The organism is Lactococcus cremoris subsp. cremoris NBRC 100676 (assembly GCF_001591705.1).
Classification (GTDB): domain Bacteria; phylum Bacillota; class Bacilli; order Lactobacillales; family Streptococcaceae; genus Lactococcus; species Lactococcus cremoris.
Map to the genome: position 1 here is coordinate 1 of NZ_BCVK01000012.1, position 43,531 is coordinate 43,531.

Genomic DNA, 43,531 nt, shown 5'->3' on the forward strand with positions numbered 1-43,531 from the left:
AATTCGGGTTATAATAAATCTTATTATGAGAATGATTTATATTATCGAGTGCTCATTTATCGCTTCCTCTATAAAGTAATCCTTAACTGTATTGATTCTGGAAGGAAAGAAAAAGCTCAGGAAGTGCTCGATATTTCCAAACAGTTCTTTATGCCCGGTGATGTGATGAGTCGTGTCATTATTAATTATGCCGAATCTTTTTTTGTTTATTATTATGTTGATAAACAAAAAGGTAAGAGGCAACTTCAAGACACATTAAAATTTTTAAAAAAAATAGGAGCCGAAGATTTTCGCAAAACACTAAAAATGCAATATGATAAAAGAATAATTAGAGAAAAGCCCAATGAAAGATGAAGGTCGTCACGTCAAAATTTTGGGCTGCAGAATAAAAACTAAACTTGGACTAAAAACTTCATATTTTTAGATTAAGGTCCAAAATTCCATGTGTGATTATTACATGATGTTACAATTGAAAAAGACATATAAAAACCGTTCTTTAAAATGAACGGTTTTTATTTTTTGTTTAAGGTCTATGTAATACAGCTATACAAAGCTCTTTTGTTTTCAAAGCATTAAATAATAAATCAATTTTTTAGTCAAAAAAATAATATTACAAAGCTAGAAAGATTTTTGTTTTGTTAAAATGCTTGCTTCTGTTTTACTTGACGAAACATTATTGCAATGATAAAATAACCTTAAGACAGGAAGGGATTTTCAGGATTTCATCATTAAACAACTTGAGACGACTAAGGAATAAAGATTTAAGAAAGTGAGGTATCGGACATGTACTATTCTAAGCACCAAAAAGGTTATAAAACCAGTCATAAAGTACAAGTGACTCACTTCCGTACTTGGAAATCGGGGAAAAAATGGGTTTATGCTTTTATGGCCTTTAGTCTTCTTGCAGGAGATATTGGTTCAATTCCCCTACTTCAGCATGGACAAGAACAAATAGTACATGCGGCGACTTCCAGCTCAGGAACTTTAGTTCCCAATAGTCCGGCTAGTACGAACAATAATAATGTACTCGCAGGAGACGTATCTACTGCAACAAACTGGACGACCTCAAAGCTAACAGGAGCGGGCTATGGTTCGGGGACATCCACCGCAGGTGGCGGATGGTCAGGTGGGACTTGGACTGCGATTGCAGGCACAACACAAACCAATGCGGTCAGTCTTTTTAATCAACCGCTTGATATGACTCAAAGCCTAACACTGTCAGGCAAGATAACGACAAGTACTAATAGTTCTGTTGCCTCAGCACTTGGGGTAATGCTCTTACCAACAGGGACCTCCCTTAGTCTCAATGTAGGGGGAACGGGAACAGGTATCCTTCCGACAGAAGGAACGCCTAATGCTATCTTTGCTGGGCGAGATATTTTTCCTCTAAACTCTGGTTCGACGTCAATTAATGGACAAAGTGTCGCCAATAATGACTGGACAGGAGGTTCTTACTATCAGATTCGTATTTCTCAGACAGGGGCGAATGGTCTTAAACAAGCGTCTGCTTCTACAAATAACACAGCCAATCCAGTTGTTGGGACAGGCACCTATAACGGTACATCTGGTGAAAGCTATGTCTTGACATGGACGCCAACTACTGGGACTACTACAGGTTCGCTAAGTTATGCACTGACAACAGGCGGTAGCACCTATATTGTCACTTGGCCAAATCTTACCTTGCCCGCTTCAATGCAGGTAGGACTTGCCGCTTCGGCAGGTGGTTGGACATCTACGATGACCTTATACGAACACCACGCTCACTGCAAGCCGAGTCACAGCTCCGGTTCCTGTCAATTATTTGAACAAAGTGACAGGTCAAGCGATTCCTAGTATGGGTCCGAGCACAATCACGGCGAATGTCGGGGATACCGTTGGACTATCGCTTGTTGCTCCGACGACAAGTAGTCCCGATAGCAATAGTTATACTTTTCTAGCACCAGCAGCGCCGGCAGGCTATAATGCCAATTCTTCTACGAATACGGTAATTTCTGCAACGAATCCTGCAAGTTCAACCAATACCGCTGCAACAAAGGTTCAAGCTGTCGCTCAAGGTGCAACAAATCCTAATGTAGTGAACGTGACTTATACGCCGAGCCAACAGACCGTTGCTTTCAATTGGGCACTGGCCTCTGGCAGCACTCTTGCAACACTTCCTGCATCTAAAAGCTACGGCGCAGCAGGAACTGGAGTTACGACCGATAGCTCGGTCGTAACTGACAATCCTTTCGCCTCTACGACCCTCCTTAAAAACTATGCCAGTGACTTGACCTCAGCTGTCCCTGCAGGCTACAACATTACGGATATCACGAATGGCACGACGAGCTATACAGGTGCGACAACTGCAGCAACACTGGCAGCTTTCGCAAGCAGCCAACAACCCGACAGTCAGTGCGACTCAAGCAAGCAATAACTATACGGTCACGCTCACAGCTGCAGCACAAACGGCAACCTTCAACTATGGCTATATCAACACGGCACAGCACACGCCGGCTGTACCCAGCAGTATGACAACGACAGGAGGGACGACAGGAGCGAATGTCGCACAATCACTACCAACTGGCTGGAACACGCCTTCCAATACAGCGATAGCGGCGAATAAAATCCCTTATGGATATTATATCTCTGCCATCTATGCAGGAAACTCTGCAACAGGAACACCGATAGCCACAGGGACGGGAATGGGACCACAAACAACGTCTGGTGCATGGGCTAATTTTCCTGCAACAGGTCAGACCTACGGGGCAACGGGCAATCAATACTATGTTCAACTCTCGCCATATTCAGTCAGAACTTCTTGGAAAGTTTCTGTATTAGGGACGGACCCTGATTACCTTGATGGGCTTGGAAATCAGCCTAATGGTGTTGTGGTAGGTCAAGCAACTCCCAATAATCAAGACAATCTGTTTAGTTATATTGCTACTAATAGCGGTATATCTATGACGACGACAGATAATATCGTCTATACTGATCCTGCAGGAATTCGCTATATCATCACAAGTTATACCTATGCGACGACTGCTGGTGGGACTGGAACGACTTATTCGACATTTGAGGCTCTTCTTGCCGCAAACCCATACATTCCTGCTGGGCTTTATAATCAACCCCTACAATTTGTCACTGTCAACATGATTTCTGACCAGACGAGCATCACATCTAATTCGACAAGTAGCACAACACCGTTAACCCCAGCAACGAACTATATGCCTATCAACGATATCACGGCAAGTACAGATATTGATGGTGTAGATGATGACGGTCTACCTTATGCCATCAATGGCTATAATGCCGTGACCAATATCGTAGGCGGCACGACTAACTACTGGGGAGATGCGACAAACTCTCTGAAACTTCCGATTGGCTCATACACAGAAACTTACTATGCGCTTAATTACTTGAGACTTCAGGCTTACCAAGCACAGTCAACATATACGACAGTCGCTAGTTTTCTTCAAAGTTTGTCTAGTGCCAATCTGGCAAAATATACGGTAAGTTCAACAACCACACTAACCGTCGCTGACGCAACGACTATCTCGGCAAATAATCAGCATATCATTCCTAAAGCCGGCTCTTACAACCCAAGCTCGGATATTCTTAGCGCGACAAATGCTGATGGCACTAATGCTTTTGCATCTGTCAATAATGTTCCGGTCGGGGTGATTATCACAGACAGAGCAGGTAATAATGTTTGGGTCAACAACATGACCGTTAACTTACCCAAAAACAAATTGGTCGTGGGGACTTATAGTGAAAAGTATTATGCTTTAACTGCTAAAGGAGCTGCGGACTATACGACTTGGAAAGCAACAGCAAGTCCAAGTGCTAACACAGTGGGCGACTTTATCAACTCTGGTCAAACAACAAGTGGTGATTATGTGACAGCCACGACGCAACTCACGGTTACAAACTTTATCTTACCCTTTGCAGGTGGGAGTGGAAATCAATTTCTCTATCTAATGATAAGTCTAGCTGCAATCGGAGCGCTCGGACTCTACTTTAGTAAGCGACGTAAAGAAGAAGAATTAGAGTTCGTCCCTGAGCAAGCGGGTTATGGAGCTTCAACAAATACTAAGGGCAACAAGGCAAGGTTTTTCCAAACACTAAGAAAAACCAGACCCTATCGTAAGGTCTTCCATAGCAAAAACCGTATCCATCTGGCGCAAACGCAGCGAAAGGAGGGGAAAAATGATTAAGAAAATAAGAGGAAACTCTACTTAACCTTAGAACTTCATTTAGCTACAAAAGTGCGATAAGCAGAGATGAGCGCACAGCCTCAGACTCAATCAAACAAAAATAGGAGAAAAAACATGAAACTCAATTCACTTAACAAAAAATTTGCCCTTGCTAGCGTTAGTCTTCTGACAATTAGCACATTAGCAGGATTTGGTGGGCTAGTAAATGTTAATGCTAAAACTACGGTTGTAACTGACCAAGTCTCAAATGGTGAAGTTGCTATCTATGCCCAATCAGCAGCAGGTAATGCAGTCGCAACGACCAACAACGATGGTACAAACCCTGATACAGGTGTTGCCAACAACCAAACAGGTGGACAAGCAGGAAATACTGGTACAACTAAAAATGACGGGAGCCAACAATCAAGCCTTGAAGGTTCAACTCCGAGTGTAATGGCTAATGTGACATTCTCAGCTACCAAATACACAGGAACAGGCGTTCCTACGGGTGTTGCCGATTCGGCATTCAATGGTGCAAAAGTCACAGCGACTTCAGCTCCTTCAGGACTTGCTGATTTTACTGGCTTGGCAGATGGTTATTACCTTTTCCATCAAGTAACAACAGTCAACGGGATTACAACAGTTGGCGACTTTATCGTCCAAGTCAATCATAATGATAGTCAAGCCGGCATCGTCAACGTCTATCCAAAATTAGATATGTCAAGTTCGGCAGGTTTAGGGACAAGTGCCACAACAAACGCCGATGATAACTTTAATGGTTCAACACCAAACCAAATTGCTAATCCAAATGCAACAGGCGATTCTGACCAAACACTTACAAACTCAGATAATAATGCTGGTAATGAAAATCTTGCTAATGGAACATGGGTAAACAATGGTGATAACCAAAATACAACGACTGCAGCAGCCGGAAATACAGTGAGCTGGAATGTGAACACAGTCTTTGACTCTTCACAAACAAATAATGGAAATGGTACAACTGGTGTAACAGGAACTTATGTTGTGACCGACCAATTACCAAATAACCTTGTGGATAGCTCAACAGCTGCAGATGGTACTGTTATCGTGAATGTCACAGACGGTAGCGGAGCGAAAGTCGGGACATTGACAGCTACAACAGACTATACAGTCACAAATGACGGTAACGGTAAAATCATTGTAACTTTGACTCCTGTAGGTCAACAACATGCGGCGAGCTTGCTTGGAAATGCCGATGGTGCATTGAATATCATCATTCCTTCTACGGTTAAGACGGCTGTTGTTGACTCAGCAAAAGACTCGGCAACAACAGCCATCACGAATGCTTATGGGGCTGACCTTTCAATGACTGCCGCTGTTCAGTCTACATTGAATGTTGGTGGAGTTGACATGACGAAGACAGACGCCTCAACGAGCGATGCCTTGAAAGGTGCAACATTTACGGTAGTCCGTGCGGACAATAAAGCTGATGCCCAAGCTTTTGTCATTGCCAATGCAGCCTACTTTAATAACTCGGCAGCTGGCGGTTCAGTGGCAAATCCAACTTTGGCTAAGGCAGCCTTTGTCACAGGGGATTCCAATGGTAACGCAAGTACGACAGCAACCACACCAGTGACGTTCACGACTGGAGAAGATGGTATTGCAACATTTAGCGGTTTGAACTTGGTAGATGACAATACAGATACTACTAATACAAGCAACTACTACCTTGTCGAAGTTGCCGCACCAAAAGGTTATCAACTTCCAGCACCAAATACAGCAGCAAACTTGACAGGCGCTGTGACAGCTAGTACCGCACCTACTGCGACTGACACAACCATTACTAATATCAAACCATTTGCTTTGCCATTTACTGGTGGACAAGGATTGGCAGGGATTATCGCTATTGCCACAGTCTCAGGAGTTGTAGCCTTTGCCATCAAACGTCGTAAAGATAATGAAGAAGAAGTCGTAAAATAAGCTAGATTACCTTTGATAAAATGAAAATCTAATTAGTAAGGAGGGGAATAATGGCAAGAAAAAAACCAAAAACCTCCCGTAAAAAGGGCTTTAGTTTACGAAATATACTAAGTGTGATTTTGGCAATTATCGCAATCGGATTACTTTTTTATCCGATTGTGGTTAATTACCTAGCAGGACAACAAAACGTCAAATCAGTCCAAAAATATGATAATCAACTGTCCACAATTGGAAACTCGAAAGTTAAGTAACTACTTGCTCAGTCTCAATTATACAATGCACAGCTTTACAACGAATACATCTATGATGCAAGTCAGCATATTGCATGGAATAAACCTATTCCCAACTATAACAATGTTTTAAAAGTTGATTCTACAGGAATGATGGGCTTTATCACGATTCCACAGATTAAGGTCAATGATATTCCAATCTATCATGGAGATTCTGAAACGATTTTAGGGCTTGGTGTTGGTCATGTGCCCCAATCTTCTTTACCAATCGGAGGAAACAATACTCACACCGTTTTGCCTGCACATTCTGGTCGAGTGAATGATACTTTATTTACTAATCTGGACAAACTTAAGAATGGGTACGTCTTTTATTTACACGTCTTAGATTTAACTCTAAAATATAAGATTGATGATATTCGGATTGTTGCCCCAAATCAAGTTTCGTCATTGAGCATCGAAAAAGGTCGAGATTTAGTAACTTTAGTTACTTGTTATCCGACAGGGATTAATAATAAAAGGTTATTGGTCACTGGCGAGCGTGTTCCTATATCTAAGGTATTACCCCAAGAAAAAGTCCAACGAAATCAGTTTGGTTATAATTTTTGGGTGATGCTTGGTTCGGGTCTGTTACTGCTTTTGGGGCTTCTCTATCTTTTATGGTTACTCTTAGGCTCGAGACATAAGCTGTATCATGTTGCTGACAGAAAAATAGAAGAACCAAAGCTTTCAGATGGACAGTTAAGGGGAGAGTTTGGAGAAGGGTTTTATTTGACTGACTCCAAGAAACTAGCTAATCAATGGTTAGATGAACAAGCTCATAAAAAAAATCAAAATCCTGATGAACTCCTTATAAATGTTTATCGCCTGAAAAAAATAAAAAATTTATCTCGTTGGATATTTAAAGATAAGACAGAAAACTGGCAACATTATATCCTTTAAAAACAAGGATATGGGGATGAGAAACATGCGCTTGTTGTGGGTCCTGTATTTACCAGTGATAAGAAAGTCATGAAATATGCTTTGAAAACAGAAGAAGCATTTGAGCATCTAAAGTATATTAAATGCTTGAATAAAAATAAATCAAAGAAAGGGGGAGGAAGAATTGACTAAAAGGATCAAATTAATGAGCATTTTAGCGTTTGCTTTGGTTTTGATTTTTGGATTTGTCAGTCAAAACGCTTTTGCTGATAGCCGTTTAACAATTGTAAAATATGGATTAATCCCAGGGGCATCTGGTTTTAGCGAGAATCAGACGACAAATGATGGACTAAAAATTAACAACCTCCCCTTGGATAATTTGGGCAATGAGCTTTCGGTAGTGTCTGGAATTCATTATTTAGTCTATGAAATCTCACCTATTGGGGATGGTTCAGAGCTTACGGCAACAAATCCTCCACAATCAAGTTATAGAATTTCGAAAGAAATTGCTGACTTAGTGACTGATTCAAATGGTGTGACCAGTCTTTCTGTGAGCGATGGTTATTATCTGATTGAAGAGTAAAGTAACCCACAAAAGGGTCTGCTAAAGCCTGCTCTACCTTTAGTTGTAAAGCTGCCAGTGACTGGATTGAATAATGTTTATATTTATCCTAAGTCTAGTGTAGATAAAGAAGAAACAATTAGTCCTCCACAAGCAAAGCCTCAACCTAAGCCTAAGCCGATTGAAGTTCCTAATGCACCTAAAAAGGTTGATGATTCTTCTAAGAAAGTATTTGGATTATTACCAAAAACGGGCGTAGTGAGCTCCTTACTATTGACTTCTTATGGCTTTGCTTTATTCTTGATTATCATTCTTTTAAAAAAGCACATCAAAAACGAAGAAGAAGTTAAGTGAAATAATAACTCCTAGGCAGATAAAAAAACGCTGGACAAGTAAAGTTCAACGTTTTTTTTTTTAAAATAGATAGTTAATAACCGAGAATAATTTTAGCGATGATTGGTGCGAAGATAACATACATGATACCAGTGACACCAATACTGAGTGCTGCCATTGCTCCTTGCGTTTTACCAAGTTCGATCGCTGTTCCAGTTCCGACAGCATGTCCAGTTCCTCCAAGGGCAATTCCTTGAGCAACAGGGTCTGTAATTCTAAAGAGTTTTAATAATGGACCGCCAAGCACACTGGTGAGAATTCCTGTAGCAACCACGACAACAACGGTAATTTGTTCCACGCCATGCATTTTATCAGAAATTCCCATAGCCATTGCAGTAGTTACTGATTTTGGGAAGATTGAAAGAGAGGCGAGTTTACTGAGGCTGAAAAATTTAGCACAGAGAGCAGTAAAGACACAATTGACTAATGCCGCAATAGCAATTGAGCTAACGATTGAACGCGCGTGGTGTTTCATTAAATGGAAAGTTTTATAAAGAGGAATTCCAAGAGCAACGGTACTAGGACCGATGAGGTCATTGATGATTGAACCCCCAATATAATAATTTTTATAAGGAATATGAGCTAGTGAGAGAATGAGAATAATGACGACAGTAGCAAAGAGGAGAGGATTTGTCCAAGGCTTACGAAAGTTTTCATTAATTCGTACACCAATCATAAAGACAAGAACGGTAAGGACAAAGCCAAAGAGTGGGTCAGTAGTGATAATGTTCATGATTTTAAATACTCCAAATTATTGGTCTTCAGTAGACGATGTGACGTTAGTATCTGGTTTTAAAGCGACATAGTCGCCTTCAAATTTCACTTTAATCCACTCGACTAATTTTCCTAAGATAAGCATATTGATAACAAGTGCTCCAACAACAATCAAGAGAATTTGTGCCCAAAAATGACTGATTAAATTCCACTTGGCCATGATTCCGACACCAGCGGGTAAAAATAAAATGGTCATATTATTAATAAGAAAACTTCCTGCTTCATCAACATGACGAAATTCTAAAAGTTTAAATTGCAGGGCGAGAAAAAGTAGTATCATTCCTAAAATAGAGCCAGGAACCGGTAAACGAAAAATGTTTGAGATGACATTTCCAATAAAAGAAAAGCCAAAAATGATTAATAATTGCAGGTAAATTTTCATATTTGTTAACTCCCTAAGTTAATTACGGATAATTTTTACAACAATTTTTATTGTACTCTTTGAAATAGGGTTTTTCAAGGATAAGCTGGTATTGCTTTTATGAAAATAATCTTGAAAAATTTTTTTATAAAGTCCACTTGACATTTGCTTAAAACATGTTATAATTAAAATAAATAAACTATTAGAAAGGAGCGTTCGCAAGGGCGCTCCTTCTCTTGTGTTTTAAAATTGAAGTTGATTTCAACTTTGGATTTTATGAAAGGAGAATTGCCTATGAATGATGTTGTAAAAATTGTAGAAGATTTCATTAAACCTCATATTCCAAAACCCTTTGAACTCTTTGCTGTTGAATGGGAAAAATTTGGCGGAGATATGATGCTTTCAATTCTGGTGGATAAAGAAGGCGGAATCGAAATTGATGAAACAGCAGAACTAAGTGAACTTATTTCACCTTTGCTTGATACCATCAGCCCAGATCCATTTCCAACAGAAGGTTATCTATTAGAAGTTGCAAGTCCGGGAGCTGAACGTCCGTTGCGTAAGGCTGAACATTTTGCTGGTGCAGTTGGTGAGTATATCTTTGTTAAACTTTATCAAAAAATCAATAATGAAAAAGAATTTACTGGTGATTTGGTTAGTTTTGACGGGGAAAATTTAGTAGTAGATGTTTTAGATAAGACGCGTCATAAAAATATTGAAATTCCTTTATCTGCTGTTGCAAAAGCACAAACGATGGTGAAATTTTAAAGAATTCTGAATGGATTTAATTAATTTTCTACTGGGAAATTAATTTTCCTTAGCTGAGTTCGATTTCCTTGAGTTAGGTGAAATCGGAAAAATTTCCTTGATTCAAGGTAGTCGAACTTAGCAGATATTAAAAATGAAATTTTCTTATAAAAGAAAGAGAGAAAAAAATGAGCAAAGAAATGCTGAACGCCTTTGCAATGTTAGAAGAGCAAAAAGGAATTAAATCTGAGATTGCTATTGAAGCGATTGAGCAAGCTATCACAGCAGCTTACAAGCGTCAATATGGTCAAGCACAAAATGTTAAAGTTATCTTTGATGAAAAGAAAGGAAACTTTAATGTTTATTCTACTCGTGAAGTAGTAGATGAAGTTTTTGATAGTCGTCTCGAAATTTCTCTTGAAGATGCTCATGAATTAAATCCTCATTATGAAATTGGGGACAAAATCATGTTTGAAGAAAAACCAAAAGATTTTGCTCGTACTGCTGCAGGGGCTGCTAAACAAGTCATCATGCAAAAAATGCGTGAAGAAGAACGCACAATCATTTACAACGAATATAGCCGTTACAAGGACGAAATTATCCAAGGGACTGTTGAAAAAGTTGATGCACGTGCCGTTTATGTAAATCTTGGACGTGTTGATGCACTTTTGACTAAGAAAGACCAAATTCCACAAGAAAACTTCCATGTGGGTGACCGTGTGAAGGTTTATGTGACTGATGTTGTCTTGACTCCAAAAGGAACTCGTGTCTTTATTTCTCGTACTGCGCCTGATATGCTCAAACGCATGTTTGAAAAAGAAATTCCTGAAGTTTTTGATGGAACTGTTGAAATCAAATCTATTGCTCGTGATGCTGGTGACCGTGCGAAGGTCATCGTTCAAAGTCATGATGAAAATGTTGATGCGATTGGTACAATGGTTGGGGCTAAAGGTTCACGTATTCAAGGAATTATTCGCGAACTTGCTGGCGAAAAAATGGATATCATTGAATGGTCAGAAGACAAAGCAACTCTTGTAGCTAATGCTTTGAAACCTGCTCGTATTGAACAAGTTTTGATTACTGCTGATGGTTCAAGTCTGGCTGTTGTTGCTCGTGACCAATTGTCACTTGCCATTGGTAAACGCGGACAAAATGTTCGTCTTGCTGCTCACGTCACAAATAGCAAGATTGATATTAAAGCTGCTGACGAGTTTAACATGGACGATTATGAATTTGTTGGTGAAGCTGACGAAGAAACTCCAACTCTTGAAGTTGAGGAAACAATCTCAGTTGATGAAGTTGTTGAAGAACCAGTAGTTAGCGAAAGTGAAGAATAAATTTTAAAAGTTGAAAAATTTACTGACAGAACGTAAAAGATTAGTAGAAGCATAAAGGTTCTAGGAATTTCTTTTTAATAAGTCTGTCAGTAAAATGACTGAGAGTTTAGGAATCAAAAAATGGCTGTCAGTCACTTTTTCAACAGAAATTTTGAGGATTTTCGATGAAGCAGAAAAAAATTCCAATGAGAAAATCTTTAGTTTCAAATGAGCAATTTCCCAAACGGGATTTATTGCGCATTGCCTACAACAAAGAGGGAGAAATTTTAATTGACCCTTCTGGCAAGGCACATGGGCGCGGAGCTTATATTGCAATTCTTAATAAAGAAGCAAAAGAAGCTAAGAAAAAACGCGTATTTGACCGAGCTTTTCAAACTAAAATCGCTGATGAGTTTTATGATGAATTAATCACTTATGTTGAACACCTTGTTGCTCGACGTGAACTTGAATCGACAACTTATTCTGCTGATTTAGCGCCGGATTATGACTAAAGATGGATAAAAAACAACAGATTTCAAATTTGCTAGGTATTGCAAAACGTGCGGGTAAAATTATTAGTGGAGAAGAATTGGTGATTAAGTCAATTCAATCGAATAAGGCAAGACTTATTCTTCTTGCTAATGATGCCGCAGCAAATTTGAGTAAAAGAATTACTGATAAATCAAATTATTATGAGATTCCTGTCTCAACACTCTTTACAGAAATAGAATTATCGCACGCTATAGGCCAAAATCGTAAGGTTATTGCGCTTGTGGACGATGGATTTGCAAAGAAAATGGAGAGCCTCATGAACAATTGATCATATAAGGAGGACAAAGATTGTCTGATAAAAAACGTATTAACCAAATTGCTAAAGAAACTGGATTATCAAATACTGAGCTTGTCGCAACTGCACAATCACTCGGTTTTGAAGTGAAATCACATTCAAGCTCTGTAACAGCAGAACAAGCGGAAAAAATCATTCAAGGTGTAAAAACAGGCACTGATACTATTGTTAAACCTGCTGAAAAAACTGTTAAAGCTAAAACTAAGACTGTTCCAGAAACAGCAAAAAGTAAACAAGAGGACCACCCACGTACTTTTGCTGGGAAAGCAGTCGTTGAAGATCCAGCTATTTTAGCAAGAATCAAAGAAAAAGAAGAAGCTAAAAAGGCTGCTAAAACAGAAGCCGAACCGATTGAAGAGGTTATTACTACGGAAAAACCAAAAGTGGCTGAGCCAGTTAAAAAATCTGAACCTAAAGCCGCAGCAAAAGCTGAAGAAACAAAGGTTGAAAAAGTAGAAGCCAAAGCCAAAACAGTAACTCCAAAAGCTGAAGTAAAAACAGAAAATGTTGCTGACAAAAAAGAACCAGTTGTTACTGAAGAGAAGAAAAAATCATTGACTCAAAAACCAAGAATTCAAATTAAAGTTATCAAACGTGCCGAAGATATCAAAAAAGAACAAGCTGCTGCTCGTCCTGAAAAGAAAAAATTCGACAAAAATCGCAACGATAGAAACAACCGTAATGATAACCGCCGTCCAAACCAAAATGGAAATGGTCAAGGCCATTCACAAGGTGGAAATCATTATGATAAAAACCGTCCAGCTGGTCAAGGACAAAATCAAGGGCAAAAACGTGATAAATTTGCTTCATCAGGTAGCAGCTCTACAAGTGATACCTTTACTCCAGCTGCTTCAGGGAAAAATAATCGTCGTGATCGTGACCGCAAAAAAACGGATAGCAACCGCGATAATACAAAAGATGGTAACCGCAAAGGTGGACCACTTCGCGTAAACGATAATCGTAATCAAGTCCGTAATGCTCGTAACTCAAATTGGAATCAAAAAGGTGGTCGTGGTCGTTACCAAAATAACCAATCTTCAAATGTTCCAGCAACTCAACGTAAATTCCATGAATTGCCAGAAAGTCTTGAATATGAAGTAGGAATGAACGTTCAAGATATTGCTAAATCAATCAAACGTGAACCGGCTGAAATTATCAAAAAACTCTTCATGATGGGAACAATGGTCAATCAAAACCAATCGCTTGATGAAGATACAATCGAATTAATCCTTATGGATTATGGTGTGACACCACTTAAAAAGGTTGAAGAAGATAAATCAGATATTGAACGTTTGTTTGTTGAAGATGGTTATCTTAATGAAGATAAAATGGTTGAACGTCCAGCAGTTGTAACAATTATGGGACACGTTGACCATGGTAAAACGACTTTGCTTGACCGTTTCCGTGAATCTCGCGTAACTGAAGGCGAAGCTGGTGGTATCACTCAACATATTGGGGCTTACCAAATTAAAACCAATGGCAAGAAAATTACTTTCCTTGACACACCAGGTCACGAAGCCTTCACTTCTATGCGTGCTCGTGGTGCTTCAGTCACTGATATTACAATCCTCGTTGTTGCTGCTGATGACGGTGTAATGCCTCAAACAATTGAAGCAATTAATCACTCTAAAGCTGCTGGCGTGCCAATTATTGTAGCCATTAACAAGATTGATAAACCAGGGGCTAATCCACAACGTGTGACACAAGAATTGACTGAACATGGTGTTTTCCCAGTTGCTTGGGATCCAGAAAATGGTTCAGAATTTGTTGAAATTTCAGCTAAATTCAACCAGAATCTTGAGGAATTGTTAGATACAGTTCTTCTTGTGGCAGAAGTGCAAGAGCTCAAAGCTGACCCATCTGTTCGAGCAATTGGTACTGTTGTTGAAGCACGTCTTGACCAAGGTAAAGGGGCGATTGCAACTCTCTTGGTTCAACAAGGGACACTTCATATCCAAGACCCAATCGTTGTCGGAAATACTTACGGTCGTGTACGTACAATGACAAACGACCTTGGACGCCGAATTAAAGAAGCTGGTCCATCAACACCAATTGAGTTAACAGGTCTTTCAGATGTTCCTCAAGCGGGTGACCACTTTGCGGTATTTGAAGATGAAAAAGCAGCCCGCGCTGCTGGTGAAGAACGTGCTAAACGCGCTCAATTAATTAAACGTCAAAATACACGTCGTGTTAACTTGGATAATCTCTTTGACACACTTAAAGAAGGTCAAACTAAATCTGTTAACATTATCATCAAAGCGGATGTACAAGGTTCAGCAGAAGCACTTGCCGCTTCACTTCAAAAAATTGAAGTTGAAGGTGTAAAAGTTGATATCGTCCATTCAGCTGTTGGAGCAATTTCAGAATCTGATATTTCTCTTGCTGCAGCATCAAATGCGATTATCATTGGTTTCAATGTTCGTCCAACTGGTCTTGCTCGTGAACAAGCAGCGCAAGAAGAAGTTGACATCCGCTTGCACAGTATCATTTATAAAGTAATTGAAGAAGTTGAAACTGCGATGCGTGGAATGCTTGACCCAGAATTCAAAGAAGAAATCATCGGTGAAGCAATTGTTCGCGAAACATTCAACGTTTCTAAAGTGGGTACAATTGCCGGATTCATGGTTATTCGTGGTAAAGTGACTCGTGATGCTTCAGTTCGTGTTATCCGTGAAGGTGTCGTGATTCATGATGGTGCCATTGCCAGCCTTAAACATTTTAAAGATGATGTTAAAGAAGTCGGAAATGCTCAAGAAGGTGGTTTGATGGTTGAAGACTTCAATGATGTTGAAATTGATGATACATTTGAAGTTTACAAAATGGTTGAAATCGAACGTAAAAAATAAGATGTGAGGAAGATTCGCTTAGAAGTTAAGAGAAATGCCATTCGACTTGCGACTATAGTCGTATAGCGAGAATGGACAACGCAGTAGCAAAAGTGCGGAGATAGGAAAATTTAGGATTCACACAAGTTGTGGTTCTGTATTTCACCTATTTTCAATGATTTCTAGGACTATTGACTCACTTAAAAAAATGTAAAAATAGTTTCATACTTATTTCTTACATTTTGAAATAAATTAGGAGGAAAAAAATGGGAAATTCTTTTCGTAGCGACCGTGTCGCAGTAGAGATTCAACGCGAAATCAATGATATTTTGCGCAATAAAGTTCGCGATCCACGTGTACAAGATGTTAATATTACTGATGTTCAATTGACAGGCGATTTGAGTCAAGCGACTGTTTATTATAGTCTCTTGTCAAACTTAGCTTCTGACAATGAAAAAGCTGCCACTGCTTTGAAAAAAGCAACTGGACTTTTCAAAAGTGAATTGGCAAAACGAATGACTATTTTTAAAATTCCAGATTTAACTTTTTCAAAAGATGAATCTGTTGAATATGGTTCAAAAATTGACGAGCTCTTACGTGGGCTTAACGATAAATCAGAATATTAATTAAAAAGTTACTGACAGAAAAAGTTGAATCTATTCTCTATAGAGATAGATTCTGCACCTTTTGTCAGTAATTTTTTGTCTTAAAATTACTGACAAATTGTTCTAGATAAATTTTGTGATATAATAGACATTGTGAAATGAAAGCGAATAAAATCTGCTCATTTGGAGGAAAATATGAAAGAACCATTGTTTTTGAACTCAGTTTTGCAAGAAAAAATCTGGGGCGGCGACCATTTGAAAGAATTTGGCTATGATTTGCCATCCGATAAAGTTGGCGAATATTGGGCCATTTCTGCTCATCCACATGGCCTGTCAACAATTGCTAATGGCGAATTTAAAGGTCAAAAGCTTGACCAATTATACGCAAGTCACCGCGAATTGTTTGGTGACAGTAAAAAGGAAATCTTTCCTTTATTAACTAAAATTTTAGATGCCAATGATTGGCTTTCTGTACAAGTTCATCCAGATGATGAATATGGACAAAAACATGAGGGTGAACTGGGAAAAACTGAATGTTGGTACATAATTTCAGCTGAACCAGGAGCTGAAATTATCTATGGTCATAATGCCAAATCACGTGAAGAGCTCGCTGAAATGATTAAATCTGGTGATTGGGATCATTTGTTGCGTAAAGTGAAAGTGAAAACGGGTGATTTCTTCCATGTTCCATCAGGAACAATGCACGCAATTGGTGCTGGAATTGTCATTCTTGAAACACAACAATCTTCTGATACGACTTACCGTGTTTATGATTTCGACCGTAAAGATGACCAAGGAAATCTTCGTGAATTACATATTCAACAATCGATTGATGTCTTGAATATTCCGGGCGACAAAGTTCCTGAAAATCAAGTTAAAACTGAAAAATTTGCTGATGCAGAAATTAAAACTCTTGTGAAATCAGACTTCTTTGATGTTTATAAATGGCAAATTCATGGTGACCATGAATTTGCCAAAGTTGCTGATTACACTTTGGTTTCTGTCCTTGATGGCGAAGGGAAACTGACTGTTGATGGAAATGAATATCCCTTGAAAAAAGGTGCTCATTTTATCTTACCAAGCAATGTTGAAAACTGGACTTTATCTGGTCAATTAGAAATTATTGCCAGCAATCCAGCCTAATCAAATGAAAAATTACTGACGAAAGTTCAAAAAAATTCTGTCAGTAATTTTTTTTTGACAAAATTTCTGTCAGTAAAAATAGCATTTTTACAGATAAAAACTGTGGATTTTTAAAAAAATTTAAAAATGTTGACGTTTTCTAAAAATTATTACTTGCAAATCATTCTAAAAAATAATATAATTTGATACAGAAAATCATTTGCAATATAAAAACAAATTGAGTTCATCTTGCGCGAAAGATAAAATAGATTATTAATCAGGGGATAAATTGATGATATTTTGCTATCAGTTTATCCCCTGTCTAAATGTAATAATAAAAGCCCATAGGGACTTTTATTTATTTCGGTTTCCTATTTTTACTAATGTCTAAAGTCGGACTCACATCTAAAAAATGAAGAGGATGACAGATGAAAACAGATTTTGATAAGGTAAATGAATGGCTGATTCAACTCTTTCATGATTTTATGATATTAGAGGAGCAATTCTTAAAAGATTCAGCTTATTCAGATGTAACAGTAAAAGAATTACAAATTTTGACACTCGTCCATACGTTGGGGACTTGTTGAGCAACAGATATTGCCAAAAATCAAAAATTGGCCTTATCAACTATCACAATTACCCTCAATCGTTTAGAAGATAAAGGTTACATTGAACGTAAACGTTCAACAGCGGACCGACGAGTGACTCATATTATACTGACATCAAAAGGTGACGAGCTTTGCGCCACTCATCGTGAGTTTTTCCATATGATTACTGACAATCTATTTGATAGTGTTTATGGAACAACTGAAAACAAGCTAGCTGGTGAACTTGCAGCTCTGCATAATTCTTTGGAGAATATGAAATAATGAATTTTGCGAAAATCACGCAAGCGGCACATTATGTGCCAGAAAACGTAGTATCTAATGATGACTTATCAAAAATTATGGATACTAATAATGAATGGATTTACAGTCGAACAGGAATTAAAAATCGTCATATTTCAACTGGGGAAAATACTTCAGATTTAGCAACAAAAGTTGTTAAACAGTTGATTGAAAATTCTGGGGTAGACCCAGAATTGATAGATTTTATTATTGTTGCTACTGTGACCCCTGATTCAATGATGCCCTCAACAGCCGCACGCGTTCAAGCGCAAGTAGGTGCAACTAATGCATTTGCTTACGACTTGACCGCGGCATGCTCAGGATTTGTTTTTGCACTATCAACCGCAGAAAAATTAATTTCCTCAGGTGCTTATCAACGTGGGATTGTCATTGGGGCAGAAGTATTCTCAAAAGTAATTGACTGGTCAGACCGGTCAACAGCCGTTCTTTTTGGAGATGGTGCTGCTGGTGTACTCTTGGACAATAGTGGAAGTCAACCTCTTATTATTGCTGAAAAAATGCAGACAGATGGCAAGCGAGGTGGAAGTTTACTTTCTAGCTACGCTGATATTCAAACGCCTTTTGCCTCTGTTTCATACGAGGGTTCAAACTTGAGTATGGAAGGGCGAGCAATTTTTGATTTTGCTGTACGCGATGTTCCAAAGAACATTCAAGCAACATTAGAAAAATCTGACCTTGCTGCTGAAGAAATAGATTATTATCTCCTTCATCAAGCAAATTCAAGAATTCTTGATAAAATGGCTAAAAAGTTAGGCGTGACAAGGAATAAGTTCCTCCAAAATATGCAAGAATATGGCAATACATCGGCAGCAAGTATCCCTATATTGTTGTCAGAATCCGTAAAAAATGGTATATTTAGTTTGGACGGTCAAACAAAAGTCGTCTTGACAGGATTTGGTGGTGGCCTCACTTGGGGCACAGCAATTATTAATTTATAAGAGTCAAAAAGTTTAGCCTGCTTTTGGTAAGTTGTCTACTTTAAATTTTAAAGAAGTGACGAAAAAGTTGAAGCTGACTTAACTCTTAAGTAGATTTTAAAAATCTACATTTAACTAATGGTTATAAACCGCTTTGCGGATATAATATAAATATTTTCACTCAATTAAAGGAGAAAAAATTATGGCAGTATTTGAAAAAGTACAAGATATTATCGTTGACGAACTCGGTAAAGAAAAAGAAGAAGTAACACTCGAAACTTCATTTGAAGAGCTCGACGCTGATTCACTTGACCTTTTCCAAATCATCAATGACATCGAAGACGAATTCGACGTTGAAGTTGATACAGAAGCAGATATGAAAACAGTTGCTGACCTCGTTAAATACGTAGAAAACAACAAATAATTCGGGATGGGGGTGAAGCGAGCAAGGGAGTTGATTCTTTTGCGACTTTCGCCCCTTCTTTTCGTTGGACTAGCTCTATTTTTAAAAATAGAATTCTAGTATAGGGAGCTCAGTAGTGTTATACTGGGCTTATCCTATAATTTTCATATTGAGGAATGTCATTTTTTTAAGATAAAAACATTTTACAATACTAATAATTAACTTTATAAAAGAAAATACGAGGAATTCTAATCTTCTAGTTTGAATAGCTTATTTGAATTTGAAATAGTTGATTACTATATATTATGACTAAAACAGCATTTTTATTCTCGGGTCAGGGCGCACAACAGCTAGGAATGGCTCGTGATTTATATGACCAACACGAATCGGTAAAAACGACTTTTGATGAAGCAAGCAAAGCTTTAGGATATGACTTACGTGCTTTGATTGATCATGATGAAGAAAAATTAAATGAAACAAAATATACACAACCTGCTATTTTGACAACTTCTGTTGCCATTATGCGATTGTTGAATGAAAATGGAATAAAACCCGACGTAGTTGCTGGGCTTAGTCTTGGTGAGTATTCAGCATTAGTTGCTTCAGGAATTATTGATTTTCAAGAAGCAGTTAAGCTTGTAGCTAAACGTGGTCAATACATGACAGAAGCTGCTCCGACTGGTTCAGGTAAAATGGTTGCAGTAATGAATACAGAGCCTGCTTTGATTGAAGAGATTTGTCAAAAAGCATCTGAGCGTGGCATTGTGAGTCCGGCAAATTATAACACGCCCGCACAAATTGTTATTGGTGGTGAAGTTTTAGCCGTTGATTATGCCGTTGAATTATTAAAAGAGGCAGGGGTTCGTAAACTGATTGAATTAAAAGTATCAGGACCTTTCCATACAGCTATTCTTAAGCCAGCTTCTGAAAAATTAGCTTTGGAACTTGATAAAATTAATTTTAAATCTTTTGAATTACCTTTAATTTCAAATACTAGCGCTAAAGTAATGCAAGAGGATGAGGTAAAAGCCTTGTTAACTCACCAAGTAATGGAACCTGTCCGTTTCTATGAATCTGTTGAAACAATGCAAAAACTAGGAGTGACTCGCTTTATTGAAGTTGGTCCTGGAAAAGTACTTTCTGGTTTCATAAAGAAAATTGATAAAAATGCAGAATTTACAAATGTTTGTGATATTGCTACATTTGAAGCCTTGATTAATCAGTAAAATTGGAGAAAGGAATTGAGTTCGTCCTTCTAAACAGTCAGCAATAATCTGACATCAGAGATATCAGATTATTGCTGTCCTTGAAGTCTAAGCACTAAAGTGCTAAGACCCTAAGGCGGGCTCACATCTTATAAATAATGGAAATTAAAAATAAAAACGTCTTTGTAACTGGTTCAACTCGTGGAATTGGTAAAGCAATTGCTCTTCAATTTGCTAAAGCGGGTTCTAATGTGATCATTAATGGACGTTCAGCTGTTTCAGAAGAACTTTTAGCTGAATTTAAAGCTTTTGGTGTTCAAGCGGTTGGGATATCAGGTGATATTTCAAAATCAGAAGATGCTAAACGAATGGTTAAAGAAGCAATTGAAGCTCTTGGTTCAGTGGATATTTTGGTAAACAATGCAGGAATCACGCGTGATGGCTTATCATTAAAAATGTCAGAAGAAGATTTTGAGACTGTTCTTAAAATCAACTTGACAGGTGCCTTTAATATGACACAAGCAGTTTTAAAACCAATGACTAGAGCGCGTTCTGGAGCAATCATTAATATCTCATCAGTTGTTGGTTTGATGGGAAATGCTGGACAAGCAAATTATGCGGCTTCAAAAGCTGGACTCATTGGTTTAACAAAATCAATTGCCAGAGAGGTAGCAGGACGTAACGTTCGTGTAAATGCTGTGGCTCCAGGATTTATTGAATCAGATATGACAGAAGTTCTTTCTGATAAGGTTAAAGATGCAATGAAAGGGCAAATTCCAATGAAACGTTTTGGTATGCCAGAAGAAATTGCGACCGCGGTTCAATTCTTGGCCGAACAAGAATATATGACTGGACAAGTACTCACCATTGATGGTGGGGTTGCGATGTAAATTGCTCATTTATAAATTTTGAAATTAAGAAGGATAATAATATGACAAATAGAGTTGTAATCACTGGTTATGGCGTAGTTAGTGCAATTGGGAATAGCCCAGAAGAATTTTGGAACAATCTTAAAGCTGGTAAAACTGGAATTGGTCCAATCACTCATTTTGATGCCGAAGCAACAGGAATTTCTATTGCAGCAGAAGTAAAAGAATTTCCATTTGACAAATATTTCCAGAAAAAAGATGCACGACGCATGGATACTTTCTCACTTTATGCGGTTTATGCAGCGCTTGATGCGATGGAAATGTCTGGAATTACAGAAGAAAATACTAATTTTGACCGTTTGGGTTGTATCATGGCTTCTGGGATTGGTGGACTTGAACAATCACAAAAAAATTCACAAGCGATTGTTGCTAAAGGACCTCGTAAAGGCGTAGCACCACTCTATGTTCCACTTGCTATTGCTAATATGGCAACTGGTAATGTTGCTTTACGTACAGGTGCTCGTGGTGTTTCACGTGCCGAAGTTACTGCTTGTGCGGCTGGTGCCAATGCAATTGGTTCAGCTTTCCGTGAAATCAAACATGGTTACGCTGATGCAATGATTGCTGGTGGTGCTGAAGCGGCAATTTGTGAACTTGGAATTGCTGGATTTGCTAATTTGACAGCTTTGACTAAAGAAACTGACCCTGAAAAAGCATGTATTCCATTTGATAAAAACCGTTCTGGTTTCGTAATGGGTGAAGGCTCTGGTGTTTTGATTTTGGAAAGTCTTGAACATGCACAAGCTCGCGGTGCTAATATCTTGGCTGAGATTGTTGGTTACGGAAATACAAATGATGCTTTCCATATGACAACTCCTTCAGGAGTTGGTGCTGAAAATGCCATTAAATTGGCATTGGAAGAAGCTGGGGCAAGTCCTGCTGATGTAGATTATGTCAATGCTCACGGAACTTCAACACATGCTAATGAAGAAACTGAAAGCAAAGCGATTCACAATGTTATCGGCGATAAAGCTTACGTTTCATCTACAAAAGCTTTGCATGGACATGCACTTGGTGCAACGAGTGCAATTGAAGCAGTAGCAACTGTTCAAGCCCTTTTGAATCAATATGCACCAGTAAACGCTGGAACAACTGAACTTGATGAAGGAATGACAATTAATGTTGTTCTTGGTGAAGGGAAACCTGCTGAAATTAACCTTGCCTTGTCACAAGACTTTGGTTTTGGTGGACACAATGCTGTATTGGCATTCAAGAAATGGGAAAATGCGGCCGAATAAGGCGTATTTTGACGATAGAATAAAACTTTGCCTAGCAAAGTGTCAAAAAGGATAAACAAAAATGAACATTTCAGAAATAAAAGATTTGATGAACCAATTCAATGGTTCTACTTTACGTGAATTTTCTTGGAAAAATGCTGACGGCGAATTATCGTTTTCAAAAAATGAAGGGCAAGCCCTTGTTGGTCCTCAAAGTTCCGCTCCTATTGCAGCTGCTTTTACAGCTCAACAAGCTGCGCCAGTTGCAGAAAGCACAGAAGTTCCCGTGGCAAATGAAATAGCCGTAGAAGCTGAAGGTGAAGCAGTTACTTCTCCATTGGTAGGTGTGGCTTATCTTAAACCTTCTCCAGATAAAGCTGAATTTGCTAAAGTTGGAGATACGGTTAAAAAAGGTCAAACCTTGCTTATTATTGAAGCAATGAAGGTGATGAACGAAATTCCAGCACCAAAAGATGGAATTATCACTGAGGTGATGGTTTCAGGAGAAGATGTTGTTGAATTTGGTCAAGATTTGATGAGAATCAAATAAAAATTACTGATAAGGCTCTGTCAGCTTATCTTTAATGTAAAAATTTCTGACAGTTCTAGAGGCTAGATGATTTACAGGCAAGTTCTGTCAGTAAATCATCTAAAAGAAAAGTGAGAATAAATGACTGAAGTAAATATTAATGTAACAGAAATTATGGAGGCTTTGCCTCATCGTTATCCATTTTTATTAGTGGACCGTGTGATTGATATTGCTGATGATGAGATTACAGCAATTAAAAATGTGACGATTAATGAAGAATTTTTCCAAGGACATTTTCCACAATATCCAGTAATGCCAGGTGTTTTGATCATGGAAGCTCTCGCCCAAGCGGCTGGTGTCTTGGAATTATCTAAACCTGAAAATAAAGGGAAACTTGTCTTTTATGCGGGAATGGATAACGTTAAATATAAAAAACAAGTCACTCCTGGAGACCAGTTGGTCTTACATGCTAAATTTATCAAACGTCGTGGACCAATTGCGGTTGTTGAAGCAGAGGCAACTGTTGATGGAAAATTGGCAGCGAAAGGAACTTTAACCTTTGCCTTAGGTAAATAGGTTATTCCCATTTAAAAATAATCATATTTATTATGATTAAGAAGCAAAAAATTTATTTTAACCATAAGATTTTTTACTTATGGTAAATTTCGGACTTATTTTTATTTATCAAAAAATTGTTTTGTTGGCTATGACTTTCTTTTTATCATTCCTTTCAAAACTCCCATTGAGCAAAAGCTCGGGGTATTTTCCCATATGGAGAACATCTATGTTTAATAAAATTTTGATTGCCAATCGTGGCGAAATTGCTGTAAGAATTATTCGTGCAGCTCGTGAATTAGGAGTGGGTACAGTTGCCATTTATTCAACTGCAGACCGTGACGCTTTACATGTTCATTTAGCTGATGAAGCCATTTGTGTTGGTCCAGCTAGAAGTACAGAATCATATCTTAATATGAATAATATTCTGTCAGCTGCTGTAGCAACTGGCGCACAAGCGATTCACCCAGGTTTTGGATTTCTTTCGGAAAATTCAAAGTTTGCTCGTCTTTGTGAAGAAATGAATATTAAATTTATCGGCCCCTCAGCAAAAGTCATGGATATGATGGGTGATAAAATCAATGCTCGTGCAGAAATGATTAAAGCTGGTGTTCCAGTAACACCGGGTTCTGAAGGCGAAGTTCATACCACTGATGAGGCCGTGAAAATTGCTGAAGAAATTGGCTATCCAATCATTCTTAAAGCGTCAGCTGGTGGTGGTGGTAAAGGAATTCGTAAAGTTAATACTGTCGAAGAACTTGTCCCAGCCTTTGAGGCAGCCCAAGCTGAAGCCCAAGCAGCTTTTGGAAATGGTGCCATGTTCATCGAACGTATGATTTTCCCAGCTCGTCATATTGAAGTTCAAATCTTAGGTGACAGCCATGGCAATGTGATTCATCTTGGCGAACGTGATTGTTCTCTTCAACGTAATAATCAGAAAGTTCTCGAAGAATCTCCGTCAGTAGCAATTGGACATACTTTACGTAATGAAATCACGTCGGCTGCTGTAAAAGCGGCTCAACATGTTTCGTATGAAAATGCAGGAACCATTGAATTTTTACTTGATGAATCTTCTGGTAAGTTTTATTTCATGGAAATGAATACTCGTGTTCAAGTTGAACATCCAGTAACTGAATTTGTCTCTGGTGTAGATATTGTCAAAGAGCAAATTCGTGTAGCTAATGGCAATGAGTTATCTGTTAAGCAAGAAGACGTGACTTTTAGCGGACATGCGATTGAATGTCGAATTAATGCTGAAAATCCTAAGTTTAATTTTGCACCATCGCCAGGAAAGATTACTAATCTATTCTTACCAGGTGGTGGGGTTGGCTTACGGGTTGATAGTGCCATGTACAGTGGCTACACTATTCCCCCTTACTATGACAGTATGATTGCTAAAGTCATTGTTCATGGCGAAAATCGTTTTGAAGCTTTGATGAAAATGCAACGTGCCCTCCTTGAATTCGATGTTGAAGGTGTGACAACGAATGTTGATTTCCAATTGGAGCTTATTTCTGATCCACATGTTGTTGCGGGAGATTACGATACAAGTTTCTTAGGAAATGTTTTCTTACCAGAATATCAAAAAGAAGACTGACAAGAAAATTCTGCAAAAGCAGAAAGCGAATGTCTGTCACTAAATTTAATAAAAAATGAGAAAAGGATGCAAAGATGGCTCTTTTCCAAAAGAAAAAATACATTAAAATTAATCCAAATCGTTCAATTATTGAGAAACAAGCAGAGCATCCGGAAGTTCCTGACGAACTTTTTGCTAAATGTCCTGCTTGTAAACATACGATTTATCAAAAAGACTTAGGAAAGAATAAAGTCTGTCCTAATTGTGACTATAATTTCCGAATTACGGCAAAGGAACGTCTAGCCATTGTTGCTGACAAAGATTCTTTTGTTGAAATGTTTACTGGAATTGATAGTAAAAATCCCTTAGATTTTCTAGGATATCCTGAGAAATTGGCGGCCACAAAAGCAAGAACAGGTCTTGACGAAGCAATTATGACCGGAGTGGCTACGATTAAAGGTCAAAAAACGGCTTTGGCAATCATGGACTCGACTTTTATTATGGCTTCTATGGGGACGGTTGTTGGTGAAAAACTGACACGTCTCTTTGAACATGCGACGACTGAAAAATTACCAATTATTGTTTTTACAGCATCAGGTGGGGCACGTATGCAAGAGGGAATCATGTCCTTGATGCAAATGGCTAAAACCTCAGCTGCTGTCAAACGTCATTCAAATGCTGGTCTTTTTTATATTACTGTTTTGACTGACCCAACCACGGGTGGAGTGACGGCATCTTTTGCTAGCTTAGGCGATATTATTCTTGCCGAACCACAATCTTTGATTGGTTTTGCTGGCCGTCGAGTTATTGAGCAAACGGTGCGTCAAACCTTACCTGATGATTTTCAAAAGGCTGAATTTCTTTTGAATCACGGTTTTGTCGATACAATTGTTAAGCGCAATGAATTACGTCAAAAATTGGCCCTTCTTTTAGAACTTCATACGGAGGTGGAAAATGTCTGAAACTATTGATTCAATGACAGGTGAAGTTTCGCAAAAAAATATTGCTGATATTATTAATGAAGCAAGAGCTGCTGATAGAATTTCGGCAAGAGATATTATTGCTCAGGTTTTCACTGATTTCCTTGAATTACACGGAGATCGTCAATTAACGGATGATGAAGCAATCGTCGGTGGAATTGCACGATTTAATGACCAAGCTGTGACCGTTATCGGAATTCAAAAAGGGCGCAATCTTGAGGAAAATTTGGCGACTAATTTTGGACAACCCAGTCCGAATGGTTATCGGAAAGCTTTGAGATTGATGAAACAGGCCGAAAAATTTGGCCGACCAGTCATTACTTTTGTTAATACTGCAGGTGCTTATCCGGGGATTGAAGCAGAAGAACGTGGTCAAGGTGAGGCGATTGCTAGAAATCTTTTAGAGATGTCTGACCTTAAAGTCCCACTGATTGCCTTTATAACAGGTGAAGGAGGCTCTGGTGGAGCACTTGCTCTTGCGCTTGCTAATAAGGTTTATATTTTAGAAAATGCTGTTTATTCTGTTCTTTCGCCAGAAGGTTTTGCCACTATTCTGTGGAAAGATGGTTCGCGTCGTGATGAAGCGGCTGAGCTGATGAAAATTACTGCGCCACATCTTTTAGAAATGGGAATTGTTGATGGGATTATTTCTGAAGAAAATCTGATTGATAATCTCAAAAGACAGCTGACAGAAACGCTCAGCGAGTTAACTTTACTGACAGAAACTGAATTAGCAGAACAACGCTATAATCGATTTAGAAAATATTAAGAACGAAGCCCTTTGCCTCGTTTTTTTATTTTTCAATCAGTAAAGGAGTGAACAATTTGTATGCGAATTAAGCTTGCCATAAAAAATATTAAGTCTGCCATAGCATTTTCTTATGGCGACTTTTTAACTTTCATGATATTTTTATATTATAGAAAAAATTAGAAAGTAAAGGACTAATGACAAGTTTAAAAACAAAAGTAATTCACGGTGGAATTTCAACAGATAGAACAACAGGAGCTGTTTCTGTTCCAATTTATCAAACATCAACTTATAAACAAAATGGACTTGGACAACCTAAAGAATATGAATATTCACGTTCAGGTAATCCGACACGACATGCTTTGGAAGAATTAATTGCAGATTTAGAGGGTGGGGTTCAAGGTTTTGCTTTTAGTTCAGGCTTGGCTGGAATTCACGCGGTACTATCTTTATTTTCTACGGGCGATCATATCATCTTAGCTGATGATGTTTATGGCGGAACTTTTCGATTGATGGACAAGGTGCTGACAAAGACAGGAATAATCTATGATTTAGTAGATTTGAGCAATCTTGAAGATTTAAAGGCAGCTTTTAAAGCAGAAACCAAAGCAGTCTACTTTGAAACTCCCTCAAATCCCCTGCTAAAAGTCTTGGATATCAAAGAAATTTCAAGCATTGCTAAAGCTCATAATGCTCTAACATTAGTTGATAATACCTTTGCGACGCCTTATTTACAACAACCAATCGCTCTAGGAGCGGATATTGTCTTGCATTCTGCAACGAAATATTTAGGAGGACACTCAGATGTAGTGGCTGGTTTGGTAACGACAAATTCAAATGAACTCGCTAGTGAAATTGGATTTTTACAAAATTCTATTGGAGCGGTTCTTGGTCCACAAGATAGCTGGTTAGTCCAAAGAGGAATCAAAACACTTGCACTCCGGATGGAGGCCCATTCAGCAAATGCTCAAAAAATTGCTGAGTTTTTAGAAGCATCACAAGCTGTTTCAAAAGTCTATTATCCAGGTCTCGTCAATCATGAAGGACATGAGATTGCTAAAAAACAAATGACTGCTTTTGGTGGAATGATTTCATTTGAATTGACTGACGAAAATGCGGTTAAAAATTTTGTTGAAAACTTGCGCTATTTTACACTAGCCGAATCACTCGGCGGAGTCGAATCTTTGATTGAAGTGCCAGCAGTAATGACTCATGCCTCAATTCCTAAAGAACTTCGGGAAGAAATTGGGATAAAAGATGGATTGATTCGCTTATCAGTCGGTGTTGAAGCTCTTGAAGATTTACTGACGGACCTTAAAGAAGCACTCGAAAAAGAATAATATATTGACAGAGTTGTAAGCAAAGCTTACAACTCATTTCTCCCCCGCTTCAACAGCTCCCGTTGGTCCTGTTGAGCTGTCAGAAAAATTAGATAGTAAAAATTGAGAATGATTTACTGACAGAATGGTAAACTTCAAAGTCTGTCATTCTTAAGCAGAACTGACAAGACTGTCAGTAATTTAGGAATTAATATGACAAAAATTGTTGAAAATATCACTGAATTAGTTGGCAATAGTCCAATAATAAAATTAAAAAATAGCCCAGAAAACAGTGCTGAAATTTATCTCAAACTGGAATATTTCAATCCTGGAGGCTCAGTTAAAGACCGGATTGCCCTACAAATGATTCGACAAGCAGAACAAGAGGGACTCTTGAAAAAAGGGGGAACGATTGTAGAGCCTACTTCTGGAAATACAGGGATTGGACTTGCCATGGTTGGAGCAGCCTTGGGTTATAATGTCGTAATTATCATGCCTGATAGTTACTCAAAAGAACGTCGTCAGCTCATTCAAGCTTATGGGGCAAAATTAATATTAACTCCAGCAGCTGACGGAATTAAGGCTGCTATTGATTTAGGTGAACAGCTGGTCAAAGAAAATGGCTGGTACATGCCAATGCAATTTGAAAATCCAGCCAATTTGAAAGCCCATGAATTGAGCACAGGCCCTGAAATTATTGAAGCCTTTGGTAAAGAAGGACTGGATGCTTTTGTGGCTTGCGCAGGAACTGGTGGGACAATTTCTGGAGTTTCTCATTATCTAAAAAGCCAAAATTCCAAGATAAAAACTTTTGTCGTTGAACCAGCGGAATCTCCGATTTTAACAGGAGGAGAGAGTGGGCCTCATCGAATTCAAGGAATCGGCATTCCTTTTATGTCGCCCAATTTGGATACAAAGTCTTATGACGGCGTGGTGGATGTGACAAGTGATGATGCTTTAGATACCGCACGAAAGATCGGTAAAACAGAAGGCTTTCTAGTCGGAATTTCTTCAGGGGCGGCCATTTGGGCAGCTTATGATTTGGCTAAAAAACTCGGAAAAGGGAAAAAAATACTAGCACTTTGTGCTGATAATGGGGAGCGATATCTTTCAACAGAACTTTATGATTATTAAAACTTGGCATGTTCCAAGTTTTTTTTATCGTTATGAGCAGTTTTCTGTACTTTTTTTGCTACGGATGTTAGAATGAGAATAGATTAAGAAGAGAATAAAGGAGGGAAATCGTACATTCTATTTTATCAATCAATGATTGATAAATTTAACTGATTTAGTTTTTCTAAAAATTATTATGAAACTTTCATGATAATTTGAGATGAAATCGCAAATTACGAGGAGGATTTAAAATGGCTTTAAATGACAAACTTGATGCAACAAAAGATAAAGTAAGTGGAAAAGTTAAAGAAACCACAGGTAAAGTAACTGGTGATGAAAAACTAGAAGCTAAAGGTAAAACAGAAGGACTTATGGGAAAAGCTAAAGAAGGCTTGGAAAATATCAAAGATAAGGCTTCTGACCTTGCTGAAGATGTTGCAGAAAAATTTAATGATACGGTTGACTCTGTCAAACATAAAAAAGATAACTAATTAATTTCCTATTTTTTATCAACAAAAACCTAAGTGATTAAAAACTTAGGTTTTTTTATTTTATAAATTAGGAAGTGATAAAACTTGACTTATATACCCATGGGGGTATATAATGGTTTTAAATTAACTAAAGAAGAGGCAATGAAGTGCAAACAATTGATGCTGGTCAGTTAAAATTACTGATAGAAAATAAAAAAGCAATAATCATTGATGCTCGAGAAGATTTTGAATATCGAAATGGGCATGTTCCAGGTGCTAAAAATCTTCCATTAAGTCAGCTAGAAGAAAAATATCAAGAAATTACTGACGGAAACTATATTATCTGTCAGTCAGGCGCTCGTTCTGCTAGGGCTTGTCAATATCTTTTGGCAAAAGGAATTGAAACAATCAATATTTCTGGAGGAACTTCAGCTTGGGATGGACAGCTAGATTTTGATTAAAAGCAAGAAGTGACAAAGTTGAGGAGAAAATGTGTTCAAGTTATTTAATAAAATAAAAACAATAAGTATCTCTGATTAACAGAGGAAATAAAAAAAGGAAAACAATTAATTGATGTTCGGGAAGTAGAGGAATTTAAAAGAGGACATATTAGTGGCGCCAGAAATCTTCCGTTGAGTCAACTGACCGCTCAATCATTAAATAAGAACAAAAAATACTTACTCATTTGTCAGTCAGGAATGAGGTCAAAAAAAGCTTACAAAATATTGAGCAAAGCTGATTATGATGTGACCAATGTATCTGGTGGAATGTTAGCTTGGAGAGGAAAAATCAAAAAATGACAGAGAAAATATTAATTGTTGGTGGTGTTGCTGGAGGAATGTCTGCGGCCACCCGCTTGCGTCGTCTTCAGGAAAAGGCAGAAATTATTGTTTTTGAAAAAGGACCTTATGTTTCATTTGCAAATTGTGGTTTGCCTTATTATGTGGGCGGAGAAATTGAAGAACGAGAAAATTTAATTGTCCAATCGTCTAAAGCATTGCAAAAACGTTTTAACTTAGATGTGCGTGAAAATTCTGAGGTCACTGCAATTGACAGTAAAGAAAAGAAAATTACAGTCCTTTCAAATGGGAAAAGTTATTTTGAAAGCTATGATAAACTCATTCTTTCACCAGGTGCCAAACCATTTGTTCCACAAATTAAAGGATTAGATCTGGCAAACAATGTCTTTACTTTACGAAATATTCCTGATGTGGATAAAATAATGGCTCAGCTGAAAGAGAAAGCGCCTAAAAAGGCGACGATCATTGGTGCTGGTTTCATTGGAATAGAAATGGCCGAAAATCTTGCAAAACGTGGAATAGCGGTCACAATCGTTGAAAAAGCGCCACATGTTTTGCCAACGATTGATCGTGAAATGGCTGCTTATGTCAATGAAGAATTAATCAAAAATAATGTCTCAGTAATGACAAATACAGGAGCTGTGGAATTTAAGGACAAGCAAATTTTACTTGATAATGGTGAAAGTCTTTTATCAGATCTAACAATTCTCTCAGTCGGTGTTCAACCCGAAACGAGTTTAGCTAAAATGGCTGATATTAAATTAGGACTTAGGAATGCTATTCTAGTTGATGAACATTACGAAACATCGGTTAAAGACATTTATGCGGTAGGTGATGCTATTGTTGTCAAAGATCAATTAGGACATGATGCTTTAATTTCACTGGCCTCTCCAGCCAATCGTCAAGGACGTCAGGTCGCTGATATCATTAGTGGCTTGCCAGTTGAAAATCGTGGTTCGCTCGGGACGGCGATTGTTCGTGTATTTGATTTACAAGTGGCAAGTACAGGGCTTTCAGAGTCGCAACTTCAGTCCTTAAATCTGAAGCATAAAATTGTTCATGTGACGGCAAACAATCATGCTGGATATTATCCAGGAGCGACATCTATTGTTCTGAAACTAATTTTTGAGCCAGAGAGTGGGGAAATTTTTGGAGCACAGGCGCTTGGTAAAGAAGGAGTTGATAAAAGAATTGATATTTTATCGACAGCAATTAAAGCTAAACTCACTGTGTTTGACTTACCAGAATTAGAATTTACTTATGCTCCACCTTTTGGATCGGCTAAAGACCCTGTGAATATGGCTGGTTATGCTGCAATGAATATTATATTGGGACAGTCAGAAAATATTCAGTGGCATGAACTTGCAGATGAATTGGCAAAAGGAAAAGTTTTGCTTGATGTAAGAAATCCTGCTGAACTAATTAAAGGTAAATTTAAAAATTCTCAAAATATTCCACTTGATGAGCTCCGTGAACGTCTTAATGAACTGGATAAGAAGATTCAATATATCGTCAGTTGTCAGTCAGGACTTCGTTCTTACAATGCTGAACGGATCTTAAAACAAGAAGGTTATCAAGTTAAAAATTTAGATGGAGCCTTTGGTTTATATAGTAAAGTCACGAATGATTTAATTGAATAAACAAAGGGAAGATGCTGATGAAAAAATATGATAAAAAAATGGAAAATCGATTGAAAAGGGCTAATGGTCAGCTGTCAGGTGTTTTAAACATGATGGATTCAGGTGAGGAGTGTATTGATGTCGTCAGGCAACTGACTGCAGTTCGTTCTAGTTTAGATAGTCTGATTGGTCTAATCGTGGCAGAAAATCTTAAAGAGCTTTTACTGGATAATGAAGTGACTGACAAGGAAGAAAAACTTGAACAAGCCATCAAATTGATTGTGAAAAAATAACGATGGCTGAAACTTAGTCAGCAATAAAAAACCATATTATTTTAATAATACGGTTTTTTTATCAAGAAATTTTTATAAAAATTGACTTTTTATTATGCTATAATAAGACTGGATTTAAGGAGGGGAAAATGTACGATTTTTATTGGTATCCAAAATGTTCTACTTGTAGAAAAGCAAAAGCAAAATTAGATGAACTTGGTATAGACTATCAAGCGATTGATTTGAAGGAAACACCACCTAGTCAGCAAAAATTTGAAAAGTGGTTTAAAGAAGCTGACTTTCCCATTAAAAAATTTTTCAATACAAGTGGCTTAGTTTATCGTGACTTGAATCTTAAAGATAAGCTAGCAACATTATCGGAAAAAGAAATGGCAGAACTTCTTTCATCAAATGGAATGCTTATCAAACGCCCATTACTCGTAAAAAATGATCAAGTTCAGCAGATTGGATTTAAAGAATCATCTTATAAAAAAATATAAAAAAATGAGTTGGTTAGACTCATTTTTTCATGTAATAATATTTAAATCTTAGGAGATTCTAAAAAAGCTAAACTTTCAAACGAAAGCGAAAATCTTTCTTATGAAGAAAATATATCATATTTTAGAAAATCTGTCAATAAAAAAACGGACATTGTCCATTTTTTATTGAATAGTTGTGACTTTGATATTTTGATTTTCAAGAATTGCTTCGGTTTCTTTACTGATCGCTTTATCAGTAAAGACTTGCGAAATTTCAGGGAATGAAAAACAAGTGACGGTGCCGTTTTGCTTAAATTTAGAAGCATCAGTTAAAATAATGACTTCCTTAGCGGCAGCTGCCATGACATGAATGGCTTCACTACGGGCAAGGTCATTACTTCTAAAACCACGTATGGGGTCAAAACCATCAATGCCGATAAATAATTTGTCAACATAAAATTCATCAACTACCTTTTTTATCAGTGGGCCTACATTGACTTGGGAGTTGTTTTGATATTCTCCACCAAGTAAGATGACTTTAACGGAATCGGATTTCCGGATATAATTGGCAATAAAAACAGAGTTAGTAATGATGGTAACATTTTTCCGATTAAAGGCTAACTCTTCAGCGAGTAGAGCACAAGTAGAGCCAGATTCAATCATCACTGTATCCCCATCAAGAATATTTTCAGCAGCTTTAATGGCAATTTTACGCTTTAAGTTATAGTTTTTTGCTAAACGGAAGTTGATATCATCTGTATTATTAATCAAAGCAAAACCGTGTTGGCGATTAATAATTCCTTTTTCTTCAAGTTTATCAAGATCTTTTCGGATTGTTACGTTTGAAACTTCGAGTAATTGTGAAAGTTGAGTGACTTCGATTTTTTTATAATCACTCACAATCCGGATAATTTCATCAGAACGGGACATTTAGTAGCCTTTCGTCGTCTTTTTTATATTTTAAGACTACCACAAAAATTTAAAAAAATAAATTTTTTATTAGTATTTCTTTCATTCGTAAGTTAATGAAGTAAAATATATTCGTTTTTGGTAATTGCCCAATAGTCTGTAAGAATAGGCTGCTTAAACTTAGGAAAATAGGAATAAACTTTTCCTAAATGCTTCATTCCTAATTTTTCCATGACACGGCCAGATTTTGAATTTTCTGTTAGGTGTTCGGCCTGAATGACCTCAATCCCCAACTCATTGAAACAGAGCTCGAAAGGACATCTGGCTGCTTCTGGCATATATCCCTTGCCCCAGCTATTTTGATTTAAAATCCAACCAAATTCAACAATTTTTTCTTTGATAATATTAAGAAAAATTTCCCCAATGAGTTGTCCTGAAGTTTTTCAACAATTCCCCAATGATTGAGACCATCAGGCAGAAAAAAATTGGCAATTGTGGATTTGGTTGTCTCTACCGAGTCATGCGGTTCAAAGCTAGTATAACGAACAACTTCTGGATTAGAAGCATAGTTAAACATTTCTGTGGCATCCTCAAGTTGTAATTTTCTAAGAATCAAGCGCTCAGTTTCTAAGGTCTGATGCTCTGCTAATATTAAATTTATATCAACCATAATAATTTTTCTCCTTGACTATTTTCACTCAATTATAGCCTCTATTTGTTTTATTGACAATAAAAAAGAACCTTTAAGGTTCTTTTATTTTAGAGTTCAAATTCTAAGAGAATTGGGACGTGATCTAGACGTTCGCCAGAATCAAGGGGTTCAGAAACTTTAATTGCATCTGCAAGACGATTGGAAACTAACCAGTAATCAATTCTCCAACCTGAATTATTTAGTTTTGAGGTTTTTGCACGTTGGGCAAACCAAGTATAAATACTGCGTCCTTCTTCATAAAACTTCTCAACAGGACCATGAAGTTTACGGAATGTATCAGTAAATCCAGCCTCTAAAAGTTGACCAAATTTTTCACGTTCTTGGTCGGTAAATCCAGCTGAGTTGTGATTGCCACGGGGATTGGCTAAGTCGATTTCTGTATAGGCTGCATTGAAATCTCCACAAACAAAGACAGGTTTTTGAGCATCAAGGCTTGTGAGATAGTTACGGTAGTTATCATCCCAAATTCCACGTAAATCAAGTCGCGTCAGACCTTCTTGAGCATTTGGTGTATAAACCGTAGTGACAAAGAAGTCAGGAAATTCAAGGGTGATGATTCGACCTTCGGCATCCATAGGTTCAGGAGCATCAATTTCAGGAAAAGTGATGACTGGTTCTGGTAGAGTTTCTTTATAAAGAATCATTGTTCCAGAATATCCTTTACGAGCAGGTTCTACTGATGAACGCCAGACGATTTTATAACCTTTAAACAGATCTTCCAAAACTTCTAGATGAGCTTTTTTAGGTCCAGTAGAAGGAAGTTTGGTTTCTTGAATTGCTAAAACGTCTGGTTGTGCTTGGGCAAGATTTTTAACAACAGCAAGAGAAAGTGCAGCACGTTCTGAGGTTCCAGTCAATGCAGCATTGAGTGAGTCAATATTCCATGAGATAAATTTATAGTTCATAATCGTTCCTTTATTTTTTAAAAGAATTTCCAAAGAGCTGTGACTTAAAGGAATTCTTAACTTTTCTATGATAATTATAACATAGCCGGTAACATGAAACACGTTTTATGTTACCGGCTTTTCGTCTAATTACGACCTGATAAAAATACAAGCCTATCTGTAAGCGCTGAAGCGCCAACAGCTACGCTTTGGCGAAGTGAATCTTCGCAACTACATTGCTACGCTGTCGATGCTCGCTAAACCAGCAAGCTGGTAAGTCGCAATCGCAACCGATACTTTTTCACTTAGGATAGTCGTTATCAGCTTGCCTTTTTGTCATTCGCTTGCGATTCGCGTTGGTGCTTTGGCACCTTACAGCGAATGGACATTCGAGCGTAGCGAAGATTAGCGAATAGACAAAACGGACAGCGTAGCGCCTAAGCGCGTAGATGCTGACTTACGAATATGCTAGTAGTTTCATCAGAGAAAGTAGTAAGACTCTAGTCAATCCCCATAGGGATTGACGTCCGCCCATTCCCGCTTGCGACTCGACTTGTCGCTTTGCCTTTTCATCACCTGCTTTAGCAGGTAGAGAAAACGGACAGTGTAGATAGCGACTTAGCGAGAACCACTGCGACTTGTGACTTTAGTTACTTAGTGAGCACGGATACCTGTGGTGTGGACAGCGTAGCTAGCGGGTTATGGGCTGTGAGTATTATAACAAACTTAATCAGACAATGCGATTTTAGAGGTTTTTTGGTATAATATTTAGATGAGAATGTTCTCAAATATCGAGCCTCATTTGCTCGGAAAGAGGAAAATATGACAGAAAACAAAACTTTTTACATTACAACCCCAATTTATTATCCATCAGGTAAGTTGCACCTTGGTAGTTCTTACACAACTATTGCTTGTGACGTGCTTGCCCGTTACAAACGTTTGATGGGCTTTGATACTTTTTATTTAACAGGGCTTGATGAACACGGAATGAAAATTCAACGTAAAGCCGAAGAATTGGGAATGACTCCTAAAGAATACTTGGACCCAATGGCGGCTGATGTTCAAGAATTATGGAAAAAATTGGATATTTCTTATGATAAATTTATCCGTACAACAGACACTTATCATGAGGAAGCCGTTCAAAAAATCTTTGAAAAATTACTTGAACAAGATGATATTTACTTGGGCAAATATGCGGGTTGGTATTCTGTTTCTGATGAAGAATTTTTCACTGAAACACAATTGGAAGAAGTTTTTAAAGATGAAGCGGGCAATGTGACTGGTGGGATTGCACCGTCTGGTCATGAAGTGGAATGGGTTGAAGAAGAATCTTATTTCTTCCGTATGGGCAAATATGCAGATTGGCTTCTTGATTTTTATGAAGCTAACCCAACATTTATTGAGCCGGCAATTCGTAAAAATGAAATGATTAATAATTTCATCAAACCAGGATTGGAAGATTTGGCAGTTTCTCGGACAACTTTCACTTGGGGAATTCCGGTAAAATCAAATCCAAAACATGTGGTTTATGTTTGGTTGGATGCGCTCTTTAACTATGTAACAGCACTAGGATTTTATGGTGATGACGACTCACTTTATAAAAAATTCTGGCCTGGGGTAAATATGGTCGGAAAAGAAATTGTTCGTTTCCACACGATTTATTGGCCAATTTTCTGTAAAGCATTAGGAATTGAACCACCAAAACAAGTTTTCGCTCATGGATGGCTCTTGATGAAAGACGGAAAAATGTCTAAATCAAAAGGAAATGTTGTTTATCCTGAAATGTTGATTGAACGTTATGGCCTTGATGCGGTTCGTTATTATTTGATGCGTGCGATTTCTTTTGGACAAGATGGAATTTTCACTCCAGAAGATTTTGTTGGACGTATTAATTTTGATTTGGCTAATGATTTGGGGAATTTGTTGAATCGTACTGTTTCAATGATTAACAAATATAATGACGGAAAAATCGAAGCAACTGGAGTTTCGACTGAATTTGATGCAAGTTTGGAAGAAGTGGTTGAAGAAACAATCAGTCATTTCCATAAAGTAATGGATAAATTTGAATTCAACGTGGCTTTGGCTGATGTTTGGACATTGATTTCAAGAACAAATAAATATATTGATGAAACAGCGCCTTGGGTCCTTGCGAAATCAGAAGACGACAAAGCAAAATTGAATAATGTTTTGTATCATTTGGCAGAAAATTTACGGATTGCAGGTAGCCTTTTACAACCATTTATGCGTGCAACTTCAGGTAAAATCTTCGAGCAATTGGGAATGGATGAAGAATCATTTTCACTTGAAAATCTAGCTTTTGGTTATTCATTTACTCATCCTGTAGTGGCAAAAGGTCAACCTATTTTCCCACGTCTTGATGTGGAAGAAGAGGTTGCTTATATTAAATTACAAATGTCTGGTGGCTCAGCGGACTCCGCTGAGGTGGCAGATGAATGGGTGCCTGAAGAAGTTGAATTGAATTTAACTTTACCACAAATTAAATTTGATGATTTTGAAAAAATTGAACTAAAAGTTGCCGAAGTGCTTGAAGTGGAACGTGTTGAAGGTTCTGATAAATTATTGAAATTTAAGCTTGATGCCGGTGATTCTGAACCACGTCAAATCTTGTCAGGAATTGCACAATTCTATCCAAATGAACAAGAATTAGTAGGTAAAAAATTACAAATTGTAGCCAACTTGAAACCACGTAAAATGATGAAAAAATACGTTTCACAAGGAATGATTTTATCGGCTGAATTTGGGGATCAATTGCGTGTCTTGACCGTTGACGCTGATGTTCCTGCTGGTTCATTGATTGGATAATAAATATAATTGCTGACAGTTCTGTCAGTATTATATAATCTTTGCTACAAGAAATTGTTGGAGTGAAGCCTACAGAAAAAAGTCGTGAAAATTTGTTATTTTTCACGGCTTTTTATGTATAGTAGATTAGGAGGGAAATCTCTTAGTGTTCACTTGGTTTCATGTATCCTGACAAATTCTAGATGCAGGAGGTGCCTATGAAGTCAAGGTGTTTCTTGGTTATGGAGAGGATTTTATGCTGATGGTACTTGGGATGATTGTCGAAGTTTTGAACTTCGCAATTAACCTAGTCAGACTTTGGCTTGAAATAAAAAAACTAATCGCAATTAGCGATTAGTCCCACCATAACCAAGTTTTAACACGAGGTCTGTTAGCGCAGACCTTTTTTTTGCGTGTCCCACTTTGTTGAAATTACTATAACAAAAAATTTTAAGGGAGACAAATAGACTATAATTTTTGTGGGCTCTTTATTAGTTCTATCTATCGGATAATTAAAACTGGTTTTCATTTATTTAAAATCTCTCGAACTTTGCTATAATGAATTTAGTTTATTTTTAAACAATATGGAGGAAAAAAATGACTTTTGAAGAAGCATTAGCTTTACTTAAAGCTGGAAAAAAAGTAGTTAGAACTAAAGGCTGGTCTGGTGCCGAAAATTATGTCAAACTTTATGATTCGATTGTTTTAGAATCTGGTGAAAAGTTAGAAGTGACCCCTTATTTCTTGATTAATGTCTCAGGAGAGGGTGAAGGTTTTTCAATGTGGGCACCAACGCCTTGCGACGTTTTGGCTGATGATTGGGCCTTGGTTGAATAGATAGAATAGATAGGCTACAAAATGAAATTTTCTGGGAAAAAAGTGCTAATTACAGGTGCTGCCAGTGGTATTGGCTTGGCTCAAACAAAAGCATTTTTGGCCGAAGGCGCACAAGTTGTTGCTGTTGACTTACAAGAATTTACTGACGAATCTGTCAGTAAATCAAATAATCTGTCAGTAAAAATGGTTGATGTTTCCAATGCTCAAGCAGTTGAAAAATTGTCTAACGAAGTGGGAACGATTGATATTTTACTCAATACAGCGGGCATTTTGGATGCTTATAAAACCTTGGAAGAAACCGATTTTGCAGAATGGCAACGTATTTTGTCAACGAATCTCAATTCGATGTATTTGATGATTTCGGCTTTCTTACTTAAAATGAAAAGGCAAAAATCAGGAGTCATTATCAATATGGCTTCGGTTGCCGGATTAGTGGCAGGTGGAGGCGGTGTCGCTTATACGGCCAGTAAGCATGCTATTGTTGGACTGACAAAACAATTGGCTTTAGATGAGGCGCAACATGGGATTCAAATAGCAGCCATCGCTCCGGGGGCAATCAATACTCCGATGAATGCGGCTGATTTTACTGAAAATAACGGTCAGATGGCTCAGTGGGTAGCAGATGAGACACCAGCTAAAAGATGGGCCAGCCCTGATGAAGTGGCTAATCTGACTCTCTTTTTAGCCAGTCCACAGGCTTCTTATATGTCGGGAGCAATTGTTCCAATTGATGGAGGTTGGACAATTAAATAAAAGATATTGAAAGACTTATCAGCATGTTGGTAAGTCTTTTATTTATTGTAGGAAAGTCTGTATTAATTACAAAAGTACTGACAGACTCATTGATTTTACTGACGAGTTGCTCAATTGGTTGTTTTCTGTGAAAAAAAATCTGTCAGTAATTTTTGAGCTTCTTTTTGGCACATCTACTTGATGGTCTGTCTTGAGAGAGTTTTTATTGATTACAAAAAATTAGCAGCTGTCAGCGAAACTAACCTCTCTCTATTTATTGATGAAAGAAAATCTTTGTCACTCCTTTTCATTTGTTCAAAAATCTGTTAAAATAAAAACGTTGCTCAATTGCGAGTCAACCCTTGAGCCTTCTTCCCTTTGCTCAAGCATATTAAACGCGACATTTTGTCGCCAAAGGAGAGTATTTTGAAAAAGTCTAGAACTTATGATATTGTTACGATTGCGATTGTTGCCGCTCTTTATGTTATTCTAACGATGACGCCGGGTCTGAGCGCGATTTCTTATGGGCCAGTCCAATTTCGGGTGTCGGAAATGTTAAATTTCACAGCATTCTTCAATAAAAAATATATTATTGCAGTTACGATTGGCTGTATGATTTCAAACTTTTTGTCTTTCACTTGGGTCGATGTGATTGTTGGTGGTTTATCAACTTTAATTTTCTTAAGTCTTGGTCTTTTCTTATTTGAACGCTTTAAAGGACAGTATTTTTGGAATGGTCAGTTAAATAAAGCCTTTCTGTTTTTTGCAATTTTCTTTTCAATTAGTATGTTTACCATTGCTCTGGAGCTAAAATTTGTCGCTGGAGCCCCATTTTTTGTGACATGGTTGACACTTGGTCTGGGTGAATTTGCCAGTCTATTGGTTGGGGCGTTTGTGATGGATAAACTTGGGAAAAGAGTGGATTTAAGCCGATAAATATAGTAAAGCAGCACTTGCTGCTTTTTTTGAACCATTTTTAGAAGCCAAAATTACTTAATTTGTTATAATAAAAATAAATAAAGGATTGGAGAGTTTGTAATGAAAAAAATAGCTGTGATTGCTGCTACTGGTAAAGCTGGAAGTTTAATTGCCCAAAAAGCTCTTAGTCATGGTCATGAAGTGACTGCCATTGTCAGAAATAAAGAGCGATTAAAAAATCAAGTGACTGCTGTTCTTGAAAAAGATATCTTTGCATTGACTGCAGAAGATTTATCTGGATTTGATGCCATCGTTTTGGCTCATCGTGCACCAGCAGGTCAAGAAGAAGATTACTCAAAAGTAGCAGAGAAAATGATAAAAATTCTTGACGGTTCAGAAAGTCGTTTAATCATCGTGGGAGGAGCAAGTTCACTTTATCTTGATGAGAACCGCTATCAACGCCTACTAGATGTGACACAAACGGATTTGCCTTATTATCCAACACTTTTGGAGATGGCTAAAGCAAGCTTGATTTATGAAAGTTCAAAACTCAATTTCACATTCTTTTCCCCAGCAGAATTTTTTGACCCAGAAGGTTTAGAAACAAATGATTATACAATCACCGGAGATGTTTTGGGATACAATAAAGCCGGAAAAAGCCGAATTTCATATGCTGACTATGCCGAAGCGGTCGTAAAAATGATTGAAGACGGAAAATATCAACATGAACATATTGGAATTTACGAAAATTAAAATGTATTAAAATACATAAATAATGATGGATTTAATCTAAAAAAGTAGAATAGCAATGATGTGAACCCCAAAAGCTAGACTTTTTAGACAAGAATAATTTCTTGTCTTTTTTTTGTTATTTTGAATAAGTTAAACGATATTGGATTGGACTCATCCAGTTCAATTTTTTCTTAATTCGTTTCGTGTTGTAATAGTGAATCCATTTAGTAATCGCTTGTTCAAGTTCTTCAAATGAATTGAAAACATGACCAAACTGTCGTCATCAAATACGGCGGCAATGCCATGATTGATGAAAAAGTGAAAGAAAGTATTCTAAAAGATATTTTATTACTTAAAACAGTTGGAATTAAAGTTGTTTTGGTTCATGGCGGAGGACCTGCGATTGGAGAATTACTTGAAAAATATGAACAAAAAAGTCAATTTGTTCAAGGCTTGCGCGTGACCAATAAAAAAACAGCTCAATTAGCACTAACAGCTTTAGCTGGGAAAGTAAATACAAGTTTGGTTCAAGATATCATTCGCTTGGGAGGTAATGCGATTGGTGTTTCAGGAATTGATGGTAAATTAATAGAAGCCAAACCTATTTCTGAAGATTTAGGCTATGTTGGAGAAATTACGGCGATTCATCCGGAAATCATTGAGCGCATCAATCAAACAGATGCTGTTCCAGTCATTGCGTCAGCCGCTATTGGTCTTGATGGCGAAATTTATAATGTCAACGCTGATACCGCCGCCAGTCGAATTGCTGGATCGCTTTGTGCCGAGCAATTTATTTTATTAAGTGATGTACGCGGTTTATATGGTAATTTTCCTGACGAGGGTTCATTTATTGATGAAATTAATCTGACCAATCTGGAAAAGTTAGTTAAAGAGAAAAAAATTACTGACGGCATGATTCCAAAGATAGAAGCCATTAAATACGCCATGCAAGAAGGTTTGGGACAGGCCGTATTACTCGACGGACGAGTGCCACATGCTTTATTGCTAGAATTATTTACTGACAGAGGTCAAGGGACTTTGATTAATCACTGACAGATTTACTGACGATGTAAGCAAACAAAGGAGAGAGAATGTTTCAAGGAAGAAGTTTTTTAAAAGAAATAGATTTTAGTAAAGATGAGTTGTTATATCTGATTGACTTTGCCATTCATCTAAAAAAATTAAAAAAAGAACATATTCAACATAAATATTTATTGGATAAAAATATTGCTCTTATTTTTGAGAAAACCTCAACAAGAACAAGAGCCGCATTCACGACAGCCGCCATTGATTTAGGGGCGCACCCTGAATTTTTAGGACCAAATGATATTCAGCTTGGGAAAAAAGAATCCATTTCGGATACGGCAAAGGTTTTGGGAACCATGTTTGACGGCATTGAATTTCGCGGCTTTAAACAAAGTGATGTAGAAATCTTGGCGAAAGACTCGCAAGTGCCAGTCTGGAATGGTCTGACTGATGATTGGCACCCCACGCAAATGTTAGCTGATTTTATGACAATTAAAGAGCATTTTGGTTATTTAAAAGGTTTGACTCTTGCTTATGTTGGCGATGGTCGCAAAAATGTGGCCCATTCGTTGCTGGTGACAGGGGCAATTTTTGGGGTCAATGTAACAATTATCTCGCCGGAAAGTTTGCAACCAGCTCATGAAATTCAAAAACTTGCTCGTAATTATGCGCTAAGAACACACAGCAAAATCAGCATTCGTTCGGATTTAAATGGTCTTGAAAATGCCGATATCGTTTATACAGATGTCTGGGTCAGCATGGGCGAAGAAAGCCAAACAGCCGAGCGAATCAAGTTACTAAAATCCTACCAAATCAATCAAAAAGTGGTGGATAAAATTATAAATAAAAACTTTATTTTCATGCATTGTTTGCCAAGTTTTCATGATTTGAATACGGAAGTCATGAAAGAAATCAAAGAAAATTATAATCTTAATGAATTAGAAGTCACCGATGAAGTTTTTAATTCCAAAAATTCAGTCGTTTTTGAGCAAGCCGAAAATCGGATGCACACGATAAAATCAGTGATGGCAGCTACTTTAGGGGATTTATTTATTCCTAAAGTGTAAATTTTGTCAATAAGGATAAAATGATGGAAAATACTTTGATTG

45 protein-coding genes, 4 pseudogenes and 1 riboswitch are annotated in these 43,531 nt (G+C 37.6%); of the genes and pseudogenes, 43 read left to right on the forward strand and 6 right to left on the reverse strand.

The window, feature by feature from the left end; translation table 11 throughout:
- From LLA01S_RS03165 to LLA01S_RS12115, 10 genes and pseudogenes are all read left to right on the forward strand, one after another.
- Positions 1 to 354: Rgg family transcriptional regulator (locus LLA01S_RS03165; RefSeq protein WP_501037290.1), on the forward strand; the 354-nt coding region annotated here is incomplete at its 5' end.
- Between the two features lie 429 nt (positions 355 to 783).
- Complete coding sequence (locus LLA01S_RS12885; RefSeq protein WP_232035051.1) at positions 784 to 1,833, forward strand: KxYKxGKxW signal peptide domain-containing protein; 1,050 nt, start codon at positions 784 to 786, stop codon at positions 1,831 to 1,833.
- A 1-nt stretch (position 1,834) separates the two neighbouring features.
- Positions 1,835 to 2,413: a hypothetical protein gene (locus LLA01S_RS12890; protein ID WP_251909633.1), complete on the forward strand. Its 579-nt coding sequence runs from the start codon at positions 1,835 to 1,837 to the stop codon at positions 2,411 to 2,413.
- Complete coding sequence (locus tag LLA01S_RS12895; RefSeq protein WP_232035049.1) at positions 2,313 to 4,193, forward strand: LPXTG cell wall anchor domain-containing protein; 1,881 nt, start codon at positions 2,313 to 2,315, stop codon at positions 4,191 to 4,193. The genes LLA01S_RS12890 and LLA01S_RS12895 overlap by 101 nt, the downstream gene beginning before the upstream one ends.
- Before the next feature lie 114 nt (positions 4,194 to 4,307).
- Complete coding sequence (locus LLA01S_RS03180; protein WP_061777831.1) at positions 4,308 to 6,131, forward strand: SpaH/EbpB family LPXTG-anchored major pilin; 1,824 nt, start codon at positions 4,308 to 4,310, stop codon at positions 6,129 to 6,131.
- Positions 6,132 to 6,181: 50 nt separating this feature from the next.
- The gene (locus tag LLA01S_RS12900) at positions 6,182 to 6,382 is read left to right on the forward strand and encodes a sortase A (protein ID WP_014572923.1); all 201 of its coding nucleotides are present in this window, start codon (positions 6,182 to 6,184) and stop codon (positions 6,380 to 6,382) included.
- A 21-nt stretch (positions 6,383 to 6,403) separates the two neighbouring features.
- Positions 6,404 to 6,898: pseudogene (locus LLA01S_RS12905) on the forward strand (class C sortase); the annotation flags it as partial.
- A gap of 72 nt (positions 6,899 to 6,970) precedes the next feature.
- Positions 6,971 to 7,300: a DUF3990 domain-containing protein gene (locus LLA01S_RS12910; protein WP_228764388.1), complete on the forward strand. Its 330-nt coding sequence runs from the start codon at positions 6,971 to 6,973 to the stop codon at positions 7,298 to 7,300.
- A 163-nt stretch (positions 7,301 to 7,463) separates the two neighbouring features.
- Complete coding sequence (locus tag LLA01S_RS12110; protein WP_021213471.1) at positions 7,464 to 7,862, forward strand: hypothetical protein; 399 nt, start codon at positions 7,464 to 7,466, stop codon at positions 7,860 to 7,862.
- Positions 7,863 to 7,919: 57 nt separating this feature from the next.
- Positions 7,920 to 8,195 (forward strand): hypothetical protein, encoded by a 276-nt coding sequence (locus LLA01S_RS12115; RefSeq protein ID WP_021166121.1) that lies wholly within the window; start codon positions 7,920 to 7,922, stop codon positions 8,193 to 8,195.
- A gap of 73 nt (positions 8,196 to 8,268) precedes the next feature.
- On the opposite strand, the gene LLA01S_RS03195 is transcribed toward LLA01S_RS12115, so the two are convergent.
- Both LLA01S_RS03195 and LLA01S_RS03200 read right to left on the reverse strand, forming a co-directional pair.
- Positions 8,269 to 8,967 (reverse strand): LrgB family protein, encoded by a 699-nt coding sequence (locus LLA01S_RS03195; RefSeq protein WP_011675731.1) that lies wholly within the window; start codon positions 8,965 to 8,967, stop codon positions 8,269 to 8,271.
- Between the two features lie 18 nt (positions 8,968 to 8,985).
- On the reverse strand, positions 8,986 to 9,390 hold the full coding sequence (locus LLA01S_RS03200) for a CidA/LrgA family protein (RefSeq protein ID WP_061777832.1): 405 nt from the start codon (positions 9,388 to 9,390) through the stop codon (positions 8,986 to 8,988).
- Positions 9,391 to 9,663: 273 nt separating this feature from the next.
- Between LLA01S_RS03200 and rimP the strand changes: the two genes are divergently transcribed.
- The 26 genes and pseudogenes from rimP to LLA01S_RS03330 all read left to right on the forward strand — a co-directional run bounded on the left by rimP (position 9,664) and on the right by LLA01S_RS03330 (position 32,891).
- Complete coding sequence (rimP, locus tag LLA01S_RS03205; protein ID WP_011675733.1) at positions 9,664 to 10,137, forward strand: ribosome maturation factor RimP; 474 nt, start codon at positions 9,664 to 9,666, stop codon at positions 10,135 to 10,137.
- Positions 10,138 to 10,304: 167 nt separating this feature from the next.
- Positions 10,305 to 11,453, forward strand: coding sequence for a transcription termination factor NusA (gene nusA, locus LLA01S_RS03210; protein ID WP_015082212.1), 1,149 nt, complete (start codon positions 10,305 to 10,307; stop codon positions 11,451 to 11,453).
- Positions 11,454 to 11,617: 164 nt separating this feature from the next.
- Complete coding sequence (gene rnpM / locus LLA01S_RS03215) at positions 11,618 to 11,944, forward strand: RNase P modulator RnpM (protein ID WP_061777833.1); 327 nt, start codon at positions 11,618 to 11,620, stop codon at positions 11,942 to 11,944.
- A gap of 2 nt (positions 11,945 to 11,946) precedes the next feature.
- On the forward strand, positions 11,947 to 12,252 hold the full coding sequence (locus tag LLA01S_RS03220; RefSeq protein ID WP_011675736.1) for a YlxQ-related RNA-binding protein: 306 nt from the start codon (positions 11,947 to 11,949) through the stop codon (positions 12,250 to 12,252).
- Positions 12,253 to 12,272: 20 nt separating this feature from the next.
- Positions 12,273 to 15,125: a translation initiation factor IF-2 gene (infB, locus tag LLA01S_RS03225; protein WP_032949772.1), complete on the forward strand. Its 2,853-nt coding sequence runs from the start codon at positions 12,273 to 12,275 to the stop codon at positions 15,123 to 15,125.
- A gap of 245 nt (positions 15,126 to 15,370) precedes the next feature.
- Positions 15,371 to 15,730 carry a 30S ribosome-binding factor RbfA gene (rbfA, locus tag LLA01S_RS03230; RefSeq protein ID WP_061777834.1) on the forward strand — a complete coding sequence of 120 codons (360 nt, stop codon included), beginning with the start codon at positions 15,371 to 15,373 and terminating at the stop codon, positions 15,728 to 15,730.
- A 174-nt stretch (positions 15,731 to 15,904) separates the two neighbouring features.
- Positions 15,905 to 16,852 carry a mannose-6-phosphate isomerase, class I gene (gene manA, locus LLA01S_RS03235; protein ID WP_061777835.1) on the forward strand — a complete coding sequence of 316 codons (948 nt, stop codon included), beginning with the start codon at positions 15,905 to 15,907 and terminating at the stop codon, positions 16,850 to 16,852.
- A 407-nt stretch (positions 16,853 to 17,259) separates the two neighbouring features.
- Positions 17,260 to 17,700, forward strand: a pseudogene (locus LLA01S_RS13515) (MarR family winged helix-turn-helix transcriptional regulator).
- Positions 17,700 to 18,677, forward strand: coding sequence for a beta-ketoacyl-ACP synthase III (locus LLA01S_RS03245; RefSeq protein ID WP_061777836.1), 978 nt, complete (start codon positions 17,700 to 17,702; stop codon positions 18,675 to 18,677). Before LLA01S_RS13515 ends, LLA01S_RS03245 begins: the two are co-directional and overlap by 1 nt.
- Positions 18,678 to 18,858: 181 nt before the next feature.
- Positions 18,859 to 19,080 carry an acyl carrier protein gene (locus LLA01S_RS03250; RefSeq protein ID WP_003132501.1) on the forward strand — a complete coding sequence of 74 codons (222 nt, stop codon included), beginning with the start codon at positions 18,859 to 18,861 and terminating at the stop codon, positions 19,078 to 19,080.
- 284 nt (positions 19,081 to 19,364) lie between these two features.
- On the forward strand, positions 19,365 to 20,285 hold the full coding sequence (gene fabD / locus LLA01S_RS03255; protein WP_061777837.1) for an ACP S-malonyltransferase: 921 nt from the start codon (positions 19,365 to 19,367) through the stop codon (positions 20,283 to 20,285).
- Between the two features lie 137 nt (positions 20,286 to 20,422).
- Positions 20,423 to 21,154: a 3-oxoacyl-[acyl-carrier-protein] reductase gene (gene fabG, locus LLA01S_RS03260; protein WP_011675906.1), complete on the forward strand. Its 732-nt coding sequence runs from the start codon at positions 20,423 to 20,425 to the stop codon at positions 21,152 to 21,154.
- Between the two features lie 41 nt (positions 21,155 to 21,195).
- Positions 21,196 to 22,431 (forward strand): beta-ketoacyl-ACP synthase II, encoded by a 1,236-nt coding sequence (gene fabF / locus LLA01S_RS03265; protein WP_061777838.1) that lies wholly within the window; start codon positions 21,196 to 21,198, stop codon positions 22,429 to 22,431.
- 61 nt (positions 22,432 to 22,492) lie between these two features.
- Positions 22,493 to 22,960: an acetyl-CoA carboxylase biotin carboxyl carrier protein gene (accB, locus tag LLA01S_RS03270; RefSeq protein WP_061777839.1), complete on the forward strand. Its 468-nt coding sequence runs from the start codon at positions 22,493 to 22,495 to the stop codon at positions 22,958 to 22,960.
- Positions 22,961 to 23,080: 120 nt separating this feature from the next.
- Entirely contained in the window at positions 23,081 to 23,515 is a 435-nt protein-coding gene (gene fabZ / locus LLA01S_RS03275) for a 3-hydroxyacyl-ACP dehydratase FabZ (protein ID WP_011675909.1), read from the forward strand.
- A gap of 208 nt (positions 23,516 to 23,723) precedes the next feature.
- Positions 23,724 to 25,091 (forward strand): acetyl-CoA carboxylase biotin carboxylase subunit, encoded by a 1,368-nt coding sequence (gene accC / locus LLA01S_RS03280; protein ID WP_011675910.1) that lies wholly within the window; start codon positions 23,724 to 23,726, stop codon positions 25,089 to 25,091.
- Positions 25,092 to 25,165: 74 nt separating this feature from the next.
- A complete protein-coding gene (gene accD / locus LLA01S_RS03285; RefSeq protein ID WP_061777840.1) occupies positions 25,166 to 26,032 on the forward strand; it encodes an acetyl-CoA carboxylase, carboxyltransferase subunit beta in 867 nt (288 codons plus the stop codon).
- Positions 26,025 to 26,819 (forward strand): acetyl-CoA carboxylase carboxyl transferase subunit alpha, encoded by a 795-nt coding sequence (gene accA / locus LLA01S_RS03290; RefSeq protein ID WP_050595585.1) that lies wholly within the window; start codon positions 26,025 to 26,027, stop codon positions 26,817 to 26,819. Before accD ends, accA begins: the two co-directional genes overlap by 8 nt.
- Before the next feature lie 176 nt (positions 26,820 to 26,995).
- The gene (locus tag LLA01S_RS03295; RefSeq protein WP_015082219.1) at positions 26,996 to 28,138 is read left to right on the forward strand and encodes a cystathionine gamma-synthase; all 1,143 of its coding nucleotides are present in this window, start codon (positions 26,996 to 26,998) and stop codon (positions 28,136 to 28,138) included.
- Positions 28,139 to 28,330: 192 nt separating this feature from the next.
- On the forward strand, positions 28,331 to 29,251 hold the full coding sequence (gene cysK / locus LLA01S_RS03300; RefSeq protein WP_061777841.1) for a cysteine synthase A: 921 nt from the start codon (positions 28,331 to 28,333) through the stop codon (positions 29,249 to 29,251).
- 230 nt (positions 29,252 to 29,481) lie between these two features.
- Positions 29,482 to 29,721, forward strand: coding sequence for a CsbD family protein (locus LLA01S_RS03305; RefSeq protein ID WP_011675915.1), 240 nt, complete (start codon positions 29,482 to 29,484; stop codon positions 29,719 to 29,721).
- A gap of 146 nt (positions 29,722 to 29,867) precedes the next feature.
- On the forward strand, positions 29,868 to 30,161 hold the full coding sequence (locus LLA01S_RS03310) for a rhodanese-like domain-containing protein (protein ID WP_061777842.1): 294 nt from the start codon (positions 29,868 to 29,870) through the stop codon (positions 30,159 to 30,161).
- Between the two features lie 108 nt (positions 30,162 to 30,269).
- Complete coding sequence (locus LLA01S_RS03315) at positions 30,270 to 30,500, forward strand: rhodanese-like domain-containing protein (protein ID WP_371400289.1); 231 nt, start codon at positions 30,270 to 30,272, stop codon at positions 30,498 to 30,500.
- The gene (locus LLA01S_RS03320) at positions 30,497 to 32,140 is read left to right on the forward strand and encodes an FAD-dependent oxidoreductase (protein WP_061777843.1); all 1,644 of its coding nucleotides are present in this window, start codon (positions 30,497 to 30,499) and stop codon (positions 32,138 to 32,140) included. Before LLA01S_RS03315 ends, LLA01S_RS03320 begins: the two co-directional genes overlap by 4 nt.
- A 17-nt stretch (positions 32,141 to 32,157) precedes the next feature.
- The gene (locus tag LLA01S_RS03325; protein WP_011675918.1) at positions 32,158 to 32,412 is read left to right on the forward strand and encodes a metal-sensitive transcriptional regulator; all 255 of its coding nucleotides are present in this window, start codon (positions 32,158 to 32,160) and stop codon (positions 32,410 to 32,412) included.
- 128 nt (positions 32,413 to 32,540) lie between these two features.
- The gene (locus LLA01S_RS03330) at positions 32,541 to 32,891 is read left to right on the forward strand and encodes an arsenate reductase family protein (protein ID WP_011675919.1); all 351 of its coding nucleotides are present in this window, start codon (positions 32,541 to 32,543) and stop codon (positions 32,889 to 32,891) included.
- 162 nt (positions 32,892 to 33,053) lie between these two features.
- On the opposite strand, the gene LLA01S_RS03335 is transcribed toward LLA01S_RS03330, so the two are convergent.
- From LLA01S_RS03335 to LLA01S_RS03345, 3 genes and pseudogenes are all read right to left on the reverse strand, one after another.
- On the reverse strand, positions 33,054 to 33,800 hold the full coding sequence (locus LLA01S_RS03335) for a DeoR/GlpR family DNA-binding transcription regulator (RefSeq protein WP_061777844.1): 747 nt from the start codon (positions 33,798 to 33,800) through the stop codon (positions 33,054 to 33,056).
- 92 nt (positions 33,801 to 33,892) lie between these two features.
- Positions 33,893 to 34,449: pseudogene (locus tag LLA01S_RS13520) on the reverse strand (GNAT family N-acetyltransferase).
- 89 nt (positions 34,450 to 34,538) lie between these two features.
- The gene (locus LLA01S_RS03345) at positions 34,539 to 35,396 is read right to left on the reverse strand and encodes an exodeoxyribonuclease III (protein ID WP_011675922.1); all 858 of its coding nucleotides are present in this window, start codon (positions 35,394 to 35,396) and stop codon (positions 34,539 to 34,541) included.
- 801 nt (positions 35,397 to 36,197) lie between these two features.
- On the opposite strand from LLA01S_RS03345, the gene metG reads away from it, so the two are divergent.
- The 5 genes from metG to LLA01S_RS03370 all read left to right on the forward strand — a co-directional run bounded on the left by metG (position 36,198) and on the right by LLA01S_RS03370 (position 41,417).
- Positions 36,198 to 38,198, forward strand: coding sequence for a methionine--tRNA ligase (metG, locus tag LLA01S_RS03350; protein ID WP_061777845.1), 2,001 nt, complete (start codon positions 36,198 to 36,200; stop codon positions 38,196 to 38,198).
- A gap of 576 nt (positions 38,199 to 38,774) precedes the next feature.
- A complete protein-coding gene (locus tag LLA01S_RS03355; RefSeq protein ID WP_011675925.1) occupies positions 38,775 to 39,014 on the forward strand; it encodes a DUF2829 domain-containing protein in 240 nt (79 codons plus the stop codon).
- Positions 39,015 to 39,035: 21 nt separating this feature from the next.
- Positions 39,036 to 39,767 (forward strand): 3-oxoacyl-ACP reductase, encoded by a 732-nt coding sequence (locus LLA01S_RS03360; protein ID WP_011675926.1) that lies wholly within the window; start codon positions 39,036 to 39,038, stop codon positions 39,765 to 39,767.
- Positions 39,768 to 40,068: 301 nt separating this feature from the next.
- A riboswitch (PreQ1 riboswitch) is annotated at positions 40,069 to 40,175 on the forward strand.
- Positions 40,173 to 40,682: a QueT transporter family protein gene (locus LLA01S_RS03365; RefSeq protein WP_011675928.1), complete on the forward strand. Its 510-nt coding sequence runs from the start codon at positions 40,173 to 40,175 to the stop codon at positions 40,680 to 40,682. It overlaps the preceding riboswitch by 3 nt.
- A gap of 102 nt (positions 40,683 to 40,784) precedes the next feature.
- Positions 40,785 to 41,417 carry an NAD(P)-dependent oxidoreductase gene (locus LLA01S_RS03370; protein WP_061777846.1) on the forward strand — a complete coding sequence of 211 codons (633 nt, stop codon included), beginning with the start codon at positions 40,785 to 40,787 and terminating at the stop codon, positions 41,415 to 41,417.
- Positions 41,418 to 41,532: 115 nt separating this feature from the next.
- On the opposite strand, the pseudogene LLA01S_RS12125 reads toward LLA01S_RS03370, so the two are convergent.
- Positions 41,533 to 41,670: pseudogene (locus LLA01S_RS12125) on the reverse strand (IS3 family transposase); the annotation flags it as partial.
- A 29-nt stretch (positions 41,671 to 41,699) separates the two neighbouring features.
- On the opposite strand from LLA01S_RS12125, the gene argB reads away from it, so the two are divergent.
- Positions 41,700 to 42,449 (forward strand): acetylglutamate kinase, encoded by a 750-nt coding sequence (gene argB / locus LLA01S_RS03375; RefSeq protein ID WP_081106869.1) that lies wholly within the window; start codon positions 41,700 to 41,702, stop codon positions 42,447 to 42,449.
- Positions 42,450 to 42,487: 38 nt separating this feature from the next.
- On the forward strand, positions 42,488 to 43,489 hold the full coding sequence (argF, locus tag LLA01S_RS03380; protein WP_061777847.1) for an ornithine carbamoyltransferase: 1,002 nt from the start codon (positions 42,488 to 42,490) through the stop codon (positions 43,487 to 43,489).
- Positions 43,490 to 43,531 lie beyond the last annotated feature (42 nt).

Excerpts from the sequence above, each read along its gene's own strand:
- fabG (WP_011675906.1), top strand. The coding sequence starts at position 20,423 with ATGGAAATTAAAAATAAAAACGTCTTTGTAACTGGTTCAACTCGTGGA.
- LLA01S_RS03345 (WP_011675922.1), bottom strand. The coding sequence starts at position 35,396 with ATGAACTATAAATTTATCTCATGGAATATTGACTCACTCAATGCTGCA.
- LLA01S_RS03195 (WP_011675731.1), bottom strand. The coding sequence starts at position 8,967 with ATGAACATTATCACTACTGACCCACTCTTTGGCTTTGTCCTTACCGTT.
- fabZ (WP_011675909.1), top strand. The coding sequence starts at position 23,081 with ATGACTGAAGTAAATATTAATGTAACAGAAATTATGGAGGCTTTGCCT.
- LLA01S_RS12885 (WP_232035051.1), top strand. The coding sequence starts at position 784 with ATGTACTATTCTAAGCACCAAAAAGGTTATAAAACCAGTCATAAAGTA.
- LLA01S_RS03370 (WP_061777846.1), top strand. The coding sequence starts at position 40,785 with ATGAAAAAAATAGCTGTGATTGCTGCTACTGGTAAAGCTGGAAGTTTA.
- fabF (WP_061777838.1), top strand. The coding sequence starts at position 21,196 with ATGACAAATAGAGTTGTAATCACTGGTTATGGCGTAGTTAGTGCAATT.
- LLA01S_RS03360 (WP_011675926.1), top strand. The coding sequence starts at position 39,036 with ATGAAATTTTCTGGGAAAAAAGTGCTAATTACAGGTGCTGCCAGTGGT.
- cysK (WP_061777841.1), top strand. The coding sequence starts at position 28,331 with ATGACAAAAATTGTTGAAAATATCACTGAATTAGTTGGCAATAGTCCA.
- manA (WP_061777835.1), top strand. The coding sequence starts at position 15,905 with ATGAAAGAACCATTGTTTTTGAACTCAGTTTTGCAAGAAAAAATCTGG.
- accB (WP_061777839.1), top strand. The coding sequence starts at position 22,493 with ATGAACATTTCAGAAATAAAAGATTTGATGAACCAATTCAATGGTTCT.
- LLA01S_RS03180 (WP_061777831.1), top strand. The coding sequence starts at position 4,308 with ATGAAACTCAATTCACTTAACAAAAAATTTGCCCTTGCTAGCGTTAGT.
- LLA01S_RS03305 (WP_011675915.1), top strand. The coding sequence starts at position 29,482 with ATGGCTTTAAATGACAAACTTGATGCAACAAAAGATAAAGTAAGTGGA.
- LLA01S_RS03200 (WP_061777832.1), bottom strand. The coding sequence starts at position 9,390 with ATGAAAATTTACCTGCAATTATTAATCATTTTTGGCTTTTCTTTTATT.
- LLA01S_RS03320 (WP_061777843.1), top strand. The coding sequence starts at position 30,497 with ATGACAGAGAAAATATTAATTGTTGGTGGTGTTGCTGGAGGAATGTCT.
- LLA01S_RS03220 (WP_011675736.1), top strand. The coding sequence starts at position 11,947 with ATGGATAAAAAACAACAGATTTCAAATTTGCTAGGTATTGCAAAACGT.
- argB (WP_081106869.1), top strand. The coding sequence starts at position 41,700 with ATGATTGATGAAAAAGTGAAAGAAAGTATTCTAAAAGATATTTTATTA.
- LLA01S_RS03335 (WP_061777844.1), bottom strand. The coding sequence starts at position 33,800 with ATGTCCCGTTCTGATGAAATTATCCGGATTGTGAGTGATTATAAAAAA.
- LLA01S_RS12890 (WP_251909633.1), top strand. The coding sequence starts at position 1,835 with ATGGGTCCGAGCACAATCACGGCGAATGTCGGGGATACCGTTGGACTA.
- rbfA (WP_061777834.1), top strand. The coding sequence starts at position 15,371 with ATGGGAAATTCTTTTCGTAGCGACCGTGTCGCAGTAGAGATTCAACGC.
- accD (WP_061777840.1), top strand. The coding sequence starts at position 25,166 with ATGGCTCTTTTCCAAAAGAAAAAATACATTAAAATTAATCCAAATCGT.
- LLA01S_RS03250 (WP_003132501.1), top strand. The coding sequence starts at position 18,859 with ATGGCAGTATTTGAAAAAGTACAAGATATTATCGTTGACGAACTCGGT.
- accC (WP_011675910.1), top strand. The coding sequence starts at position 23,724 with ATGTTTAATAAAATTTTGATTGCCAATCGTGGCGAAATTGCTGTAAGA.
- accA (WP_050595585.1), top strand. The coding sequence starts at position 26,025 with ATGTCTGAAACTATTGATTCAATGACAGGTGAAGTTTCGCAAAAAAAT.
- LLA01S_RS03295 (WP_015082219.1), top strand. The coding sequence starts at position 26,996 with ATGACAAGTTTAAAAACAAAAGTAATTCACGGTGGAATTTCAACAGAT.
- LLA01S_RS03355 (WP_011675925.1), top strand. The coding sequence starts at position 38,775 with ATGACTTTTGAAGAAGCATTAGCTTTACTTAAAGCTGGAAAAAAAGTA.
- LLA01S_RS12895 (WP_232035049.1), top strand. The coding sequence starts at position 2,313 with ATGGCACGACGAGCTATACAGGTGCGACAACTGCAGCAACACTGGCAG.
- LLA01S_RS12910 (WP_228764388.1), top strand. The coding sequence starts at position 6,971 with ATGCTTGGTTCGGGTCTGTTACTGCTTTTGGGGCTTCTCTATCTTTTA.
- nusA (WP_015082212.1), top strand. The coding sequence starts at position 10,305 with ATGAGCAAAGAAATGCTGAACGCCTTTGCAATGTTAGAAGAGCAAAAA.
- argF (WP_061777847.1), top strand. The coding sequence starts at position 42,488 with ATGTTTCAAGGAAGAAGTTTTTTAAAAGAAATAGATTTTAGTAAAGAT.
- LLA01S_RS12900 (WP_014572923.1), top strand. The coding sequence starts at position 6,182 with ATGGCAAGAAAAAAACCAAAAACCTCCCGTAAAAAGGGCTTTAGTTTA.
- fabD (WP_061777837.1), top strand. The coding sequence starts at position 19,365 with ATGACTAAAACAGCATTTTTATTCTCGGGTCAGGGCGCACAACAGCTA.
- metG (WP_061777845.1), top strand. The coding sequence starts at position 36,198 with ATGACAGAAAACAAAACTTTTTACATTACAACCCCAATTTATTATCCA.
- LLA01S_RS03325 (WP_011675918.1), top strand. The coding sequence starts at position 32,158 with ATGAAAAAATATGATAAAAAAATGGAAAATCGATTGAAAAGGGCTAAT.
- rimP (WP_011675733.1), top strand. The coding sequence starts at position 9,664 with ATGAATGATGTTGTAAAAATTGTAGAAGATTTCATTAAACCTCATATT.
- LLA01S_RS03245 (WP_061777836.1), top strand. The coding sequence starts at position 17,700 with ATGAATTTTGCGAAAATCACGCAAGCGGCACATTATGTGCCAGAAAAC.
- LLA01S_RS03330 (WP_011675919.1), top strand. The coding sequence starts at position 32,541 with ATGTACGATTTTTATTGGTATCCAAAATGTTCTACTTGTAGAAAAGCA.
- rnpM (WP_061777833.1), top strand. The coding sequence starts at position 11,618 with ATGAAGCAGAAAAAAATTCCAATGAGAAAATCTTTAGTTTCAAATGAG.